This is a genomic window from Pseudomonas sp. CGJS7 (assembly GCF_036961695.1).
In genome coordinates this window covers 57195-111278 of the sequence record NZ_JBAMDI010000013.1, presented here as the reverse complement: position 1 = coordinate 111278, position 54084 = coordinate 57195, and the positions used below count along the sequence as shown (strand labels likewise).

Here is a 54084-nt window from a genome sequence, read left to right as displayed (position 1 = left end):
CGGCCTTTACCAGAGGCCGAGCATGTGCTGGTGGAGCGTACCCACCAGGCCCTGGAGGGCGCGGAAGACCTGCTGACCGACCTGCTGGACATTTCCCGGCTCGACCAGGCGGCGGTAAAGCCGGATGTGGCCGTGTACCGCCTGGACGAGCTGTTCGCGCCGCTGGTCTCGGAGTTCAGCCCGGTGGCCGAGGCGGCGGGCCTGAAGCTGCACGCACGCATAGCCGACTACGCCATCAGCACTGACCTGCGGTTGCTCACCCGCATCCTGCGCAACTTCCTCAGCAACGCGTGCCGGTATACCGAGGAGGGGCGGATCCTGCTCGGGGCAAGGCGCCGCGGTGGTCATTTGCGGCTGGAGGTGTGGGATACCGGACGGGGCATTGCGCAGGACCGGCTGCAGGACATATTCCTCGAGTTCAATCAGCTGGATGTGGGGCGTGCAGCGGATCGCAAGGGCGTTGGCCTCGGGCTGGCCATCGTCGAGCGGATCGCCAAGATACTCGGTTATCGGATCCAGGTGCGGTCGTGGCCAGGGCGTGGCTCGGTGTTCAGCATCGAGGTACCTCTTGGCAAAGAAGTGCCGCTGGCTGTTCACCAGGCTGTGCCGCTGCCCAGCGTCGGTGATCCGCTGCCGGGCCGCCGCCTGCTGGTACTGGACAACGAAGTGAGCATACTCGAGAGCATGGGCGCGCTGTTGGGGCAGTGGGGGTGCGAAGTGGTCACGGCTACTGACCAGGAGGGCGCCTTGCTGGCGTTGCAGGGGCGAGCCCCGGAACTGATCCTGGCCGACTACCACCTGGACCATGGCGTAGTGGGTTGCGAGGTGGTGAGGTACCTGCGTGAGCATTTTGCGGCTGCCATACCGGCAGTGATCATTACCGCAGACCGCAGCGATCAGTGCCGGCGTGGATTGCAGAAGCTAGGGGCGCCGCTACTGAACAAACCTGTGAAACCCGGAAAACTGCGGGCGGTGTTGAGCCAGTTGCTCCTGGTGCATTGATAGGGTACTCGTTCCCACTCGGCGAAATAGAGCACTTAAATGGCCTGTCGCGAAGTTTGGATCCACTGGCCTTTGAAACTTACCATTCGGTCAGCTTGCAAGAAGTTAGTAAACTAACTAATACGGCTTTAAATACCGCTGGTCGGTGCTTTTGCTCAAGAAATGAACGATTTGCCAGTGGGTCGCTCATATTTGCCAGCAAGTGTGTTCTTAAAGCAGCGCACTTCGCACCTCTCCCCAGAACGTAATGGACGTTCAACTTGATCTGAATCGCAGGGATGCACACGGGGCTTTTTTACCTCTGACGATGGAGTAACGCCATGCCCAACCGAGGCTCAACGGTTGAGCCACTGTGTGCAATTGAGTAACCATTCGCTGTTTCAATTAACGATATGAATTTGGTCTTCCCGGTGCGATCAAGTCGTACGCATGCTTGTTGCAAGGCCATCTAGCGCTGATGCATTACGTGGAGAATTCGACGTGGAGTTTAATACAATTATTAGCCTGTTCGGGCAGAAAGAATCCATGGAGCTGGTGCGGTTGTCGGTCATTTATGTTCATTTACTGGCCTGTTGTATCGCCATCGGCCTGGTATTTACCAGTGATGCCGAGATGGTCAGGGACTTGTTGAAGGGGCATCAACAGGCCAGCCATGACGGTAAGCACATGGCGCGATTGCAGGCGTCCGTTGCCAATGCCTTGATATTCCTGTGGCTTACCGGTGCCGCGGTCATTGGTATCGATTACCTTGAAAAAGGCATGAGTTATTTTGCCAATCCCAAACTTCACGCCAAGGTCATTATTGTCTTGCTCCTGACCTTCAATGGCATGTTGTTGCATCGTTATGTATTACCTGCCTTGCTCAAGGCCGGTTCTTTGCTTGACCTGAATATAGGAGTGCGGATGTTTGCGTTGTTTTCTGGTGCACTGTCAGGTGTTTCCTGGTTATATGCAGCGATGCTGGGCGTCGGTCGGCCACTGGCCTGGAAGTATTCGCTGACCGAGTTGCTGTTGGCCTATCCGGTGATGATCCTGCTTGGCTTTGCCCTGATGGCCGCACTGACCCAGTGGGCGCGAAAACGCAATATGGCCAAAGCGACGCCAGCACCTGTGTGGCCGCGGGTGGGCATTCCTTGCTGATGGCCTGAGGCACTGCAACGGCGCCGCGAAGCGGCGCTCGCGGTTACGCGTTTGCCTGCACGCTGCGCCCTTTTGCCAGATAGGCATTGAACTCATCTTCCGGCACCATGCTGCCCCCCGTTCCCCAGACAAGATGGGTGGCCTGCTGCAGCCGGGCTGGGGTGAAGCCTTGGCGAGCCAGGTACTCGCCGGCTTGCAGCAGCCGTAGCATACCGGGTACGCCGGCCAGGGCAGAAGGTTCCAGTTTGACCTTGTCCTGCTCATGGGCGATGACCATCAAACGGTACAGTTCTTCGTCGGTCACGGTGTAGTAACCATCGATCAGCCGCTGCATGGCTTTGCCGACAAACCCTGATGGGCGCCCGACCGCCAGGCCGTCTGCGGCGGTGACGTTGTCGATGCCGAAGTCCTGCACGCAGGTTTCATCATGCAGGCCGGTGTAGACACCCAGCAGCATGCAGGGGGAGTGGGTGGGCTCGGCAAAGATGCAGTGCACCGCATCGCCGAACACCAGCTTCAGCCCGAATGCGACACCGCCCGGGCCGCCCCCTACGCCGCACGGCAGGTACACGAACAACGGGTGATCTGCGTTCACCTGGATGCCAGCCTGGTCGAATTGCCGCGCCAACCGTTCGGCGGCGACGGCATAGCCGAGAAACAGCTGTGGGGAGTTTTCGTCGTCGACAAAATAACAATTGGGGTCTGAGGCTGCCTGCTGGCGACCCTGCTCGACCGCTACGCTGTAGTCGCACGCGTGTTCTACCACGGTCACGCCGTTGGCCCGCAGCTTGTCCTTCTTCCATTGCCGGGCGTCTGACGACATGTGCACGCTCACCTTAAAACCCAGCTTGGCGCTCATGATGCCAATCGACAGCCCCAGATTGCCGGTCGAACCCACGGCGATCGTGTACTGGCTGAAGAATGCGCGGGCCTGGTCGCTCGCCAGTTTGGTGTAGTCATCCGTTGGCGTGATCAATCCGGCCGCCAGGGCCAGGTCTTCGGCGTGCTTGAGCACTTCATGGATACCGCCCCGGGCCTTGATCGAACCGGAGATGGGCAGGTCACTGTCCGCCTTGAGCCACAGGCTGCCTGCGTTCTGCAGTGATCCTTCTTCGACAAGCACCCGGCGCAGCTGTGGCAGCGGGATGACAGGCGACTCGATGACCCCGCCGGCAGCGGCTGTTTCGGGGAACACGGTGGCCAGGTAAGGCGCGAACCGCTGCAGCCGCGCGCTGGCCGCTTGCACGTCGGCAGCCGACAGGCCCACATCGTGCAGGGCTTCTGCAGCCTTGGCGATACCAGGGTTGAACCAGCTGGTCTGCTTCAGGGCAACCAGCTCGGCGATGATCGGGTGGCTTTGTTGCCAGGCTTCCAGGGTTTTTCCGTGAATCATGATTTCACCTGCAGTGCAGTCTGTGGGCCGCCAGCAGCAGTCTCGTGACAGGGGGAAGGGGCAGGATAACCCACGGAGTCTCGAACATTACACATTGGCTTTACTGAGGTGTTGCCTGTACCGGCCCCTTCGCGAGCTCGCCCTTTCCCACAGGACATCACAGCCTTCAAGGCTTGCACAGTACCTGTGGGAGCGGGCAAGCCCGCGAAGGGGCCGCTACAGGCAAAGGATCTGATCCGTTTGCTTGTTCAGCCATAAGGCGGCGCTGGCAGTTCGGCCAGCAGGGTTTTCAAGCCGTCGCTCCACTGCCTGCGAATCTGCTGGTAATAGGCATCGTCGCTGGTAATGCGCTTGCGCGTCATGCTTTCCAGGCTGTTATTGCGGTACACCAGCAAGTCCAGCGGCATGCCCACCGACAGGTTGCTGCGGATGGTGGAGTCGAACGAAATCAGGCCGCAGCGCAGCGCTTCATCGAGCGGCGTGCGGTAATCCAGGTTGCGGTCGAGTATTGGCCTGCCGTACTTGCTTTCACCCAGCTGCAGAAACGGGGTGTCCGGTGTGGCCTGGAAGAAATTGCCTTGTGCATACACGTTGTAGATGGCCATGGGGCCGCCGGCTATCTGGCCGCCGACGATGAATGAACTGCTAAGGTCGATATCGGCCGTGAGCTTGCTGCGGTCTCTTTTGACCACCTCGCGCAGGGTGTCGGCGACCAGCACCGTTGCATCGTAGAGCGTGGCAACGTTCAGCAGGTGGGGGCCGTTGCCCTTGGTGCGTTGCTGCAGCAGGTTTACCACCGACTGCGAGGTCGCCAGATTGCCGGCGGTCTGCAGCACGATCAGCCGCTCGCCCGGGACGCTGAAGACGAACAACTTGGTGAACGTGGAGATCTGGTCGATGCCGGCATTGGTGCGTGAGTCGCTGATGAAGACAAGCCCGTCCTCCAGGTGCATGGCGACACAGTAAGTCATGCGGTTTCCCTTGTGTTGCGTGTGGAGGGGTCTTGCCGCACTCGCGCGGCAAGACCGGTCTGACGCCAGCCTGTCACTGGCGATGCACGTGGACGCTGGCCTGCATCGATTCGGCGCCGCCGCCGCGGCGTACGCCCCTGACCGGACAGGCATCGAGGTAGTCCAGGCCCACCGCCAGCTTCAGGTGACGCTCTGGCCGGGTCAGGCGATTGGTAATGTCGAAGCTGTACCAGGCATCGTCGACCCAGGCTTCGGCCCAGGCGTGGCTGGCCAGGTGTTGTTCGTCCTCGGTGCACAGGTAGCCGGACACATAGCGTGCCGGTACCCCCAGGCTGCGTGCGCAGGCCAGGAAGGCGTGCGTGTGGTCCTGACACACACCTGCGCCACCGTTGAAGGCTTCGATGGCCGTGGTGCCCACTGACGTGGCCCCCGGGCTGTAGGGCATGTGCTCGGCCAGGCCTTGCATCAGCCCGATCAGTGCTGCCCGGTCGCGGTGACTGCCACATTGCCGGACGGCGAAAGCAGTCAGGGTGTCGTCGGCCTGCGTCAGGTGGCTGCCGCGCAGGAACGGCAGGGGCGACTGGCTCTCGGTCTCGTGTTCGCAATCCGGGTCGATCTCGACCTGGCCGTGTGCGGTAAGCGCCAGGTGGCCATGGGGTTTGTCCAGTGTCAGCACATGCAGGATGTTGCCGTAAGGGTCGATCTGGCCCTTTACCTTGCAGGGCAGGTCCAGTTGCCATTGATTGATACGCTGGCGTTCGCTGCTGCGCGGTGTCAGGCGCAGGAACTGGATACTGTTGCACACGTCGCTGGCATAGCTATAGGTCGTGTCGTGGCGAATGGACAGTTTCATACAACCTCCAGGTAGGAGTGATGGACGGCCTGGCCCAGTTGGTTGATGCGGCCGATGAAGTCGCTCAGCCAGGGGTGCAACCCTGCATCAAGGATTTCGTCGATTGCGGTGTAGCGCAGGCGCGCGTTCAGTTCGGCGGCCATGCGCTGGGCGGCACGCCCGGTACTGCCGGGCAGGCCCGCCAGGATCAGGTCCAGTTCCTCGATGCAGGCATGCAGCGAGCGCGGCACGTCCACCCGCAACAGCAGCAGCTCGGACACCGGCCGGGCACTGGGCGCGGCGCGATAGAGCTCGTTGAAGGCCTCGTACGAGGTCAGCGCGCGCAGCAGGGCGCTCCATTGGTAATAGCCGCGGGCAGAGTCGTCGCTGACCTCTTCGGAGGCCTCGCCGAACATTTCATAGCGCGAATCGAGCAGGCGCAGGGTGTTGTCCGCCCGCTCCAGGAAGGTCCCCAGGCGAATGAAGCTGTAGGCGTCGTTGCGCATGATGGTGCCGGAGGTCGCACCGCGGAACAGGTGCGATCGTTCCTTGACCCAGTCGCAGAACTGGCTGATGCCATAGCGACCCAGGCCGTTGCTGGCAATGTTGCGCATTTCGATCCAGGTGGCGTTGATGTTCTCCCACATGTCGGCGGTGATACGGCCGCGCACTGCATGGGCATTGGTCCTGGCGGCCTGCAGGCAGCAGTAGATGCTGCTGGGGTTGGTGGCGTCGAGGGCGAAGAAGTGCAGCATGCGCTCGGTGTCGAGTTCCTTGTGCCGACGCAGGTAGTCGTCCAGCATGCCCGAGGCCATCAGCGACATTGCCAGTTCGGCATGGCCGTCGCTGCGCCCGGCCTGGGGCATCAGCGATAGCGAGTAGCTGACCTCGAGCATGCGTGCGAGGTTTTCTGCACGCTCCAGGTAGCGGGACATCCAGTACAGGTCGGAAGCGGTTCGCGAAAGCATGGCTCAGTCCTCCACCACCCAGGTGTCCTTGGTACCGCCGCCTTGCGACGAGTTGACCACCAGCGAGCCTTCCTTGAGCGCCACGCGCGTCAGGCCACCGGGCACCAGGCGGGTTTCACTGCCTGACAACACGAACGGGCGCAGGTCGATGTGACGCGGTGCGATGCCGCTGTCGACGAAGGTCGGGCAGGTTGACAGGCACAGCGTCGGTTGAGCGATATAGGCGTGCGGGCGGGCTTTGATGCGCGCGCGGAAGTCCTCGATCTGGGCTTTGGTCGAGGCGGGCCCGACCAACATGCCATAGCCGCCGGAGCCCTGGGTTTCCTTGACCACCAGTTCGGGCAGGTGGGCCAGTACATGGGACAGGTCCGCCGGCTTGCGGCACTGCCAGGTCGGCACGTTGTTCAGGATCGGTTCTTCGCTCAGGTAAAAGCGGATCATGTCGTCGACGAAGGGGTAGATGGATTTGTCATCGGCCACGCCAGTGCCGACGGCGTTGGCCAGTACCACATTGCCGGCGCGGTAAACCGAGATCAGCCCCGGTACGCCCAGCATCGAGTCAGGGTTGAAGGACAGCGGGTCGAGGTAGTCGTCGTCCAGGCGACGATAGATCACGTCCACCTGTTGGGGGCCGGCAGTGGTGCGCATGTAGACATGCTCATCACGCACGAACAGGTCGGCGCCTTCGACCAGCTCGATGCCCATTTCCCGCGCCAGGAAGGCATGCTCGAAATAGGCGCTGTTGAAACGGCCGGGCGTGAGCAGCACCGCGGTGGGGTTGTCCATTGGGCTGGCGCTCTTGAGCGTGTCCAGCAGCAGGTTGGGGTAGTGATCGATGGGCGCGATGCGCTGGGCGGCAAACAGTTCGGGGAACAGGCGCATCATCATCTTGCGGTCTTCGAGCATGTAGCTGACGCCGCTGGGGGTGCGCAGGTTGTCTTCCAGCACGAAGTAGCTGCCATCGCCGTCACGTACCAGGTCGACACCGGCAATATGCGCATACAGCCCACGGTGAAGGTCCAGGCCCTGCATGGCGATCTGGTAGCCCTCGTTGGCCAGCACTTGCTCTGGTGGGATGATGCCGGCCTTGAGAATGCGCTGGTCGTGGTAGATGTCCTGCAGGAACAGGTTCAGCGCCTGTACCCGTTGAATGCAGCCACGCTCGACCGTGCGCCATTCGCTGGCGCGGATGCTGCGCGGGATGATATCGAAGGGGATCAGGCGCTCGGTATCCTGCTTGTCGCCATACAAGGTGAAGGTGATGCCTGCGCGGTGAAACAGCAGGTCGGCCTCGCGCCGGCGCTGTTCCAGCAACTCCAGCGGGGTGTTGGCCAGCCAGCGGGCGAACTCCTGGTAATGCGGACGGCAGTTGCCGTTCGCTTCGTACATTTCATTGAAAAAAGCCCGGGACATACCCACTCCTTGCCGCCGTTGCCGGCAGCTTCATTGCGGTTCATCTGCGTCTTTCAGGGTGCTGCCTTGCTGGGGTAAGTGGGAGCTGTGTCTCGCGTTAACCTCGGTCTCGGTAGATTGCCTGTGCGTTGAGCACAATCAGTCTGTGCAATAAAAGTGCCGAATACGCCTGGCGGCTCTGGGGGGCGGGATATGTGAGGGGCACACCCGATGTGAGCTGCCTGGCCGCAAGGGCCGGCGCATCAAAAAAGGGCGCTTTTGATCCGGGCGCGGGTTTTGAACCGAAATGGGGCGCAGGCCGGTACCTGGCGGGCGAAAAAGGGAATATTCCGGGTGCATGACGTGGGGCGGAGGGGGCATGCATCGAGCGCCGCGCGGGCGGCACTCGATTGCGCGAACGCTGAATATCGTGAGACGGGCGCCTTCAGGGCGTCAGAGGCAGGCGTAGACCACCAGTTCCACCAACATTTCTTCCCGGGCGAGGCCAGCCACCACTACGGCCGCGCGGTTGGGGTAGGGTGCCTGGAAATACTCGGCGTACACGGCATTTACAGTTGCCAGATAACGGCGGTCGGTCACGTAGATCAGCACCTGGGTCACGGCATCCAGCGAGCTGCCAGCGGCTTCCAGGGTGTGGCGCAGGTTGTCCAGTGTCTGGCGGGCCTGGGCCTCGATGCCGCCGGCAACCACCTGGCCCTGCGTATCGATTGGGATCTGAGCCGTGTACAACGTACCGTTGCCGACGACCGCCCATTCCAGTGGCGCCCTGGAGGCGAACAGCTCGGTCTTTATCGCATGCTTCATGGGTTGTTTCCTCAGTGGCAAGGGTGTTCAGTCGGCGTCGCTGCCGCCGCCTGCACCGTGGCGGCGTGAGGCATCGGTGCTCTCGACAAGGATGTGTTCGGCCAGCTGCCTGAGCCTTTGCCAGGTATGTTCGTCGACTGTAAAACCTTGCTGCAGTGTGCGCTGCGGGTCGGTTATTGCCTGGGCGGTCTGGCCTGCTCGAGTGAACAGCACCGTTACGTCCTGCGCGGCCGCTTCAATGGCCTGGGGCCGGGTTTCACTGCTCAGTTCCGGGCGCGGCATGCCGGCGGTAAAATCGGCCCAGTGGCATTGGCGGGCGTCCTCCCAGCGGGCTTGCACGTGCAGTCCCTGCACCGCTGCCCGGCTCAGGTAGCCCAGCAACAGCAAACGGTTGTGGCAGTGGCGTATGCGCAGTTCGGCCTGACCACAGCGCATGGCCTTGGCTGCCGCCAGTTCCACCACCGTGGCGGCGCAGCGCAACACGCTCTGGCCCTTGGCGTCGATCACCAGCAGGGCGTTATCCTCATGGCACAAGGCGTATGGCCGTGCAGCTTCGCCTTGCAGATAACGCAACGCCTTTTCCAGTGCACCGACGCCATCGAGCCCCTGCAGTTGCAACCAGCCCACGAGTTCGGCGGCATCCTCGCAGTCGCCCGGGGCGAAGCCCATGCCTTCGAATGCCTTGCGGCACATCACCTGTATTTCGTTAAGCGATACGCGCATGGTCAAAGCTCCCTTTGCGGCATGACTGCGAAATTCCAGTCGTCTGCGAACGGCTGACCGATGTCGCTGACCAGCGGCGCGCCCTGGAACAGCGTGATACGCACCCAGCGGCTTGACTTGGGGTCGAATTTCCCCGCGCCGAAAAATGCCAGTTTGCAGCGCAGCAGGTGAATCGGCAGCATGTCCCGGGCCAGCAGATTGGCACGGATTTCACCGTAGTTCGTTTTTGCCATGCCTTGCAGGCGGCGTACCGCGCCCTTGAACATCGGTTGGGCGATCAGGAAGTGAGCGGTCAGCGCCTGAGGCTGCAGTTGCAGGTGCTCCAGCAGCGCGCTATGGCACTGCTGGATATTGCGGGCGATACCCAGCTGCATTTCTTTTTCGGCCCCTGGCTCCTCTGCGCGAATGCCCAGGCGCGGCTCTTCTTTTTCAGCTGAGCGGTACCAGAAGAAGTGCTCCGCATCGGCAGCACTGAAGTCGTAGCGCAACGCCCAGCCATACTGCTGCTCGATGAGCTGGCGCAGTTGCCCAAGGGGCATCTGGGCGTCCAGCTGCCAGCTTTCGTTGACCCCCATGTGCTCGGCCAGGGGCGTGACCTGCTCGGGGTACAGCTCCAGCAGCAGGCTGACCAGAAGCTCCTGGCAGCCCACCCCCGTGTGTAATTGCGCCCAGGCCAGCAGGCGCGGCCAAAGGCCCGCGCCGTCGGCTTGCGTGCCAAGCCAGGTGGCCAGTAAAGCAAGCTCGGCCAAGGTTTGCAGGTTCTGCTCATGCTGGCGCTGGTCTTCGGTCCGGGACTGGCTCAGGTGCAACTGGGCGCGCGCCAGCAATTGCTGCAGGCGTGCCAATTGGTCGGGCTCCGCCGACTGCGCCAGTACTAGTGCCAGGGCCGTTTCCCGCGTACTGATCCAGTGCTCCACCAGTTGAGGGTGGTTGATCAGAAAAGGGGCCATTCCCAGCCCGGTCGCGTTGCCGACCCCCAGGTAGCGTTGAAGGGCCGGGGCCAGTTGCACTGCCCGCTGCGGGGCGAGTGCCTGGGCCATGTGGTTGATCTGCTCGATGCTGAAGTGACGCAGCAGGTAGACGGTGAACATCTGCGCGCTGAACGGCTGGTTGAAGTCCGGGTTATCTTGCAGGCAACCAAAATCGGCGATGCCGAACTTGCCGTTACCGTAAACAGCTGTAGTGCGATACAGGTAGCCGACTTCAGCCAGTTGCTGTGGATCGGGCTGGCGACCTTCTGCCAGCGCCGCCAGAAACCGGTCGAAATTGCGCAAGCTACGGTTGGCCCGCGACAACACCAGCACGCGTGCATCGAAGCGGCCGGCTTCCTGCAGCGGCACGTTGCGTTGCAGGTCGGCCAGCTGTGCCGAGTCGACATCGCCGGCCACCAGCACGAAGCTGACGTCCCACTGGTCGGCGATGACCCGATCGCTGCGCTTTTCCGGCGGCAGGTAGGCCGAGAAGATCACGCAGTGGTAATGGCCGTTCGGCGTTTCGATGCGGTAGATCGCAGTGCCGAAGCCTTGGCCATCGAGGTCGAAACAGCTGCGCCGGATTTGCCAGCGCTGTTGCATCATCCGCCGCATGCTGCTGCGCACGAAGCTTAGCGGGCTCTGGAAGTGGCTACCCAGCCGGGCCAGGTCCATGACTTGGCTGGCAGGGCGCAACGCGGGTATTGCAGGCACGCTGTTGGGCATTGTTGTTGTACCTGGATGGATCATGTTCAGACGCCTTGTTCACGGGCCATGTGTCGAGCGATGCGCACGGCATCCCACAGGGCTGGCAGGATCACCAGCGACACCGGCACCGCGGTGATGACAATGAAGGATTGCAGGGCCGTCACACCGCCTGCGCCAATGGTGATCAGCACCACCGCCGCCAGGCCCATGCCGATTGCCCAGAAACCGCGCAACCACTTCTTCGGTTTATCGTCGCTGGACATCGCCAGCGCCACGGTGAAGGCCATGGCGTCGCCATTGGTGGCCACCGAGATGAAACTCAGGAACAGGAACAGCGCGCTGACAAGGCCACCCAGTGGCAGGTTCTGCGTCACTCCCAGCAACAGGTCTTCAGGCTTGGCGCCATGGGCGGTGACGCTGCCTGGCGTTTGCAGCTCCAGGCCGATCCCGGTACCGCCTACCACGGTGAACCAGAACATGGTCACCAGCGGTGCGATGATCGACAGCGTCATGATGATCTCGCGGATGGTGCGGCCCCGCGAGATCCGCGCGACGTACAGTGCCACCATGGGCGCGTAGCCGATGAACCAGCCCCAGTAGAACACCGTCCACCAGTCCAGCCATTTGGGGTCGGCGCGGAACATCGTCAGCGGGATGAAGTGCTCCACGTGCAGGGCAAAGGCCGCCGGGAAACCGCCGAGGATGAACAGCGTCGGTCCGAATACCACCATGAACAGTGCCAGGCCGATCATCAACCAGACGTTGATCTCGCTGACAAAGCGGATGCCTTTGAGGCCCACCAGGCACGAGACAGTGTACATCGCGGTGACCAGGACAATGGTCAGCGACTGGGTGACGATAGTGTTGGGCAACCCCCACACGGCGTGCATGGCGCTGCTGATCTGCAGGCCAAGGAAACCGATCGGACCGATGGTGCCGGCCACTACCGCGATGATCGAGGCAGCGTCGGCCAAGGTGCCGATCGGGCCCTTGAGCGCTCGCTTGCCGAACAGGGGGTAGAGCAGGGTACGCGGCGCCAGCGGAAGGCCTTTATCGTAATGCAGGTGCATCAGCACGATCGCCAGCAGGCTACCCAGAACGGCCCAGGCCAGGAAGCCCCAGTGCACGAACGATTGCGCCAGTGCCGCGGTGGCCGCTGCTTCACTGTGCGGTTGCAGGCCGGCGAAGAAGGGCGGTGGGCTGGCAAAGTGCATCAAGGGTTCGGCAGCGGCCCAGAAGGCGCCACCACCTGCCAGCAAGGCGCACATGATCACTGCGATCCAGTTGAAGGTGCTGACGTCCGGGCGCTGGGTGACCCCGCCCAGGCGTACACGCCCGCATCTGGAAAACCCGATGAACAGGCTGACGGCGAAGGTTACCAGCATCAGCACTTGCCAATAGAGGCCAAAGGCCTTTGTCGACCAGGCGAACAGGGTATTGACCAGCGCCGACACGGTGTCGATGTCGATCAGCGCCGCCAGCAGGAAGGCGCCGAGGAATCCGCCGCTGATCAGGAACAACGGCCAGTCGATATCGCGTGCCATAGGCAGGCCCATGGCCTGGCCGTCGGCCTGCAAGGTGGTTGGGTTTTTCATGAAACCTCCGGAACCTGCGATTTTTTTTATTGTTGATGCTGTCCGTGCAAGGGGTTCAGGCCTGTGCCGTGGTGGCGGTCTCCAGCAAGCGCAACCAGTTCAGCCCCATGATGTTGCCCACGTCGTGCTCGGCAAAGCCGCGGGCGCGCAGGCCCTGGGCAATGTTGCGGAAGTCGCGGCTGTCGCGGAACCACTGCAAGGGCGCCGGCCAGTTGGCGTTGTCCCTGGAGCCTTCGCCGTAGTCCTTGTCCTTGCTCCAGCGGCCGTTGCGCATCCATTCCAGCACAGACAAGGGTTGCGCCTGGCACAGGTCGGTGCCGATGCCGATGTGCTCCACACCCATCAGGTCGGCGGTGCGCGCGACCATGTCGCAGAAACTTTCCAGGCTACAGTCCGAGGCACCCTTGAGATGGAACGGGTAGGTGCTGAACCCCAGCAGCCCGCCGGACTCTGCGATCCCGCGTAGCACCGCATCGGACTTGTTGCGCTTGGCGGCGTGGAAGCTGGCAGGGTTGGCGTGGGAGATGATCACCGGTCGGCTCGACAGTTCGATGGCCTCAAGCGTGCTTCGCTCGGCGCTGTGAGACATGTCGATGAGCATGCCGACGCGGTTCATTTCGGCGATCACCTGGCGGCCGAAGCGGCTGATGCCGTTGTCCTCGCGCTCATAGCAGCCGCTGGCCAGCAGGCTTTGGTTGTTGTAGGTCAGCTGCATGACGAACACCCCGAGCTGGCGGAAAACCTCCACCAGGGCAATGTCGTCCTCGATCGGCGAGCAGTTCTGGAAGCCGAAGAAGATGCCCACCCGGCCCTCCTCGTGGGCCAGGCGGATGTCGCTGGCCGTGCGTACCGGGCGGATCAGCTCGGGCCATGTCTCGAAGCGGCGGTTCCACTCGCCCAGGCGCGACAGGGTTTCGCGGGCGTTTTCGTGGTAGGCGATGGTGGCGTGCACCGCGCTCAGGCCACCGGCCTGCATCTGCTGGAATATTTCCTGGCTCCAGTTGGAGTACTGCAGGCCGTCGATCATCAAGAGGTCGTGCATGGCATGTATTCCTTCAGGGCCGCAGGTAGGTGGTCTTGACCACGGTGTAGAAGTCGCGAGCGTATTGCCCCTGTTCCCGAGGGCCGAAACTCGAGGCTTTACGGCCCCCGAATGGCACGTGGTAGTCGGTGCCGGCGGTGGGCAGGTTGACCATCACGCAGCCGGTCTGGGCGCGGCGTTTGAAGTGGCTGGCGTGGCGTAGCGACTGGGTGATGATCCCGGCGGTGAGGCCGTACTCGGTATCATTGAGCGTGGCCAGCGCCTCTTCAAAATCGCGCACGCGGATCACGCAGGCGATAGGGCCGAACACTTCCTCGCGGTTGATGCGCATGTCGTTGCGGCTGTTGATGAACAAGGCAGGGCGCATGTAGTAGCCATCGCAGGCCAGTTGCAGGCGCTCGCCACCTTCGATCAGGGTGGCGCCTTCGGCCTGGGCCAGTTGCAGGTAGGCCAGGTTCTGTTCCAGCTGGCGCGCGTCAGCTACCGGGCCGATCTGTACGCCAGCCTCCAGTGCATGGCCGACCTTGAGCTGGCGCATGCGCAGGCGCAGCGCCTCGACGAAGCGGTCGTGGATGCCGTCGCAGACGATCAGCCGTGACGACGCGGTGCATTTCTGCCCGGTGCCGAAGAAGGCCCCGTTGAGCGCGCATTCCACGGCCAGTTCGAGGTCGGCGTCGTCCATGACCACCAGGGCATTCTTGCTACCCATTTCCAGCTGGCAGCGCACCAGGTTACCGGCGGTGGCCACCGCTACGCGTCGGCCCGTCTGCAGAGAACCGGTGAACGTCAGGGCATCGATCTCGGCGGACTGGATCAGGGCCTCGCCGACGTCGGCACCGCTGCCCATCACCAGGTTGAAAGTGCCGCTGGGCAGGCCCTGACGGCTGATGATCTCGGTGAGCGCCCAGGCACTGGCCGGCACCAGGTTGGCCGGCTTGAACACCACGGCGTTGCCGAAGGCCAGGGCCGGGGCGATTTTCCAGGCGGCGGTGGCCATGGGGAAGTTCCATGGGGTAATGATGCCCACCACACCCACCGGTTCGCGATGCACTTCGATGTCGACCCCAGGGCGCACCGAGGCGGCAGTCTCGCCCATCTGGCGCAGCACTTCGGCGGCGTAGTAATGGAAGAACTGGCCGCTGCGATTGACCTCGCCGACGCCTTCGGCCAAGGGTTTGCCTTCTTCTCGCGACAGCAGTTCGCCGAGCTCTTCCTTGCGGGCGATCAGCTCGTCGCCGATGGCCATCAGCACTTGCTGGCGGCTTTCCAGACCACTGGCGGCCCACAGGGGTTGAGCGGCGCGGGCGGCCTGGATGGCCTGGCGGGCCTGTTCGGCGCTGGCCTGATGGTACTGGCCGATCAGGTCGCCAGTGTCCGAGGGGCTGTAGTTGCCCAAAGTGGCGTGGCCTTCACACCACTGGCCATCGATGTAGTTGTTGTAGGTCTTGTGTGACATGGATGAACGCCTCCGTTTGCATGGCATTCATCATGCGAGCAATATGCAGCAAATAAAAATTAATAAAAAAAATGCTTTGATAAGGAATGCTAACCATGTTGCCCGAGCTGAAAATCGCGCAGTTGCGTTACTTCGTACTGGTCGCCGAACACAAGAGCTTTCACGCGGCCGCCCGCCAGGCCTTTCGCACCCAGCCTGCGATATCCCTGGCCCTGCGTGAACTGGAGCAGAAGCTGGGGCAGGCACTGGTCGAAAAGGGCGGTGGCCGGGTGGAGCTCACGCCATATGGCGAGCATTGCCTCCCGTTGTTTCGTGGCTTGATCGAGCACCATGACCGTATTGCCCGTGAAGCCATGCTGTTTGCCCGGCATGAAATCGGCCAGGTCAGTATCGCCACCGTGCCTTCTGTGGCCAGCCGAATGCTGCCAGGGCCGCTGGCCCGCTTTGTGGCCGCGCACCCCAATGTGCAGGTCAGCATTCAGGACGGCACGGCCGAACGTGTGCAGCAGTTGCTCGCTCAAGGGCAAGTGGATTTCGGCATCAGCAGCCTGTGGGTGGACGATGACCAGCTCGAATTCGCCCCCATCGTGAATGATCAGGTTGGCGTGGTGTGCCGCAGCGACCACCCGCTGGCGCAGGCGGGGGGGCAGCTGCATTGGGCGCAGTTGCTGGGCGTGCCGATGATCCGCAACGGTACCTCGCAATTACTGGCGGGTACCGAGGCCGAGGGTTTGCTGGCCGATAGCCGGCTGTTCATTTCCAACATGATTTCGTTGATCGCCATGCTGGAGGAGGGGGTAGGGATCAGTACCTTGCCGTACCTCGCTTTTCCGCAGGAGAACGAAAAACTGGCGTTCGTGCCCCTTGTGGAGCCCAAGGTAGAACGGCACATCGGCATGCTCACCCGCAAAGGGCGCAGCTTGTCACCTGTGGCGGGGGCACTGATGGCGTTTCTGCAAGTGCAGTTGGCGAAGGCTGGCTGATTCGTTGGTGGTACGGGCATGGCGCGCCATGGCCGGCACTGAGGTTCGCAAACGCACGCCCGGCTTTCAGAGAACCGGGCCTGACGCCACGCTGACCCCTGCCAGCGTGGTGAACGAGATGTCCTTGGCCGTGAGCAGAAAATCACGCACGTACGGCACCTCCAGCATGTCACTGCGCAGCGCAGCATAAAGGTTTGCCTGCAGGCCGTGTTCGCCAAGGCGCTTGGCGGTTACATAGCCGCGCGAACTGTATTCGTGCACGGCCCAGTTGGGCAGGCAGCAGACGCCGCGCCCGGACGCAACCAGTTGCATCATCATCACGGTAAGTTCCGAAGTACGTACCTGTGCGGGCTCGACGTCGGCGGGGTCGAGGAAGCGGGTGAAGATGTCCAGGCGGGTGCGTTCGATCGGGTAGGTGATCAGTGTCTGGCTGGCGATATCGGCGGGCTCCAGGTACGGCTTGTGGCGCATGGCGTGGTGGTTGTCGATGGCCAGCAGTGCCTCGTAGCTGAACAACGGCACGTAGCTGATACCCGGCAGTGTCACCGGGTCTGAGGTCACCACCAGGTCCAGGTCGCCGCGCTCCAGGGCTGGCAGTGGCGCGAAGGAAAAACCCGAGGCGAGGTCCAGTTCCACCTCAGGCCAGGCGCCGCGGAACTCATCCACTGAAGGCATCAGCCACTGGTAGCAGCTGTGGCACTCGATGGCGATGTGCAGCCGTCCGGCGCAGCCCCCGGCCAGTTTGCCCAGGTCCCGTTCGGTATTGCGGATCTGAGGCAGCACCTGATCGGCCAGCTGCAGCAGCTTCAGCCCGGCGCTGGTGAAGCGCACCGGCCTGGATTTGCGCACGAACAGTGGCATGCCGATGCGCTCTTCCATATCGCGGAACTGGTGCGACAGGGCTGATTGGGTCAGGTGCAGGCGCTCGGCGGCCTCGTGCAGGCTGTCGGTTTCACGCAGCGCGTGGAGGGTTCGCAGGTGGCGTAAATCGATCATGAGTAAAATGGCGGATCAACGCAGTAATGGCGGGTTTTCTTCACTGCTGCGTGATCCTGACAATTCCTTTGATGGGTTTTCCGTGAGTGGGGTGAGGCTCAAGCCGCGTGAGGCGCGGCGAGGTTGCAGTACTGCCCCTTGAAATACAGCAGCGGCTGCGTGGCAGCCGTTGCCTGCAGGTTCAACGCTTTGACTTCGCCAATCACGATCAGGTGGTCCCCGGCGGCATGTTCGGCGTGAATTTCGCAATCAAGCCAGTGCAGGCTGCCGGCAATGATCGGGTTGCCCAACGGCGATGCTTGCCATTCGACGCCGTGCCACTTGTTGGCGCCGCGCCGGGCAAACTGGTTGGAAATGCCGACCTGCTCACCTGACAGGATGTTGACCGTGAAGCGCCCAGCCTGGCGAATTTTCGGGTAGCTGGCCGAGCTGGACATCACACTGAATGACACCAGCGGCGGGCTCATCGATACGCTGTAGAACGACTGGCAGGTGAAGCCGATCGGCTCACCTTCATGGTGCGATGTAATCACCGTGATGCCGGATGCGTAGTGCCCGAGTGCCTGGCGAAAAGTCGACGGCTCGATCGCCGTACCGGAAAGCAACATGGTAGGTCCTGTGGCTGCATTCATTTCAGCGTGCGTTAGCGAGTTCCTGACGGACGATGGCTGCGCCTGCACTCAAGGCCTTGAGCTTGCCGCTGGCTACCTGGCGGGGCAGGGGCGCCATGCCGCAGTTGGTGCAAGGGTAGAGCTTGTCGGCATCGACGAATTGCAGTGCCTTGCGCAGGGTGGCGGCGACCTGTTCGGGTGTTTCAATGACATGGGTGGCCACATCGATGGCGCCGACCATGACTTTCTTGCCGCGAATCAGCTCGAGCAGGTCCATCGGAACATGGGAGTTATGGCATTCCAGCGAAATGATATCGATGCTGGACTGCTGCAGTTTGGGGAAGGCCTGTTCATATTGCCGCCATTCTGAACCGAGGGTTTTTTTCCAGTCGGTGTTGGCCTTGATGCCATAGCCATAGCAAATATGGACGGCCGTTTCGCACTTGAGGCCCTCGATGGCCCTTTCCAGGGTAGCCACGCCCCAGTCATTCACGTCGTCAAAGAAAACATTGAATGCCGGTTCGTCGAACTGAATGATGTCCACGCCCGCGGCTTCCAGTTCTCTGGCTTCCTGGTTGAGAATCTTGGCGAATTCCCAGGCCAGTTTCTCGCGGCTTTTGTAGTGGTTGTCATACAGTGTGTCGATCATGGTCATGGGGCCGGGCAGCGCCCACTTTATCGGCTGTGTGGTGTGCTGGCGCAAGAATTTGGCATCTTCGACAAACACCGGTTTTTGTCGAGCGACAGCACCCACAACCGTCGGTACGCTCGCATCGTAGCGATCACGGATTCTGACGGTTTTCCGTTGTTCGAAATCAACGCCGCTGAGTTGCTCGATAAACGTGGTGACAAAGTGCTGGCGGGTTTGTTCGCCGTCACTGACGATGTCGATACCGGCGTGTTGTTGTTCTTGCAAGGCCAGGCGCAAGGCATCCTGTTTGCCTTCGACCAGTTGCTCGTCTTGCAACTTCCACGGTGACCAGAGTGTTTCGGGTTGAGCAAGCCAGGCGGGTTTAGGCAGGCTGCCGGCCGTGGAGGTGGGTAGCAATTTGTTCATGAACAGTGACCTTATGCTTTGAATGTTCAACGTGCGTATTGAGCGGACCATTGCGCCAGCGTGGCCTGGTAGGGTTTGACAAATTGCTCCTCGGCAAATTTGCCCTGCTCGATCGCCAGGCGGCTGCGCTCTTCCCGGTCATAGACAATGCGCGTGAGCGAGTAGTCCTGGTTCTTCAGGCTGGGCTGGTAGGCCTTGCCCGCAGGAGAATTGGCGTTGTAGATCTCGGGTCGGTAGATTTTCTGGAAGGTGTCCATGGTGCTGATGGTGCTGATCAGTTCAAGGTTGGTGTAGTCAGCCAGCAAGTCGCCGGCAAAATAAAATGCCAACGGGGCGACGCTGTTCGGCGGCATGAAATAGCGCACCTTCAAGCCCATCTTCCTGAAGTATTCATCCGTCAGCGAGTACTCATCCTGCAGGTACTCAACACCTAGCACAGGGTGCTGATTTTCGGTGCGCAGGTAAGTCCTGCTGCTCGATACGCTCAGGCAGATAACCGGTGGTTTGCCGAAGTGCTCCTGGTAGGTTGGCGAGTTGACGAAACACTTGAACAGGTTGCCGTGCAGCTCGCCGAAATGATCGGGTGTGCTGAAGGTGGACCGATGCTTGTTATGCTCCAGTAACAGTACGCTGAAGTCGTAATCGCGCACGTACGAGGAGAAGTTGTTGCCTACCATGCCTTCGAGGCGAGTATTGTTCTTGCGGTCGACAATATAGGTTTTCAATATTTCGATCAGCGGCAGGGCATTGCCGTGCTGCGCGTTTTCAAGGTTCATTTCCACCGATATGATGTCCAGCTCTACGCGGTAGCGATCATGTTCGGGGTTGTCCCAGTGCGCCAGCGCATTGAAACGGTTGTTGATCATCGCCAAGGTATTGCGCAGGTTTTGCTGACGGTTTGCACCCCGTGCCAAATTGGCGAAGTTGGTCGTGATGCGGGTGTTTTCGGCAGGGTGATAATGTTCGTCGAACGCAATGCGCTTGACGGTGAATGTTGGCGCTTTATCCATGGTAACGGCTTCCAGGTGCCTGAGTGTGAGCGATCCAGTGCTGGTCAGTTGCGTAGCTGAGTCGTTCACAGCGTAATCTTGATGTGTTTGATTGAGGCGTATCCTAGGTGGGGCGCTGCATGAATGATATTGAAGTTATTTCACAGGTTTTTTAGCTCTGCTCATGATGCGTTGCCTGGTTGACTGCGGCATCATGGCTGCCTGGCCTTCACCTCACCCAGGAGACAGCGATGATCAAAACCGGCGATCAATTGCCCGACGTTACCCTTTATCAATACAACAACGACGCAGGCGCCTGCGCGATCGGCCCCAAGGCCTTTTCCATTCGCGAGCGTTGCAAGCACAAGAAGGTGCTGATCTTCGCATTGCCGGGCGCGTTCACGCCGACGTGCTCTGAACGTCATGTTCCCGGTTATGTCGCGGCGGCCCCTGCGTTGTTCGCAGCTGGCATTGACGAGATCCTGTGCGTCTCGGTGAACGATGCCTTTGTCATGAACGCCTGGGGCAACAGCTTGCAGGTCGGGGATGCGGTCAAGATGATCGGCGATGGCAATGGCGAATTCAGCGAGGCGCTGGGCCTGACCCAGGACCTTTCGGCACGCGGTTTGGGGCGGCGCTCGCAGCGGTATGCGATGTTGGTCGACGACCAGGTAGTCCAGTACATTGCGGTTGAAAGCCCCGGCAAGTTCGAGGTCAGCGATGCGGCCAGCCTGCTGGCTGTGTTGCGCTAGCCATACCTTTCAGGCCTTGCCGACAACGGCTGTCAGGGCTGCCAGAACACCTTTCGAATCGGCCGCTAACAACAAGGTACAGACGGTTGAAACTTCACCAACTCAGGGCGCTGGTCGCCATTCATAACGCAGGCAGCATCCTCGAAGCCTCCAAGCTCATGCACATTACTCAGCCCGCGCTGAGCCGTTCGATCAAGGAGCTGGAGCGGGAGGTGGGGTTTACCCTGTTGCAGCGGTCGCACAAAGGCATGGCCCTTACCGAGGAAGGCAAGCGTGTCATCCGCCACGCCAACCTCGTGGTAGAGAGCATACGCCGCCTGCAGATCGAAGCGGCGAGCATTCAGGATGCGGCGCTGGGCGCCGTGTCGATCGGGGTGACGTCGTTGACGGCGATGCTCGATGGCGTCGATGAAAGTATCCTGGCCTTTCGGCGCAAGTACCCGCGGGTGAAGATCACCATCACCGACTTGCGCCCCAGCCAGATCCTGCAGCGCTTGCGCGATGGCAGCCTGGACTTTGCCATTACTTCGCAGCAACCGCTGAGTCGGCTGAGCCTGGACTGGGAGGCGCTGGGCAGTATCAAGGGCAGGGTGATTTGCCACGCCTCGAATCGGCAGAAGTTCAGCCAGTCACTGCGCACCTTGCAATACGCCCCCTGGATCAGCCTGGACGAGTTGTCCGACCAGGCTTCGCAGTTTCACCAACTGTTCGAGGCCAACGGCCTTCGGGTGCCACAGAACACCGTTGAATGCACTTCAGTGATGATGGCGCTGAAGCTGTTGAAGAACACGGAATCGTTGATGACCATCAGCGAACTGGCGGTGGACCAAGGGTTTACCTACGGTATCGATTGCGAGTTCGTCGCCATGGCGGTGCAGGAGTTGATTCCGGATTACCCCATCAACCTGGTCTGCATTGACCGCCACAGCCTCACGGCGCCTGCCCAGGAGCTGTTCCACAGCTTGCGCGGGCAGGTGCTCAAGCAGACCCGCCCCGTGGGGTCAGAAGTGGTAGTACATGCCTAGCGAGACGTTGCTTGGGTTATCGCCCGCCTGATCCACCGGGGTGCCGGCGTAGGTGACCGACGAGGCGCGCTGGTTGGCGATCATGCCGAGGCGTCCATAAAGGGCCCAGCGGGGGTTGATGAAATGGTCGTAGCCGATCATCACACCCCACGCGTCCTTGTCGCGGGCGCTGACCTGGCGTTGCATCACCGCCAGGCGCAGCACGTCCAGCTCGCCCACCGGCGCCATCATGCCGAAGGTGTAGAGCGTGGTGCTGGGCGTGCCGGCCTGGTCCACGTCCTGACGTTGCCAGGTGAGGCTGGTGGCCAGCGGGCCGAAATCGTAGAACGCCGACAGGCTCTTGAAGTCGTTGGCGGTCTGGCGTGAGACACCACCGTCGTCCCATGGGTCGCTGTAGTACCGGTTGTATGAGGCCAGCAACATCACCCGGCTGTTGCGGTATTGCAGCCGGGCGCCACCGCCACGCACGGTGCGCCCAGCGCTGGCGGCATCGTCGAAGCCGAAGCTCAGCGCGGTACCGAGGCTGAAGCCGCTGAAGGTCGGGCTGGTGTAGGCCAGGGTGTGCTTGGGGCGCAGGTCAAGGTAAAAGGCGCCCTTGCCGGCGGCAGGCAGGGCCAGGTAGGTGTAGGGCGAGCCATAGGTGGCCAGGAACGGGTCGGCGTAGGTGGGCGTGGCCATGCCGTAGGTCTTGCCGAACTCGAGCCTGCCCAGGGTGCGCGAGCGCAGGGCGACTGTCGCCAGGCGCAGGGTGCCGACGGTATCCCAGGTGCCCTCCAGGGCCTCGCCATTGAGGTTGAAACCCTCCTCGACGTCAAGCTCCACCACGGTATCGGGGTCAAGCGCCTTGCGTGCGTACAGCCCGAGCTTGTTGGTCCAGGCGCCGCCACCGGCCAGCCTGAAACCCGAGTGGTGCTGTGAGTCGTGATAGCTGGCGAATGCATCCACGGTGCCGTACACCTTGAGCGTGTCATCGAAGCCGTAATCCAGCCCGTAATAACCAAAACCCGGCGCAATCCGCGCGAGCGTCGGAAAACCCTCTGCCTGTGCCTGCGCAGCAAGGCAAGCCCCTTGGATCATCAACAGCAACGACGTAATGCGAGTGTTCATTCACGACTCCAGGCCAGCACGGTGATGTGGTGGCTTTAGCGTCGGTGAACAGAACGTTGCAGCGTGATTGCTTATTCGGTCAGGTCATGCCGTTTGGTTAATCAGGGGCTGGCGCGGCGTGTGGATTGGCGAGCGCATCCGCGTTAGACAGGCTTCGTACCCGCGCCAACGCTGCGCTACGGATGCTGATCTGTGGGCGTTATTGGGGCCGCGCGCGGAGCGAGGGCGGACTGTGCGCCAGCTCAGGGCAATTTGGCCAACGATCGCGCCGGCAAATTGCTCATTGGTTATCCCTATGCCGAAACTGCAAGTGTATTGGGTGCCCGATTGGCTGATATTCGCTGCACGCCGCGATTTGCCAACGGAGACAACAATGATCAGACCGCTACCCACATCGCCAAGCCTGCAAAAAGGTGCGCATTCAGCCGCGCAGGTATCGTCCTCCCGTAAAACCTTGGTCGCCTGCTCGTTGGGCAATGCGCTGGAAATGTACGACTTCACGATCTACAGCTTCTTCGCTGTACTGATCGGCAAGCACTTCTTCCCCTCTGACTCGGCCATGGCGTCGTTGTTGATGTCGCTGGCCACCTTTGGCGTCGGTTTCCTGATGCGCCCGGTCGGGGCGATGGTCATCGGTCGCTATGCTGACCGGCATGGACGCAAGGCCGCTTTGAGCCTGACCATCGGGCTGATGACCCTGGGCACCGCAATGATTGCCTTCGCGCCCACGTATTCACAGATCGGGATTTTCGCCACCTTGCTACTGGTGACCGGCCGGCTCATCCAGGGCATGTCGGCAGGCGGAGAGGTCGGTACCGCGTCGGTGTTCCTGATGGAATCCAGTGCGGTCGGCAATCGCTGCCAGAGCGTCAGCTGGCAGGCCGCCAGCCAAGGCTATGCCGCCTTGGTGGGGGCCGGCTTTGGCCTGGCCCTCAGCCAGTTGCTCGACCCTGCCGCGCTGGAAAGCTGGGGATGGCGCATACCGTTCATCTTCGGCCTGCTGATCGGGCCAGTCGGTTGGTACATACGCACGCGGTTGCCGGAAACCCATGAGGCCGCACCGGCGCAGAAGGCAGCGCAGGGGCTGGATGCCGAACTGCTCAAACGCATCGCCCAAGGCATCGGCCTGATGGCCAGCTCGACCATTGGCATGTACCTGTTCGTGTTCTACATGCCGACCTACCTGACCACCGCCTTGCATTATCCACCCGGCAGCGCGATGGCGATTGCCTGCATCAGTAGCGGTTGCATGGCCGTCATCTGCCCGTTGGCCGGCAAATTCGCCGACAAGTATCAGCTCAGAAAACGCCTGCTGGTGTGGACGGTCGCCGCGCCGGTGGTGTTGACCCTGCCCGTGTTCTATCTGCTTGAGCAAGTGCAGCACATGGGCCTGGCCATGATGGGCGTGGCGATCCTGATCTTGCCGACCTGTATCGGTGCCGGTGCGTTCTTCGCGCTGATCATGGAGGGCTTCCCGAAGGCCAGGCGCTCGTTCGGCACCTCGGTCAGCTACAGCCTGGGGGTGACCCTGTTCGGTGGTTTTTCGCCGTTGGTGGCCACCTGGCTGATTGCAGCGCTGGGCACGCCGTTGGCGCCAGCCTACTTCCTGCTGGCCGGCGGCGTCGTCAGCCTGGCCTGCCTCAGATACTTCCCTGAAAACAAAGGATGCGAGTGATATGGGTATTTTGCAGAGCAATCAAACACCGGGCTCAGCCGCCGAGCTGGATGAGTTCGTCATGCTGCGCCGGCAGATCCACGCTGCGCCGGAAATTGGCGGCGACACCCCCGATACGGCGGCCCTGGTAGCCGACAAGCTGCAAGCTTTGGGCTATGAAGTGCATCGCAATGTGGGCGGGCATGGTGTGGTCGGCGTGCTGAAAGTGGGGGACAGCCCGCGCAGCATCGGTTTGCGTGCAGACATGGACGCACTGCCCATGGGCGAAAAGAATGCGTTTGCGCATGCCAGCAAGATCCCCGGCCGCATGCATGCCTGTGGCCATGACGGGCATACCGCGATCCTGCTGGCAGCCGCTGCGCAACTGGCGACTACACGCCAGTTCAACGGGACGTTGAATGTGATATTCCAGCCCGACGAGGAGGGCCTGGCAGGGGCCAAGGCGATGATCGACGACGGCCTGTTCGAGCGCTTTCCGTGCGACTCGGTGTATGCGCTGCATAACATGCCCGGCTTGCCGGTGGGCACGTGCGTGGTGCAGGCGGGGCCTACCATGGCGTCTTCCGAACGTGTCAGCATTCGGATTACCGGTAAAGGCGGGCATGGTGCGATGCCGGAACTGTCGGTAGACCCGGTGATGGCGTTGAACAGCCTGATCAGTGGCATCCAGACCATCAAGTCGCGCAACCTGAGCGTCGAGGACTACGCCGTGATCAGCATCGGCATGATCCAGGCCGGCACCGTCTACAACATCATCCCTGACGAGGCCTGCATGTTGCTGAGCGTGCGCACTGACACGGCCCAGACCCAGCAGAAGATCAACAGCCGCATTGACGCCTTGGCCAAGGGGCACGCAGAAAGCTATGGCGTGGAGATCGAGGTGCAATTCACCCAACTGGCGCCCGCCTTGTGCAACAGCGATCACGAAAGCACGTTGCTGCGTGACAGCCTGAGGCCGTTGTTCGCCGACGGCGCGCTGCTGGACAAGATGCCGAAGAAGGTCATGGGCACCGAAGACTTTGCCTACATGTTGCAGGCGCGGCCTGGCTGTTACTTCATGCTGGGCAATGGCACGGGCGAGTTCCATGGGTGCTCGGTGCATAACCCCCACTACGATTTCAATGATGCGTTGGTGAAGATTGGCGCTGATTGTTGGGTGAAGTGGGTTCAGGACTATCTGCGTTGACCCCTTTGTCGGGGCTTGCCGGGGCTTCCACAGCTCCGGCAGGTGCCGCCTTTGCCGCGGAGAATGCCCGGCGGTGCATGGCACCGACTTCGCCGGTGTTCGCGAGCAAGCCCGCGCCCGCAGGCTGGACTGCCTTTTGACCCTGCATCATCTGCGAAGGCCGAGGTAGGGTCAGGTTTGCGTCCTGTCGAGCCAGGCACTGCGTGTCATCTCCCATACCTCTACCCGCATCTGCCCAGCGACAAAATGCCCGTCTCGCGTTGCCACCCTGCGCATGCCCTCATACTCCGAAACCCTGCGTGAAGCATGGTTGGCAACCGCTTTGGGAACCTGCATGACCGGACGCGACAATGTTTCGAACCAGTATGTGTTGATGACCTGACATGCTTCGCGCATATAGCCTTGCCCCCACCACTGCGGTGCAAGCCAGAAGCCTCGGTTGTTTCCAGGCTGTTCATACAGGCTGATGCTGCCAATGGCGTTCTCGGTTGCATCGCGCAGCCGGATCATCCAGTGCCATTCGCGGCCCGCCACCATGGCCGGCAGGGCGATATCGCGCACATAGATCAATGCGCCGTCTTCCGGGTAAGGCCACGGCACACGACGGTCCAGATAACGGACGATCTCCCACTGGGGGAACAGTTTCTGAATGGTTGCTGCATCTCCCAACTGAAGGGGTGTGAGAACAAGACGGTCTGTGAACAGCGTTGGAAGGCAATCCATGGCACTCGCTCCTGAGCTTGCGGATAATGCGTCTGAGACTTGTGAAACCTGGTATCCATGCGTCTGCGCCGAAATAGTCTACGCTCTTAGCCGAAGCGCGTCGTGACAGGCTTCATCCCGTTATCGTCGCTCTGGCGATTCACACCGACGGACCAGGCTCGGTCCAAAGAGGGTGCTGCAATGGCGACTATCGACACCGAGAACCTTGCAAAGGGGCTGCAGCAGGTTGAAGCCTGCTGGCAGGCGTATACCTCGTCACAGCGGCTTGTCGAAGGCCTCAAGGGCAGCGACCTGAGCAGTGCCATTGAAACCGCCAACCGCGATTTCACCAGGTTTCAGAACCAGTGCCAGCTGTTTTATGCCGAAGTGCGCAAGAGGGCAGCGGATGCGAACAAGCTGGAGAGCGACATGGCACGGTATCCCCATTACTTTCAGTGACGTCCTGATTGAACGTCGCGCTGTGCCCGGGTTCTGACAAGCAAAGGGTACAGCGAGGACGCTTTCATGAGCATCGAACGCAACATTCCCGAGCTTGAAGCCTGGTACGCCCAGTACGACGACATCAGTTACCGGCGCGCGTCACCGGATGCCTACCACCATGAACTGCTTCGCACAGCCGAGGCCCTGCGCGACGACGGTGCCATCGACTGGGACGACTGGTTGGCGCTCAAGGCGCTGGCCGATGAGGCGCATATCCGCGCGCTGGAAGATGCCGTGCAGGCCCATGTGAGCGACCCGGACGCATGAAAGCGCTGAAGATTGCCACCTTCAACATCAATGGCATCCGCAGCCGTTTGCCGGCGCTGCTGGCCTGGCTGGAGCGGGAGCAGCCCGACATTGCCTGCCTGCAGGAGCTGAAGGCGGCCGATCAGCAGTTCCCTCGCGCGGAGCTTGAGGCAGCAGGCTATGGCAGCCTTCATCATGGGCAACCGTCATGGAACGGCGTGGCCATTCTGGTGCGGGGCAGGGATCCGCTCGAGGTTCGCCGCGGCTTGCCCGGCCTGGAAGAGGACAGCCAGAGCCGCTATCTGGAAGCTGCGGCACACGGGGTGTTGGTCGCTTGTCTCTACCTGCCGAACGGCAACCCGCAGCCCGGGCCCAAGTTCGATTACAAGCTGCACTGGTTCGAATGCCTGATCCAGCATGCGCGCAGCCTCCAGGAAAGTGGCCACCCCACGCTGCTGGCAGGGGATTTCAATGTCGTGCCCACCGACATGGACATCTATAACCCGCGTTCCTGGCTGAAGGACGCACTGCTGCAGCCTGAGTCGCGAGCGTGTTACCAACGACTGCTTGACCAGGGCTGGCTCGATGCCATACGCCATCTGTACCCGGACGAGCGTGTCTACACCTTCTGGGACTATTTCCGTAACCACTGGGCCCGCAATGCCGGGTTGCGAATCGATCACCTGTTGCTCAATCGCGAGCTTGCGCCTTATCTGAAACGGGCGGGTGTCGATGCATGGGTGCGCAACGAGGCCAAGGCCAGCGACCATGCGCCCGTCTGGATCGAGCTGGGTACGCGTCGTGCTCGGTCATAGTCGGTTCAGCACATGAACGAGCGCCGGGCTGAGGCGCTCCGACAGTAGCCGACTTCAGATTGTATTCAGATTCGGCCCCGATAATTTCCTCCGTCGCACCTAGGCGGGGGAAACTTCATGACTCAGTCTCATCAATGGCACAGTTTGCTTCCGTTACCCATCGGTAGCCATGCCGATCATCAGGCGCACCTTTCTCTTCACCTTAGCGGCGATCATGGGCGAGGCGAGCTGGAGCACTTCATACACGAGCGCTTTGCCAGTGTGCACCAGGCGGATGTGCAGCATTACCTGCCGGAGCTGCTTGCCTTGCAGGGTAGCCACGGTCGCCTGATCGCGGCGGCAGGCATGCGGCCGGCCAGCGAAGGGCCGCTCTTTCTTGAGCGGTATCTGGACGAGCCTCTGGAATCGGCCGTTTCACGGGTAACCGGTGCCTCGCCAGATCGCAACTGCATGGTAGAGGTGGGCAACCTGGCCTCGCTCAGCGCCGGCAGCGCTCGAATAATGATCATCGCCGTGACGTGGTTGCTGGCCATGCGAGGTCTGGAGTGGGTCGCATTCACGGGCGCCGCGACACTGTTCAACAGTTTCCGGCGACTGGGGCTGGTGCCCACCGTTCTGGCCTCAGCGGATCCTGCGCGCTTGCAGGGCCAAGTGGACCAGTGGGGGACCTACTACGACCAGCGACCCCAGGTATTTGCCGGCAACATAGGCGTTGGCTTCGATGCCCTGAAGCAGGCGGGCATGTTCGAGCGGCTTGGGTTTCCCATGTTAGCCCTGGAGACCGGCCATGCGGCATGAACTGACTGCCTTTCAGGCACTGTTGCGCCAGCACGCCGTGGAGCATCCTGACGCCGTGGCCGTTCAGGGCGATGCGCAGCGTTACACCTACCGGCAACTGCTCGACGAAGTCGAATCCCGTGCGGGTTGCCTGCGTAGCCAACCACCGGGAACCTTCGCCGTGGTGCTGGATAACGGGCCCGAAGCGCTATTCTGGGATTTGGCGGCGCTGTTCGCCGAACGCGCCAGTGTGACAGTGCCGCCGTTTTTCAGCGCGACCCAGTTCCAGCACTGCTTGCAGCAAAGCGGAGTCACGGCGGCCGTGTGCGAGGCGCAGTGGGCCGAACAGCTCATTGCGCTTGGTTTTGCCCGGCAGGCGCCAGCTGGCGTCTGGCGGCGTGACAGTGTTGTCGCCCCGGCGCTGCCTGAGGGCACTGCCAAGATCACTTACACCTCCGGTAGCACCGGCACGCCCAAAGGCGTGTGCCTGAGCGCTGAAACCCTGCTGCGTGTGGCGCATGAGCTGGAGGCCGCCAGCCGCCCAACCGCGCCGCAGCGATACCTGGCGGTACTGCCACTGGGTGTTCTGCTGGAAAACCTGGGCGTCTACGCCGCGCTCATGGCTGGCGCTTGTGTGCAGCTCTATCCGCAGCAGCAGTTGGGGATGGGAGGGGCAAGCCAGGTCGATTTCAAGCGCCTGCTGGGCGCAATCGCCCTCAGTGGGGCGCAGAGCCTGATCCTTGTGCCGCAGCTGCTGATGGGGTTGGTGACAGCGATCGAGCGTGGGCTGATGCGGGTCGGCCCACTGCGTTTGGTGGCGGTAGGCGGTGCTCGGGTATCGCCAAGCCTGCTCGCGCGGGCCGAGGCGGTCGGTTTGCCGGTGTTCGAAGGTTACGGCTTGTCCGAGTGCGCCTCGGTAGTGGCGCTCAACCGCACAGGGGCTGTGCGCCCTGGGAGCGTCGGCAAGCCATTGCCGCATGTGCAGGTGCGCATCGCCGAGGATGGCGAAGTCCTGGTGGCCGGCTCGACACTGCTGGGCTACCTGGGAGAGCCGCCTGTAACAGGGCAGTGGTGGGCAACAGGCGATGTAGGCCACCTCGATGAGGAGGGCTACCTCTACCTGAATGGCCGCAAGAAGCATCAGTTCATCACCAGTTTCGGGCGCAACGTCAACCCGGAGTGGGTGGAAGCCGAGCTGAGCCAAAGTGGCGTGATCGCCCAGGCTTTCGTGCATGGCGAGGCCTTGCCACGCAACCTTGCCTTGCTCTGGCCGCTGGATCCCGGCATCAGCGACGAGGCCATCGAACAGGCCGTACAGCAATGCAACGCGCGATTGCCCGATTACGCCAGGGTGCAAGCCTGGCGCCGCTTGCCAATGCCTCTGAGCACGCTTGACGAAACCCTGACTGCCAATGGCCGCCCGCGACGTGAGGCGATCTTGCAGCGTTACCACACCCTGTTGTCCGACATCTCGTTGTGAGGTTCACAATGTCCTTTTTCGACACCCTGCAAGTACAAACCGCCCAAGAGCGTCAGGCGCTGTTCGCCGTACCGGTGATCCGCGAAGCGCTGGCCGGCCAGGTCAGCCTGGACAGCTACGTCGCCTTCCTGACCCAGGCCTATTACCACGTGCGCCATACCGTGCCACTGATGATGGCCTGTGGGGCTCGATTGCCGCTGCGGCTGGAGTGGCTGCGCGGTGCGGTCTGCGAATACATTGAAGAGGAATACGGCCACGAGCAGTGGATCCTCAACGACATCAGAGCGTGCGGTGGTGACTGGGAGGCCGTGCGCGATGGCCAGCCGGTGCAATCCATCGAGCTGATGGTCGCCTACCTGTACGACCTGATCGCCCGTGGCAACCCGGTCGGGTTGTTCGGCATGGTCAACGTGCTCGAAGGCACCAGCATCGCCCTTGCCACCCAGGCGGCGGGCGTTATCCAGAGCACATTGGCCCTGCCTGACCAGGCGTTCAGCTACCTCAGCTCGCACGGTGCGCTCGACCAGGAGCACATGGTGACCTACAAACGGTTGATGGACCGCCTCGACGATGCCGGTGACCAGCAGGCCGTCCTCCACGCGGCCAAGGTCGTCTACCGCTTGTACACCGAGATGTTCCAGGGCTTGCCGCGTGCCGGGCAGCAAGAGGTGCACCATGCGTTTGGCTGAGTCCGTGGTAATCCTCACCGGCGCCAGTGGGGGCATAGGCCTGGCGCTGGCTGAACAGCTCTGCGCTGCCGGTGCCCAGGTGTTGGCCGTCAGTCGGCATATGGGCAAGCTGGCTGGCCTGATGAACCGGTACCCTGATCGTCTGCGCTGGCAGGAAGCCGACCTGCGCAGCCCGTCAGGGCGCGAACAGGTCATCGAGCGGGCACGCGAGATGGGGGCTGTGAATGTGCTGATCAACGCTGCTGGCGTGAATCGCTTCGCTCTGCTCGACCAGCTGGATGAGTATGCGCTGGACGAGCTATTGGACATCAACCTGAAGGCTCCCCTGCAACTGACACGCGCCTGCCTGCCGTTGCTGCGCGCTCAACCCAAGGCGTTGGTGGTCAATGTCGGGTCGACCTATGGCTCGATCGGCTACCCCGGCTACGCCACCTACTGCGCCAGCAAGTTTGCGCTGCGTGGTTTTTCGGAAGCGCTGCGCCGCGAGTTGGCCGATACCACGGTGAACGTGCTGTATGCCGCCCCCCGGGCGACCCGCACAACGATGAACAGCAGCGCTGCGACTGCGCTCAATCAAGCGCTGAAAGTTGGTATGGACGACCCGGCGGACGTCGCCCGTGCTGTGCTCCAGGCGGTGCAATCCGAGCGCACCGAGCTTTACCTGGGGTGGCCGGAAAAGCTCTTCGTGCGTATCAACGGCATGTTGCCGGGCATAGTCGATCGCGCACTGCGCAAGCAACTGCCAGTCATTCGCCGCTATATCGGCAGCCACTCCAAGGAGTCGAACAAATGAAGCGTCTGTTCATTGCCAGCTTGCTGGCATTTGCACCCTTCACCTGGGCATTGGACCAGGCAGGCAGCCAGCGCCTGAGTGATCTGCAGCAGCGCTGGGCGCAGATTCAGTACCAAATGCCCAAGGATAAGCGTGCCGACGCCTTCGAGAAGCTGGCAGGCGATGCAGCAACGTTTGTTCATCAGTATCCGGGCACACCTGAACCGTTGATCTGGGAGGGCATCATCAACAGCAGTTGGGCGGGGGCGACGGGCGGCCTCGGTGCACTGGGCAAGGTCAAGGCGGCGAAAGCCAGCCTGGAGCAGGCCATGACGCTGGACCCAAACGCCCTGCAAGGTTCGGCCTACACCAGCCTGGGCACGCTGTATGACCAGGTGCCCGGCTGGCCTATCGGTTTCGGTGATGCCGAGATGGCCGACAAGATGCTGCGCAAAGCGTTGCAGATCAACCCCAACGGTATCGACAGCAACTATTTCTGGGCCGATCATCTGTATCGGCAGAAGCGCTACCCTGAAGCTACCGCCGCCCTGCAGAAAGCCTTGCAGGCACCGCCCCGGCCGGGGCGTGAGTTGGCTGACCAGGGCCGGCGTGCCGATATCGATGCTTTACTCAAGGCCATCAAGGACAAACAGGACTGAACATGCGGCTGTTGCTGGTTGAGGATGACATCGCACTGGGGGAAGGGATCTGCGACGGCTTGCGCCAGGAGGGTTACACCCTCGACTGGTTGCGCGACGGTGTCAGTGGCTTGCATGCGTTGCAGCACGAGACCTTCGACCTGCTGATCCTGGATCTTGGATTGCCCCGCATGGATGGCCTCGAGCTACTCAGGCGATTGCGCGCCGGCGGCGACAGCTTGCCGGTGCTGATCCTCACCGCGCGGGATGCCCTCGATGATCGCATTGCCGGCCTGGATGCCGGCGCCGATGATTACCTGGTCAAGCCTTTCGACCTCAATGAGCTCAAGGCACGCCTGCGCGCCTTGCTGCGGCGCAGCGTCGGGCGCGCCAAGGTGCTGATCGAGCATGCCGGGGTCAGCCTGGACCCGACCACCCAGCAAGTGCAATACAACGGCGTCGAGGTTGTGCTCACCCCCAAAGAGTATGTGCTGTTGCATGAGTTGCTGGCACAGCCCGGCAAGGTATTCACACGTGAGCGCCTGACTCAACTGCTGTATGGCTGGGATGAAGAGCCGGAGAGCAACACGCTGGAGGTGAACATCTACCATTTGCGCAAGAAGCTGTTCAACGGCCTGATTCGCACGGTGCGCGGCATCGGCTATCTGGTCGAGGTCAAGGCATGACCTCGCTTCGCCAGCGCACGCTGTGGCGCGTGATGCTCTTGCTGCTACTCGGTACCGGCTTGCTCGCGCTCTATAACTACCACGACAGCAGCCACGAAATTAACGAGGTGTATGACGCGCACCTGGCCCAGAACGCGCGTTTGCTGCAAGGCGTCATGAGCATGCCGGTACAAGAGGGCTCGCGTGAGGCGCTGTATCAGGCCTTCAACGATGCCTTGGGCAAAGCGGGGCGGCACCAGGTGGGGCACCCTTACGAAAGCAAGCTGGCATTCCAGGTCTGGGGTGAAGGCATGGCGTTGCTGGTGCATACACCCAGTGCGCCACCCATCGACCCACCACCCACTGCTCCGGGGTTCTATGACTTTTCCAGTGGCGGTGAACAATGGCGCGGTTTCGTTTTGCCGGTCCCGGAAAAACACTGGCTTATCTGGGTGGGTGAGCGTGATGATGTGCGCTACGACCTGATCGACCGCATCGTTCGCCACACGCTGTTCCCGTTCCTGCTTGGCAGCCTGGCGTTGGCACTGCTGGTGTGGGCTGCGATCGGCTGGGGGCTGCGGCCACTGCAGAACATGGCCAATGTCATCCGCAGGCGCCATGCAGATTCGCTGGAGCCGCTGCAACTGGTACCGCTTCCCACTGAACTGGAACCCATGCAGGCGGCCATCAATCGCTTGCTGGCGCAGATCGACGATCTGCTGCGGCGTGAGCATCGCTTCATTGCCGATGCTGCCCACGAAATGCGTACGCCTCTGGCCGTATTGCGCCTGCACGCGCAGAACGCGCTGGCCGCCAGCAATGATGCCGAGCGCCAGAAAGCCCTGGGCTTTCTTGTGGGCGGGGTCGATCGGCTGACACGGGTGGTCAACCAGTTGCTGACCTTGGCCCGCGTCGAGCCAAGACTGGGGCAGCGAGCCAGCACCCGGATCGACCTGGCCGAGGTCGTCACCGAAACCCTGGCTGAACTGACCCCATGGATACTGGACCGTGGCCTGGAACCCTCGCTGGACATCGACGAAGGGGACCACCACCTGCAGATCGACGCCGGCGCGCTGGGCATTGCGCTACAGAACCTGGTGTCCAACGCGGTAGAACACTCACCGCCTGGTGGGCGCATCGCCGTGTTACTGCGGCGCCTGGACAGCAGCGTCGAACTGGTCGTCGAGGATGAAGGGACGGGTATCGATGAGGAGAGCCTGTCCCGTGTATTCGAGCGCTTTTACAGCCGAAATAGCCCAAATGGTGCTGGCCTTGGGCTGTCCATCGTCGCGACCATCATCGACCGTATGGGGGGGCAGGTACGCCTTGAAAACAGAGCGGGTGGCGGGCTGGCCGCTACCCTGTCGTTTCCACTGTCTTGAATCACGTTTGCGTCAGATGGATCGCTGATTGACCCGCTCAGACAGCTGCTCGGCGCTTTCCTTGCGCTCCGAATAGCGATCCACCAGGAATGCCTGGCGGTCGCGCAGCAGCACGGTGAACTTCACCAGCTCCTCCATGACATCAACCACGCGATCGTAGTACGGCGATGGCTTCATCCGCCCGGTGTCGTCGAACTCCAGATAAGCCTTGGGTACCGAAGACTGGTTCGGGATGGTGAACATCCGCATCCAGCGGCCCAGCACACGCAACTGGTTGACCACGTTGAACGACTGCGATCCGCCGCACACCTGCATCACGGCCAGGGTCTTGCCTTGGGTGGGGCGCAATGCCCCCAGCGCCAACGGAATCCAGTCGATCTGTGCCTTGAACACCGCAGACATCGCCCCATGGCGCTCCGGCGAGCACCACACCTGGCCTTCTGACCATTGCACCAGTTCTCGCAGCTCCTGCACCTTGGGATGCTCCACGGGGACATCGTCAGGCAGCGGCAGGCCCGACGGGTCGAAGGTGCGGGTTTCGGCACCGAAGTGCTCCAGCAGACGCGCGGCTTCTTCTACCAGCAAGCGACTGAAGGAGCGTTCTCGGGTAGACCCGTACAGCAGCAGGATGCGTGGTTTGTGTTCGCTGGTCGGGGTTGCCGAAGGCGGCAGGTCGAACAGCGTGAGGTCGAGGTTAGGCAGTTGCTCGGACATGTATTTTTCCTATTCAAAGCGAGCCGATGCGATCCAGCGCGTGCTTGAGCTGCTCGCGGTCGAGTTGATCGAACGGCAGTGCGAAGAAGGCCTGGCAGCGAGATCCGATGCGGGCCAGTGTGGCGCGGAACGCCGCATCGACCGATGCTTCGTCACCCACGACATCGGAGGGGTCTTCCAGCCCCCAATGCGACTTCAGCGCAGGGCCGAAATACACCGGGCAGGCCTCGCCCGCGGCCTTGTCGCAGACGGTGATGACGATGTCAGGCGGGTTGCCCTCGAACGCATCGTTACCTTTGCTGCTCAGGCCCTTGGTCGAGATATTGGCTTGCTGCAACGTGCTCAGGCTGCGTGGCAACACCTGGCCCTTGGGGAAGCTGCCAGAGCTGACTGCCTCGAAACCGGGCGGTGCCAGGTGGTTGAACATTGCTTCGGAAAGGATGCTGCGGCAACTGTTGGCCGTGCACATGAACAGGACTCGCATGGAGGGCTCCTCCGCTGGGGGGCGAACGTCAGAGGCTCAGGCGCAGTGCCAGAGCAGAAAGGGTGATCAGCAAAACCGGTACCGTGAGCAGCAGGCCGACCTTGAAGTAGTAACCCCAGGTGATGCGCACGCCTTTACGCGCCAGCACATGCAGCCAAAGCAGCGTGGCGAGGCTGCCGATCGGGGTGATCTTCGGGCCGAGGTCGCAACCGATGACGTTGGCGTAGATCATCGCCTCACGTACCAGGCCCTCTGCACCGCTGGCCTGGATCGACAATGCGCCGATCAGCACGCTGGGCATGTTGTTCATGACTGAGGACAGCAGGGCGGAAATCAACCCGGTGCCAATGGCCGCGCTCCACAGGCCCTGCTCGGCAAGCGTGTCCAGCAGGTGGGTGAGCATGTCGGTAAGGCCGGCGTTCTTCAGGCCGTACACCACCAGATACATGCCCAGCGAAAATATCACCACCTGCCACGGCGCTTCCCGCAGCACGCGACGGGTTGAGATGCGGTGACCGCGAGCGGCCACGGCAAAGAGGATTGTGGCACAGACGGCGGCCACCGCACTGATCGGTATGCCCAGAGGCTCCAGTGCGAACAGGCCTGCAAGCAGCACCAGCAGCACCCACCCACCGACTTTGAAGGTGGCGTGGTCATGAATTGCCTCGCTCGGCGCCTTCAGCGCATCGAGCGCGTACTGCTTGGGGATATCACGACGGAAGTACAGGAATAGCACCAGCAGGGTGGCCGCCACGCTGGCGATGTTCACCGGCACCATCACCGATGCGTATTCGGCGAAGCCCAGGCCGAAGTAGTCGGTCGAGACGATGTTGACCAGGTTGGAGACCACCAGCGGCAGGCTTGCCGTGTCGGCAATGAAGCCCGCGGCCATGACAAAGGCCAGTGTCGCGGCGGGCGAAAAGCGCAGCGCGAGCAGCATCGACATGACGATGGGGGTGAGGATCAGCGCCGCACCGTCGTTGGCGAACAGCGCCGATACAGCGGCGCCGAGCAGTACGCAGAAGGCGAACAGGCGGTAGCCGCCGCCGTTAGCCCAGCGCGCCACATGCAAAGCGGCCCATTCGAAGAAACCCGCCTCATCCAACAGCAAGCTGATGATGATGACCGCGATGAACGTGGCGGTGGCGTTCCAGACAATGGCCCATACGGCAGGGATGTCATGCAGGGAAACTACGCCTGTAGCCAGGGCGATGATGGCGCCTAGCGCGGCGCTCCAGCCAACACCGAGCCCCTTGGGCTGCCAGATGACCAGTATGAGGGTGAACACGAAGACAGCAATGGCGGGCAGCATGAAAATCTCGCTTGGTGATGATCAGCAGCAGACGGAATCACGCACGGGGCGACCGTCCATGTTCTTCAGCCGAAGGGCATTGTCAGCCAGCCATTGCGAATTGGCTTGCAAGGTGACCTGAAGCATTTCGTGAACCCAGGAAGGCAGCTCCGGATTCAGGCGGTAATACACCCACTGGCCCTGACGGCGGTCCAGCAGCATGCCATTGCTGCGCAGTTGTGCCAGATGGCGACTGATCTTGGGCTGGCTGTCGTTGAGCGCGCACATCAGCTCGCAGACGCACAGTTCGCCCAGGCTGGCGATAAGCAGAGTGGCGCGAGCGCGGGTTTCGTCAGAGAGGCTCTTGAAGACATCGGGCGGTGTGATCATGGGGGGTGCCTGTACATGCGGAAAGTCGAATATACGTATTTCCATATGTACTGGCAAGCCTTCCTGGGCTTGTGCGCTTGCAGCTCACCATCGCCATGCCCTTCGGTCGACAAAAGCAGGGTTTTGGTAGGCTTCAGACGCTGATGGCAATGCAGGGTGTATAGTGCTTGCTCGGGTGACTGTCGTTCAGTGGCTCATAACCGAGATGCCAACATGTCCCAGACGTACCCCAGCGCGGCCCAAAAAGCCCATGTTCGCATCTGCGAGCAGGTCGAGGCCTTCCTTCAGCATGGCGGCCGCATTCAGCAGGTAGCGATCGGTGTCACCGGCTACGCTGAAGGTGTCTCCAGGGCGCAGTGGAAAAAAGGGCGCACTGCAAAACCTTGAGGAGGCCAGCCGCCGCCGGGAAACGTTCCTTTCAGGTGGTGATTCATGGCTTGTGCATTCGCGAAGCGGAGGCCGGGGTGGTCTTGAAAGCTGAGCCCTGGATCAGAACCGGAACGCGATCAGAAACCTTCCAGAACAATCTTGCCGCGTGCTTTCCCGCTCTCGATCAGGGCGTGAGCGCGTTTGAGGTGCTCGGCGTTGATGGTGCCGTAGTGCTCGCCGAGGGTGGTCTTGAGCACCCCATCATCGACCAGCTGTGAAATGCGATCGAGTAGTTGATGCTGCTTGATCATGTCCTCGGTCTGGTACAGCGAACGCGTGAACATGAGCTCCCAGTGCAGGGAGAGGGATTTGCGCTTGAGCGGCATGACATCCAGTTGCGCCGGGTCGTCGATCAGCGCGAGCTTGCCTTGTGGACGAAGCACTTCGACCAGTTGGGGGAGGTAGGTGTCGGTATGGGTCAGGCTGATCACATGGTCGACCTGGCTCAGATTGAGCGCTTCCAGTTGATGCGGGATGGGTTTGGTGTGATCGATGACATGATGCGCCCCCAGTTCCTTGACCCAGGCTTTGGTTTCAGGTCTCGACGCTGTGCCGATGACCACCAGCTGTGTGAGCTTGCTGGCGAGCTGGACCAGGATCGAGCCCACTCCGCCGGCGGCTCCGATCACCAGTAGGCTTTGGCCCTGGCCCCCGTTTTCTTCGACACCCAGGCGGTCGAACAGCAGCTCCCATGCGGTGATGGAAGTTAGGGGCAGGGCTGCGGCACTGGCGTTGTCCAGGCTGCGGGGCTTGTGTCCGACGATACGCTCGTCCACCACATGGCGCTCGCTGTAGCTGCCAGCACGGTCGATGGCACCGGCGTAGTAAACCTCATCGCCAGGTTGGAACAACGTGACCTCTGGCCCAACCTCGCGAACAACGCCAACCGCATCCCAGCCAAGAACCTGTGGTTGCTCACCGCCGCGGCTCGCGCGGATTTTCGTGTCGACCGGGTTGACAGCAATGGCCTTTACCTCGACCAGCAGATCCCGGGCACCCGGTTTGGGTTCGGGCAACTGCGCGTCATACAGCGACTGTGGGTCCTGGATCGGCAAACCGGGTTGGGTGTAAACGACAGCCTTCATGGGCGCAACCTCTTGGGTATTGGAAAAGTGAGCTCAGGCTAGTGGTTTGGATTAAGTCGATAAACTGGCCAAATAGCGCAAGACTTTCTCTCCCTCAGTGAAAATGGTGTGAGGCACTCGTTACCAAGCGTAAGCGCCTCACGCGCATCCGTCAGCTGGCGTTGTAACGCGGTGCAAGCTGGTTGCTGGACAGCTGGCTGAACAAGGCCTGCCGGGCAGCTTCGTATTGGTCGAAGGCTTGCAGATCTTGCATCGACGGCAAGGAGATCAGCACTCCGTTGTCGAAGTCCTGCAGCGCACCGTCCACCAGGTCCTGGGCCGACATCACGATGCCGGGGTCGAGGTTTTCGACCGGTAAGCCACCGATTTGCCAGAAGTCAGTGGCGGTAGCCCCGGGCAGTACCGCCTGCACCTGAACCCCCTTGCCCGCCAGCTCCTTGTTCAGGGACTGGGTGAACGCAGTGACGTACGCCTTGCTGCCGCCGTATACGCCGTTGAGCAGTTCTGGCGCCAGGCTGACGATGGACGAGATATTGATGATCGCCCCCTGCTTGCGCGCTACAAAACCGGGTACAGCCGCATAGGTCAGGCGGGTGAGGGCGGTGACGTTCAGGCTGATCATTTCGGCCATGCGTTCGACATCGCTTTCCAGCAGGCTGGTGTGGGTGCCGATGCCCGCGTTGTTCACCAGCATGCTGATGCTGGCGTCTTCGCGCAGCTTGCGTTCTACCTTGGCAAGGTCATCTGTATTGGCCAGGTCGGCCGGGAACACTTCCACGTTCTGCCGCGTTTCGGTGGTGAGCCGGGCCGCCAATGCGTTGAGGCGTTCCCGGTTGCGGGCCACCAGTACCAGGTCATAGCCGCGGCGTGCCAACTGTTCTGCGTAGAGCGAACCGATGCCGGTGGACGCGCCGGTGACAAGCGCGGTGCCTTTGAATGCCTGTGTCATGGTGATACTCCGTTGCTTTGTGTGGGTGGAGCCATCATGCAGAAGACAGTTTTTGTCTTAAAGGACGTATATGGTAGTTTTTCAGGACATTGCTCAGAGGGGCTCAAGCATGCACCGGGTCGGCTATTTGTTAACCGAAGGCTTTCAGATCATGTGCCTGGCGACGCAAACCGTGTTCGAGTTTGCCAATATCGTCGCCGGCAAAGCGGTTTACAGGCTCGAGAACTTTTCTGTCGGGGGCGGCACGCTACGCTCCTCGCTGGGGATGTCTGTCGAGACGCTGCCGTTGGCTGCCCCTGGCCTGGCCGACACCTGGATGGTGACGGGTACGCTGACGCCGTTGACGCCACCCGGTGACGAGGTGCTGGCCAGCGTACGGGGCTTTGTCGACGCTGCGCGGCGCACTGCGGGCCTATGCACCGGGAGTTTCGTTCTGGCGCAGGCCGGGGTGCTGGATGGGCGGCGTGCTACAACCCACTGGGCCTACGCGAACAAGTTGCGTGAGTTGCACCCGAAGATCGACGTCGAGGAAGACCGGATCTTCATCGTCGATGGGCCGATTTGGACGTCCGCCGGCATGACCGCCGCCCTGGACATGGCCCTGGGCATGGTGGAAAAGGATCTGGGTAACGAGATGGCCAGGTCGGTAGCGCACAAGATGGTCATGCACCAACGCCGTTCTGGCGGGCAGTGCCAGCACTCCGAACTGTTGTCGCTGTCGCCCAGGACGGACCGTATCCAGAGCGCCCTGGATTACGCGCGCAGGCACCTCAGCCGCCCATTGTGCGTGGAAGAGCTGGCCCAGGTGGCGCACCTGAGCCCGCGGCAGTTCACCCGTGTATTCACCGCCGAAACCGGGCAGTCATCCGCCAAGGCCATCGAGGGCCTGCGGCTGGAGGCTGCCCGGCTGATGATCGAGCAGAGCCGGCACAGCCTGGAGGTGGTGGCCAAGGAAACCGGGTTCAGGGACCGCCGGCACCTGCGCGAGGTATTCGTCCGTGTGTTGGGCGTACCTCCTCAGGCGGTGCGAAGGGATGCCCGGCAAGTGTGACCTGCGATTTACTTGAAGCGCTTTTGTTCTTGCGCCACCCCCTCAGGTTCATGAGGCACAACACAAGCTGCAGCACAATCAAAGCCCAGGCCTGGGTATGCCACCCCCAGACTGACCACAGTATGTTGCTGGCGATGAAACAGCAGAAGCCGACCATGCGCCGTCCTGGGCGGTGCGACCCGATGCACCAGGCTGCCACCACTGTGACCACCATGGCCGGCCACTCCAGCAATTCGATCCAGCTCTCCATCGAAGCGAGTCCCAAACATTAATCCCTGGCGTCAGGCCGGGCCGGTCGTGCCCGACCCGGCCTGGCGCCTTTGATTCAAGCGGCCCGTTGCTCACCCTTGAGCAGTTTTTTCTGGGCTTGCATGGCGAGCCCCAGCTCGTCCAGTTGGTCTTTGCCGAGGAGCTTTTTCGCGGTGGGGAAGAGTTCTTCCTCCTCTTCCTCGATGTGATGCTCAAGCAGCTCCTTCATCACCTTGACCCGACCGGCGAACTCAAGCGTGCCTGGCTGCGTATGAAGCAGATCAGGCAGCACCAGGGCGTCGACCGTCCGGTGTTCTTCCTTGGCTTCGTAATACATCTTGGCTTCCTCTTTACCACCGGCTTGCTTGATCGCCGGGTAGAGAATGTCCTCCTCCAGAGCGGTGTGGATTTGCAGTTCCTGCTCAATGCGTTGCAGCAGTTCGGCGCGTTTCTTCACGGCACGCTCTGTGGTCGCACAGAGCTCTTCCAGCAGCTTCTTGACTAATTTATGGTCTTGAACCAGCAGGTCGATAGCATTCATGGTGTCACCTCGTCGCGGGCGAATGAAAAATGGCTTGCATGAGGTTGAGTAGCAGTGGGCGGCAGGGTTCAACGCTGATGACGTCTGGTAGGGCACGCGTCAAGCTCAGGCTCGATACCGCTCTGCCAGAGGCGCCGAGGCCCACGTCAGCAGGCGCCGGCAGCACGATCACAGAATAGGTTTGCCCCCCGTCACGGCGTAACGCGAACCCGAGATGTAGCTGGCCTCATCGGACCCCAGCAAGACATAGATTGGCGCCACCTCCACAGGTTGACCCGGCCGTCCCATCGGGTAACCGGAACCGAAGTTTCTCACCGCCTCATCAGGCATGGTGGCCGGGATCAGTGGGGTCCAGATCGGGCCGGGTGCGACGCTGTTGACGCGAATGCCCTGCTTGCCCAGCAGTTGCGCGAGGCCTGCAGTGAAATTGGCAATGGCCCCTTTGGTCGCGGCATAGGCCAACAGGCTGGGTGACGGGTCGTCAGAGTTGACCGAACTGGTGTTGATGATCGAACCGCCCTTTGGCATCGAGGGCAAGGCGCGCTGGCAAATGCGGAAAATGGCGGTGATGTTGGTATCGAAGGTCTTCACCCATTCATCGTCGTCAATGTCGTCCAGGCTTTCATGGGCCATCTGGAACGCGGCGTTGTTGACCAGGATATCGATGCGACCAAACTGCGCCACTGTCTTGTCGACGATGTCGTGGCAGTGCTGTTTCTGTGCCAGGTCGCCGGGCAGCAGCAGGCACTGGCGGCCAGCCGCTTTGACCCAGCGCGCGGTTTCCTGCGCATCGTCGTGTTCATTCAGATAGGCAATGGCAACGTCAGCGCCTTCTCGGGCATAGGCAATCGCCACCGCACGCCCGATGCCACTGTCAGCACCGGTTATCAAGGCGATCTTGCCTGCGAGGCGATTGTTGCCGGTGTAGCTCTGCTCACCGCAGTCCGGATACGGATCCATCTTGCGCTGGGAACCGGGAACGCTTTGCGGTTGGGATGGGAATGGAGGGGTAGGGTAGTCGCTCATGCTGGAAGCTCCTGCAGGGTTGGAACGCTCATTCCCGTTCGAAAGGCGCGCCAGGCCAGTGTTGAAGTGGATCTTCGTGCTGAGCGACGAGCGGTTGATGCACCCATTCCCAGTGAATTTTTACCCTCCGCCTAGCTCTACCGCTGACGGGGCCTGCTGGCATGGGTGAGGCCCACGTTATCAAGGAGTCTGCAGTGCCTCGAATCATCACGCCTTCCACGCCGGAACATGAGATCGATCAGACGAACGAGAGGATGTTCGGTACGCCCAAGGAGCGGCTGGATTTCTATCGACGCGAAATTCAGTATGAGACCACCATCCTGGCCAACCGTACCGACGCTTATCTTGCGGCCCAGTCGTTCCTGGTGATCGCCTACGTGTCATCGATGGGTAACCTGAACCAAAGCTGGGGCGAAATGTTCACCCTGATGGTCCCGGCTTTTCTCGCACTGCTCGGCGTGCTCAGTACACTGAATGCCTGGCCTGGCATCCGCGCGGCCTTCCGGATTATCGAGCACTGGCAGATGAAGCAGAGCCACTTGCTGCGCAGCGAGCCGCTGATGGGGCTGGCCTATGACGAGTCGCCGCTGTTCTGCGAGGCCGAAACCTCTCAGGCGGGGCACCGCAAATCGCTGCTGTTTTCCTTGCGCACGCCCTGGATTTTCCTGTGCTTCTGGGTGTTGCTGGGCAGCTATTCGGTTTTCATCCAGCTGGCGTGATCAGCGCGCGCTGGTCGCCACCATGGGCAACCAGCACGCACTGAACAGAACCAGGGTCAGTCTGCCAGTGCCTTGATCAACTGCTCATTGAAGGCGGGGATATCGTCCGGCTGGCGGCTGGTGATGAGGTTGCCATCGACTACCACTTGTTCATCCACCCACGTACCGCCTGCATTGCGAATGTCATCTTGCAAGGTCTTGTAGCTGGTCATTCGTTTGCCTTTGGCCAACCCGCTCGATATCAGCAGCCACGCGCCGTGGCAGATAACCGCCACCGGCCTGCCGGCCGCATCATGGCTTTTTAGCAGTTTCTGCGCGCCGGGGATCAAGCGAATGGTGTCGGAGTTCTGCACACCGCCAGGCAGCACCAAAGCGTCGTAGAGGTCAAGCTGCGCACTGTCGAAAGTCGCATCCACGCTGAACGCGTCGGCGGGTTCGTCATGGTTCCAGCCACGTACCGTGCCTTCTTTCTCGCTCAGGATATCGACCACCGCGCCGCTGTTTTCCAAGGCTTCACGCGGGCCGGTCAGTTCCACCTGTTCAAAGCCATCGGTGACCAGAAAGGCCACGCGCTTACCGTTCAATTGGGCACTCATCATTTTCTCCTCATGCTGATAGGCCTTTCATAAGGGCCTGCAAACAGCAAGCAAAGTTCCTGCTCGATGCCTGGCGATATGGGGAGAACCTGCTAACGGTTGCGCACGGTATCCAATGCAGGCGACCAGACCGTATGACCGCAACGTGAACACGCCAGGGTGTCATGAGGCTCATGGTAGGCCGGGAAACCACAGCTCACGCAGCAATGCAACCCGGCGCCGGGCGGCGATGTGTACTCCGGGCGATGCTCGACCGGCAGCACTGACAGGCCTGGGCGTGTGTCTTGCTGATCGTAGAAGTACAAACTGAGATCGCCATCGGTTTCCAGAAGGCCCAGTCGAACCTGACCCAGGTGCTCGACACCTTGCTGGCGTAGCTCCATGAACAGCTCATTCGGTGAAATGTTCATGTGCCGCAGCGAATGGATTTCGTACATGCCATCTTTCACTACCGTGACCGGCAGCCCGTCGATCCAGGCCTCGCAGGTTCTGTTTCGCCTCATGAGGTAGACCGTTCCTCGGTAAAGCATGAACAGCGTGAGGAAAACCAAGGCCACCGGAAGCAGCGGTACGTCCTCGTAAAAGGTCACATCGCCGGCAGCTGAGCCCAGGGTGAGAATGACCACGAGTTCGAACCGGGACAGCTGTCTGATCCCGCGCCGGCCACTGAATTTCAGAAAGAAGAACACGGCCAGGAAGGCCGCTGAAACACGCACAGCAACTTCCAGCAGAAAGGTAAAAGGGAAGTCGCCTATCAGCATCCGTTGCAGATCAAACGAAACCATTCGTTCCACCCTTCCTTCTGCCGTTGTCAGATAAAGGGTTGACCGTTCTCGCTCAGGGCTGGTTCATCGACTTGGCCTGCAACTCTCCGCGCGCGTCACCAGGGAATCGGCGTGCCATCCCACGCCCAGAACGTTCCGCTCTGCGCCGGGCCGTGACGGCTCACAAGTGCCAGGATGCAGGTGGCGGCAAACGCGGGCGAGAACAGTTTGCCCGGCGGCACATTGCCCTGAAAGGGTCGGGAAAGCTGGGTGTCGGTGGTGCCGGGATGCAATGCAAGTACCGTTGACGCGGGGTTCAGTCGCTTCAGCTCGATGCTTGCAGTGCGCAGAAGCTGGTTGAGCGCGGCTTTGCTGGCACGGTAGCTGTACCAGCCCCCCAGGTGATTGTCGCCGATCGACCCGACCCGCGCCGACAAGGCGACGAAGGCCATTGGGTGCCGACGCAGCAGCGGCAGCAAATGCTTGAGCAGCAGGACAGGGGCGAAACAGTTGGTTGTGAAACTGCTCAGCAACCCCGCCATATCAAGCTGGTTGAGCGCTTTTTCAGCCCGTGCCGGGCCTTCTTGCAGCACGCCAAGCGTGCTGAAGACCAGGTTCAGCTGGTCGCAGCAGGCGCCCACCTGTGCTGCCAGAGTGTGCAGTGCCTGCTCGGACCGGGCGTCGCAGTCGAGGCGAACCAACCGTCGCCCGTGCTCTGTGAACAAGGTATCCAGCGCAGGGCTGGTGGTGGCTCGTCGCGAAACGGCGAACACCAGCCCGATGTCATCGCGCGCCAGCAACTGCGTGCACAATGCCAGGCCAATCCCTTGGCTGGCCCCGCAGACCAGCACGTTGGCGGGTGTCTGAAGGTCGTTGATCAGGCTCATCGGAGTGTCCTCTTGGCTGGGCGCTGGCGCCTCGTCCTGTGATGCCTGCCAACGTTCTTGCACCTGGCAGGGGTGAGCTCACAGCAGGATATAGTCGCTGTACTGCCGTAAGCCGTCATGTGGCCCTTCGATCAAGTGCACGTAACGGTCGTTCACCCAGTCGATCGGCAGGCAATCGTCGACGTCCAGTACCGCGTCGGTATGCGGCTTGAGCCAGTCTGCCTGCAGGCGCTGTTTGCCCAGTTGCCTGGCCTCGGCCTTGTCCTTCGCCACCACCAGCAGGTAGCGGTGTGCCTCGCCAAACACTCCGGGCTCGTAACCGCCAAGGTTGATGAAGAACAACCTGGGTTCGTGTGGGCCAGGCGCTACCTGACTGAACGCGACGCGGTAGCGGCCAATACCGTCGACTTCCATCCATGAGTCGATGTGCAGGCCCGTTCGGCTCCCGAACCAGGCTTGGCGCAGATGGGGGTAGGCCTGTTCAAGTGAGTCCGCCTGCGCGAACAACACGTCGTGGACCTCGATATTGGCCCGTGGGTGGCGTCCACCGAGCATGACGACGTACAGCATGAGCAATTCCTTCTATCTCGACTTTCATGGGTGTTCGATAACGGGGGCGCGAGGCTTGCAGAAATGTGCATGCTTGGCATTGAAATCTGTACATGCTCCAGCGAATATGTGTACAAGAGTTTACTATTGTATAATATTTCCCAAAGTGCTCGAGGTCAGAATGGCGCACCCTGCACGTTGGACCTGTCTGTGCCTGCTGCTAGCCGCCATGTCGTCGGCGGCAGACTGGCGAGCGGAGCTGCCTGCGGCGCAACGGCTGGGCGCCGGTGATTTCACCTGGTTTGGCCTGCGGCTGTATACCGCCCGGTTATGGGCAGTTGGCCCGGTTCAGGACTGGAACCAGCCGTTCGCCCTTGAGCTGCTGTATCACCGTTCATTGTCCCGGGACACGCTGGTCAAGGCCAGCCTCGAGGAAATGCAACGCCTGGGTGGCGGCAGCATGACGGCACAGCAACGCGCGGCATGGACCAGGGCGATTGAGCAGGCATTCGTGGACGTGAGCCCTGGCATGCGCATCACGGGCTTGTACCTGCCGGGGCAGGGTTGCCGCTTTTACGTCGACGGCAAATTGAGCCACGCGATCGACGATCCGGTGTTCGCCCGGGCCTTCTTCGCCATCTGGCTTGACCCGCGGGCCAGAGACCCCCAATTGCGTCAGCGGCTGCTTGGGCTGGCTGGCGATGACCGAGGAGCCTGAACATGTACAAAGCGCTGTTGCTGGCTGCCTGCCTGCTTCTGGGCAGTTGTGGCAATGTCGGTATCGAGCACTATGCCCAGGAGCAGCCGAAGCTGGACCTGGCGGCGTTCTTCTCGCGCCCGGTTCAGGCGTGGGGGATGTTCCAGAAGCGTTCCGGGGAGGTGGTCAAGCGCTTCCACGTGCGCATCGACAGCCGCCGCGAGGGTGAGCGGCTGATCCTCGACGAGCATTTTCTCTATAGCGATGGCACACGCCAGCAGCGTACCTGGACGCTGGTGCCGGACGGCCCCGGGCGCTGGCGGGGAACAGCGGGGGACGTGATTGGCGAGGCGCGTGGCGAAGTGGCGGGCAACGCGCTGCGATGGCGTTACCAACTGGATCTGCCGGTCGACGGGCGGCACTGGCAGGTCGACCTGGACGACTGGATGTACCTCATGGATGACGACACCCTGATCAACCGCTCGAGCATGAGCAAACTGGGCGTGGAGATTGGCCAGATCACCTTGTTCTTCCGCCGCCTGCCAGAGGGCACACCATGAACCTGATCGCGCTGACCCAGCTGGTTTCGACCGGCGAAGCCAAGGAACTTGAACTGCTGTCGCTGGAGGGGGGCTTCTACCTCCTGCGCGCCCTGACCGACGCCGGCCCTGTGACATTGAGCGATGCCCAGGGGCAGCCCGTGCGCGTGCGCTCCACGACCGAACTGCGGCAGTTGCTGGCCGACCTGCCGCCGGTGCCGTGCATGCTGGTGCAGCAGGTGGTGCACGATGAGATGTGCGGGCAACGTGACGGCCCCATCGCGCCGCTGCGTGTACCGGTAACGCTCACCAGCCAGTGGTAGCCCGGACGATGCGCCTGGGCCTGGTGCTGGGTGACCAACTGTCGTTCGACCTGGCAAGCCTGGCGTCCCTTGACCCTGCTCGCGATACGGTCCTGATGGCGGAAGTGGAGGGGGAGGCCCGATACGTACCGCATCATCCGCTGAAGATCGTTCTCATCTTCAGCGCCATGCGGCATTTTGCCCAGGCCCTGCGTGAACGGGGTTGGCAGGTGCACTATGTCGAGCTGGACGCCGAGGGTAACAGCGGCAGCATCGTGGGTGAGTTGCGTCGATGGCAACAAGCCTTGGGCGCCACCCACATTCACTTGACCGAGTGCGGTGAGTGGCGCCTGGAGCAGGCCTTGCGTGATGCCGCACTGCCGCTTGTGTGGTTTCGCGACACGCGTTTTCTGTGCTCCCGTGAAGCCTTCGGGCGCTGGGCCACAGAACGTCGCCAGCTGCGTATGGAGCACTTCTACCGTGGCATGCGCAAGCGAACCGGCCTGCTCATGGAGCCTGACGGCAGCCCGGCAGGGGGAGCCTGGAATTTCGATGGCGACAATCGCAAGCCATTGCCACGGCAGCTGCGTGGCCCATTCGCTGCGCATTTTGCGCAAGACGACATCACGGCAGCGGTGGTGGCCTTGGTGCGTCAGCGCTTCAGCGACCACTACGGGGGCGTCGACGGTTTCGATTACCCCGTGACCCATGCCGAGGCACAACAGCTGTGGCAGCATTTTCTGGATTTCGGCCTGGCGGCTTTCGGTGACTACCAGGATGCGATGGCCGAAGGCGAGCCGTACCTGTTTCATGCGCGCATCAGTGCGGCGCTCAACATCGGCCTTCTGGATGTACGTCGTCTGTGCGACGACGTCGACAAAGCCTGGCGTGAGGGGCGGGTGCCGCTCAATGCAGCCGAAGGCTTCATTCGCCAGCTGATCGGCTGGCGTGAGTATGTGCGTGGCATCTATTGGCAGCGCATGCCGGCGTATGCCGGGCTCAATCACCTGAACAACCACCGGGCGCTGCCAGAATTCTACTGGACCGGGCGCACCCGCATGCGCTGCATGGCGCAGGCCATCGGGCAGACCCTGCGGTTGGGCTACGCTCACCATATTCAGCGGTTGATGGTTACCGGCAACTTCGCCTTGCTGGCCGGTATCGTGCCAACCGAGATTTGTGAGTGGTACCTGGCGGTCTACATGGATGCCTTCGAGTGGGTCGAACTGCCCAACACGCTTGGCATGGTGATGCACGCCGACGGCGGCTACCTGGGGTCCAAGCCGTACTGCGCCAGTGGTCGTTATATCCAGCGCATGTCCGACCATTGCAAGGCTTGCAGTTACAGGGTCGACCAGGTGACCGAAGACGATGCCTGCCCGTTCAATGCCTTGTATTGGCATTTTCTTATTCGCCATCGCCCCCAGCTCTCGGCTAACCCGCGCCTGGCCCTGGTCTATCGCAGCCTTGATGGCATGCCCGCTGGCCGTCGCGATGCGGTGTGGCAACGTGGCCAGTCATTGCTGGCGCGGCTCGATGCGGGGCAGGCGTTGTGAAAAAGAGCCTTCTGCCCAGCAAGGTTTGCGTGGTGTGTGGCCGGCCGTTCACCTGGCGCAAGCGCTGGGCACGCTGTTGGGAGCAGGTGCGCTACTGTTCCGAGCGATGTCGGCGGTCAGCGCCGCGCCGCGATGCGCGCCAGCAGGGGCAGGGCCAAAGCCCATATCGGCATCAGTAGCAGGCCGGTTTCCAGCGCGCCCAATGGCAAGGCGACACCTGCCAGCCTGGCGCCGCCTACGTAGGCCAGAGGGCCGCCAATCGCCCCCAGCAGTGCGCCGATTCGCCAGTGCCTGCCGGCCCATGCCAGGCTGTGACGCATCCCGCTGGCCAGCACCAACCACAGCAGCGCTAGCCACAGCGGCAGGGGCCCGGCGTCGAAACCGAACACCCCCAGTGCTCCCAGCACGCTGTCGAGCACGCAGCCGACAAAGGTGACACGCAACAGCGCCTTGAGCTCGGCATTGATGTCCGGGCACAGGCGCAGGTGCGCTGCCACGCCCGGAATCACCAGCAGCAACAGCAAAGGCCGCTCGGCGCCCAGCACGCAGACCCACCAGCCGGCTTGCAGCCAGAGGGCATTGCCGATCAGCCAGCGGCTGTGCATCAGGCACCGCCAGGCAAGGGCGCGCGGCGTGCCTGGGGTGCTGCCCAGAGCAGGTGCGCAACACCGATCGCGCGTTCCTCGAAACCGCCCTGGCAATAGCAGAGGTAAAACTCCCACAGGCGCTGGAACATGTCGTCGTAGCCAAGGTCCGTCAGCGCAGTGCGTGCCTGACGCAGGTTTTCGCGCCAGTGTCGCAGGGTGTGGGCGTAGTCCAGGCCAAAATCTTCCATGTGCACAAGGTTCAGGCCAGTGTGCCGGCTGGCGGTGTCGAGCAACACGCTCAGCGAAGGCAGGGCGCCACCGGGGAAGATGTAGCGCTGGATAAAGTCGACCGAGCGCTGCGCCTGGGCATAGCGCTGGTCGCGGATGGTGATCGCCTGCAATAGCATCAGGCCTTCAGGCTTGAGCAGCGAAGCACATTGGCGGAAATACACCGGCAGGTAGCGATGGCCGACCGCTTCGATCATCTCGATCGAAACCAGTTTATCGAACGTGCCTTGAAGGTCGCGGTAGTCTTCGCGGAGCACTTGCACGCGCTGCCCCAGCCCCAAGGCCTTGACGCGCTGCAGGGTATGGCTGTACTGGGCCTCGGAGAGCGTTGTGGTGGTGACCCTGCAGCCATAGCGGGTGGCTGCGTGGATAGCGAGGCTGCCCCAGCCGCTGCCAATTTCCAGCAGGTGATCGTCAGGGCTCAGCTCGAGCTTCTGGCAGATGCGCTCCAGCTTGTGCAGCTGGGCCTGCTCCAATGTTTGCCCAGGGTATTCGAATTGCGCAGCCGAATACATCATGGTGGGGTCCAGCAGCCGCTCGAACAGGGCATTGCCCAGGTCGTAGTGGGCCAGAATGTTGCGCCGGGCACCGCGCTTGTCGTTGCGGTTGAGCCGGTGCAGCAGGCGCAGGGCAGGGCGGCCCAAGCGGGCCAGGCCACCCTCGAGCGCGTCGAGCACTTCAAGGTTGGCGACGAACAGGCGGGTCACCAGCGCCAGGTCGGGGCTGCGCCAATAGCCGTGAATGTAGGCTTCGCCAGCACCGATCGAGCCATTGCCGGCGATCAGGCTCCAGGTGGCGTCATCGAGGATCTCCACCTCGGCCTGCAACGGGCTGTCGGCATCACCGAAACTCCACTGCTGCCCGTGGCTGAGCAGGCGCAGGTGGCCGTGACGCAGCTTGCCCAACTGGGCGAGCACGGTGCTTCGTGCCAGCCCGCCGAGCAGGGGCGCAAGGCCTGCGAACTTGCTAACGCTCAGGGTGGGATTTGACATCATCAAGGTCCTCGCAAGGTTGGCCGAGTGCCAGGTCACCCTGGCAGGTGGTGTGGTCATGCACGGGGGTGCGTTTGAGTAACAGGCGCAGCGCTTGCCAGTAGATGGCCGAGACAGTGCGCAGGCTCATCCATGGGAAGTTCAGGACATACCGACGTAACGCTGCTCCATCCAGTGGCTTGCGGCGCAGGGCGAGGTCGGCCTCGAACACCTTTGTGCCGCCTTGCCAGTTCTGCATCTGAATGCGTACATGGTCCGTGTCCAGGAAAAAGCGCAGGCGATAGTCCATGTCCAACGGCATGAACGGCGACACATGGAAGGCCTTGCCGACGCTGAAGGGCCTGGCAAGGTTGCCTTGCACCGGGAGCACGTAATGAAAGCGTTCACGCCAGGGCGTGTTGCGCACTTCCATCAGGATCGCGGTCAGGCACCCGTCGCGGTCATGGCAGAAATAGAAACTCACCGGGTTGAACGACAGCCCCCAGCACCGCAGTTGCGTGAGCAGCTGTACCCGGCCTTCGGGCAGGTGCCCCGTCGCCTGCCCGACCAGCAAGCGTGCAGCCTGGGCCAGCGATTCGCCTTGGCGGGTCAGGGCGGGCAGGTAGTCGGTCTCGCGCCAGCACAACGGCGCCAGGCGCCAGCGTCCCAGCCAGCGTGACAGGCCCATCAGCCAGGATTGTTCGTCCAGGTCCAGGTAGAACATGCCGATCCGGTAGCGGAACGCGTGGACCCGCGGCGTCAGCCGACGGTGGCTGATCCAGCCCACGCAGAGGCTGCTGTTCACAGTTGCTCTCCGAAGTGCGCGGCCACCTTAAGTGCGCTGACCACCCCGTCTTCATGAAAGCCATTGCCCCAGTAGGCGCCGCAGAAGTAACTGTGCTGTTGCCCTTGCAGTTGCTCCTGGCACGCTTGCGCGGCGGACGCTGCAACGCTGTACTGGGGATGGGCGTACTGGAAGCGGGCGATCACCTGCGCCGGGTCTATCAGTGCGGTCTGGTTGAGGCTGACGCAGAAGGTTGTCGGTGCCTGGATACCTTGCAGAATGTTCATGTTGTAGGTCAGCGCGGCGGGAGCCTGCTCGGTGCCGCCCAGGCGGTAGTTCCAGCTGGCCCAGGCGCGCTGGCGGCGTGGCAGCAGACGGGTATCGGTGTGCAGCACCACGTCGTTGCTGGCGTAATCGATGGCGCCGAGTACGGCGCGCTCCTGGTTGCTGGGGCTTTCCAGCAGCGCCAGGGCCTGATCGCTGTGGCAAGCGAACACCACATTGTCGAAGCGTTCGGTGCCGGCCGCGTTCACGAGGGTCACGCCACCTTCGTCGCGGCTGACCCGGTAAACCTTGCAGTTGAGGCGGATGCGCTCAGCGAACGGTCGGCACAGCGGTGCGACATAGCTGCGCGAGCCGCCTTTGATCACCCGCCACTGTGGACGTTGGTTGACCGACAGCAAGCCGTGGTTGCGGCAGAAGCGCACAAAGAACTCAAGCGGGAAGTGGAGCATGTCTGCGCGAGACATCGACCAGATCGCCGACCCCATCGGCACGATGTAATGATCGATGAAGCGTTGCCCATAGCGGTTCGCTTGAAGGTAGTCGCCCAGCGTGGTGCTGGCATCGATACGCCGGTTGTCCAGGTCGGCCAGTGCCTGACGGTTGAAACGCAGAATGTCCCGGATCATCCCCCAGAACCCTGGGGACACCAGGTTGCTGCGTTGGGCGAACAGGGTGTTCAGGTCGTGGCCGTTATATTCCAGGCCCGTGATCGGGTCATGCACGGAAAAGCTCATCTCGGTCGGCTGTGATGGCACCTGAAGCTGGTCGAGCAAGCGGATGAAGTTCGGGTATGTCCAGTCGTTGAAGACGATGAAACCGGTATCTATTGCATGGCGCTGGCCTTTCCAGACCACATCAAGGGTGTGCGTGTGGCCCCCGACCCATTGCTCGGCCTCGAAAACCGTGACTTCGTGTTTGCGTGACAGCAAATGGGCGCAGGTCAGCCCCGCGATGCCACTGCCGATGATTGCTATACGCATGGATCATCATTCCTGTTCATGACGGGCGAGGCGTTGGCCCAGCGCCAGGCGCAGACGCGCGGGCAGCGCCCCGAGCAGGCGCAACACCAAGGTGAAAAGACCGGGGAAGTTGATTTCCAGGGGGCGGCCGGGCAGACGCCTGGCGATATGCCGGGCGGCACGCTGCGCGGACCACAACTGTGGCATGGGGAAATCGTTGCGCCGGGTCAGTGGCGTGTCCACGAAGCCTGGGCTTACCAAGGTGACCGCGATGCCTTCGCGGGCCAGGTCGATTCGCTGTGACTCCACCAGATAGCGCACTGCGGCCTTGGACGCGCCATAGGCGCCGGCGCGGGGCAAGGCCAGCCAGGTTACCGAACTGCCCATCACCACCAGGTGGGGGCGCTGGCCGGCGCGCAGCAAGGGTAATGCTGCCGCCAGGCAGTAGCTGACGCCCAGCAGGTTGGTGCGCATTACGCGCTCGACCAACGCCGGATCGAAATGCCCAGGCTCCAGGTATTCGCAGGTGCCGGCGTTGAGAATGGCCATGTCCAGGCCTCCCCAGGCCTGCTCGATTTGCGCAGCGATGCCGGCGACCTGCTCCGGGTTGTCAAGATCGCCAATGGCCAGCAATGCCTGCCCGGGAAACCGTTCGGCCAGCGGGGCAAGGCGGTCGGCGTTGCGCCCGCCCAAGGCAACCTGGTGGCCTTGCTCCAGGAGGACTTGCGCGAGCGCGGCACCGATACCGCTGCTGGCGCCGGTCAGCCAACAGCGGCTCATGCCAGCCTGCCTTTGAGCCAGCGGATCGCTGTGCCCATGACGGGAAGGTGCTCATAAAGCAGGGCGCCGGCGTCGAAATAGTCCTGGTGAAAATGCACACGGTCGCGCCAATGCAGGCAGCTGCAGCCTTGCAACGTGATCGGCTGGCCGCCGGCCAGGCGCGGGTGGCAAAACTGCAGTGTCCAACGCAGGTAGCCCTGCCCGGGCTTTACCTCGTCGGCGCTGGTGAAGGCGTAGCGGATATCGGTGGCGTTGGCGTACAACTGCTCGAAGTAGGCATGCAGGGCCTGCAGCCCCTGTATCTGGTGCAGGGGATCACGGAAGGTAACATCGTCGCTGTACAGTTTATCCAGCGTGTCGAGGCTCGCCCCATCAAGGCGGGCGAAGCGCTCGGCGAACTGCTGTAGGTACGCTGACATACTGGGCTCCAGGCAATCCTGTACAACATTGAATTGTTGTACAGGTATAACTGAAGCCTAAGCTTTTATCTATACAAGTCAACGTCCTTGTATAGGTTTTTTGTCAGCGCTTGGCCTGGCCCTGCTG

At 61.8% G+C, this 54084-nt stretch carries 61 protein-coding genes and 1 pseudogene (2 of these 62 running past the window's edge); 25 read left to right on the top strand and 37 right to left on the bottom strand.

The window, feature by feature from the left end:
- On the top strand, positions 1-1002 hold the 3' portion of the coding sequence (locus V7787_RS10950; protein ID WP_336087992.1) for a PAS domain-containing hybrid sensor histidine kinase/response regulator. It extends 669 nt beyond the left edge of the window; only the last 1002 of its 1671 coding nucleotides appear in the window; its start codon lies beyond the left edge, outside the window; the stop codon is at positions 1000-1002.
- A gap of 525 nt (positions 1003-1527) precedes the next feature.
- Positions 1528-2142, top strand: coding sequence for a hypothetical protein (locus tag V7787_RS10945; RefSeq protein ID WP_064490945.1), 615 nt, complete (start codon positions 1528-1530; stop codon positions 2140-2142).
- 43 nt (positions 2143-2185) lie between these two features.
- On the opposite strand, the gene V7787_RS10940 is transcribed toward V7787_RS10945, so the two are convergent.
- The 11 genes from V7787_RS10940 to V7787_RS10890 form a co-directional block, all read right to left on the bottom strand.
- Positions 2186-3535: a D-serine ammonia-lyase gene (locus V7787_RS10940; protein WP_336087989.1), complete on the bottom strand. Its 1350-nt coding sequence runs from the start codon at positions 3533-3535 to the stop codon at positions 2186-2188.
- Positions 3536-3783: 248 nt separating this feature from the next.
- Entirely contained in the window at positions 3784-4506 is a 723-nt protein-coding gene (locus V7787_RS10935; protein WP_336087987.1) for a proteasome-type protease, read from the bottom strand.
- A 73-nt stretch (positions 4507-4579) separates the two neighbouring features.
- A complete protein-coding gene (locus V7787_RS10930; RefSeq protein ID WP_336087985.1) occupies positions 4580-5359 on the bottom strand; it encodes a transglutaminase family protein in 780 nt (259 codons plus the stop codon).
- Positions 5356-6306: an alpha-E domain-containing protein gene (locus tag V7787_RS10925; RefSeq protein ID WP_003254074.1), complete on the bottom strand. Its 951-nt coding sequence runs from the start codon at positions 6304-6306 to the stop codon at positions 5356-5358. The genes V7787_RS10930 and V7787_RS10925 overlap by 4 nt, the downstream gene beginning before the upstream one ends.
- 3 nt (positions 6307-6309) lie before the next feature.
- Entirely contained in the window at positions 6310-7719 is a 1410-nt protein-coding gene (locus V7787_RS10920) for a circularly permuted type 2 ATP-grasp protein (RefSeq protein ID WP_064490946.1), read from the bottom strand.
- Between the two features lie 432 nt (positions 7720-8151).
- Complete coding sequence (locus V7787_RS10915; RefSeq protein WP_003254071.1) at positions 8152-8523, bottom strand: RidA family protein; 372 nt, start codon at positions 8521-8523, stop codon at positions 8152-8154.
- A gap of 27 nt (positions 8524-8550) precedes the next feature.
- Positions 8551-9246, bottom strand: a complete 696-nt coding sequence (locus tag V7787_RS10910) for a DUF3726 domain-containing protein (RefSeq protein WP_019751161.1) — start codon at positions 9244-9246, stop codon at positions 8551-8553.
- Between the two features lie 2 nt (positions 9247-9248).
- Positions 9249-10943 (bottom strand): hypothetical protein, encoded by a 1695-nt coding sequence (locus V7787_RS10905; protein ID WP_064490948.1) that lies wholly within the window; start codon positions 10941-10943, stop codon positions 9249-9251.
- A 26-nt stretch (positions 10944-10969) separates the two neighbouring features.
- Entirely contained in the window at positions 10970-12520 is a 1551-nt protein-coding gene (locus tag V7787_RS10900) for a BCCT family transporter (RefSeq protein WP_279840593.1), read from the bottom strand.
- A 55-nt stretch (positions 12521-12575) separates the two neighbouring features.
- Positions 12576-13562, bottom strand: coding sequence for a dipeptidase (locus V7787_RS10895; RefSeq protein WP_003254063.1), 987 nt, complete (start codon positions 13560-13562; stop codon positions 12576-12578).
- 13 nt (positions 13563-13575) lie between these two features.
- A complete protein-coding gene (locus V7787_RS10890) occupies positions 13576-15018 on the bottom strand; it encodes an aldehyde dehydrogenase family protein (RefSeq protein ID WP_279840595.1) in 1443 nt (480 codons plus the stop codon).
- Positions 15019-15113: 95 nt separating this feature from the next.
- Here V7787_RS10890 and V7787_RS10885 point away from each other — a divergent pair, with 95 nt between their 5' ends.
- On the top strand, positions 15114-16001 hold the full coding sequence (locus tag V7787_RS10885) for a LysR substrate-binding domain-containing protein (RefSeq protein WP_014860458.1): 888 nt from the start codon (positions 15114-15116) through the stop codon (positions 15999-16001).
- A gap of 66 nt (positions 16002-16067) precedes the next feature.
- Here the strand turns inward: V7787_RS10885 and V7787_RS10880 are convergent, their stop codons facing one another.
- From V7787_RS10880 to V7787_RS10865, 4 genes are all read right to left on the bottom strand, one after another.
- Positions 16068-16997, bottom strand: a complete 930-nt coding sequence (locus V7787_RS10880) for a LysR family transcriptional regulator (RefSeq protein ID WP_020191787.1) — start codon at positions 16995-16997, stop codon at positions 16068-16070.
- 98 nt (positions 16998-17095) lie between these two features.
- Positions 17096-17605: a flavin reductase family protein gene (locus tag V7787_RS10875; protein WP_021782251.1), complete on the bottom strand. Its 510-nt coding sequence runs from the start codon at positions 17603-17605 to the stop codon at positions 17096-17098.
- Between the two features lie 25 nt (positions 17606-17630).
- A complete protein-coding gene (locus V7787_RS10870; RefSeq protein ID WP_336087971.1) occupies positions 17631-18665 on the bottom strand; it encodes a methionine synthase in 1035 nt (344 codons plus the stop codon).
- A gap of 26 nt (positions 18666-18691) precedes the next feature.
- The gene (locus tag V7787_RS10865) at positions 18692-19675 is read right to left on the bottom strand and encodes a DUF1852 domain-containing protein (RefSeq protein WP_198747262.1); all 984 of its coding nucleotides are present in this window, start codon (positions 19673-19675) and stop codon (positions 18692-18694) included.
- Positions 19676-19905: 230 nt separating this feature from the next.
- On the opposite strand from V7787_RS10865, the gene V7787_RS10860 reads away from it, so the two are divergent.
- Complete coding sequence (locus V7787_RS10860; protein WP_010953616.1) at positions 19906-20406, top strand: peroxiredoxin; 501 nt, start codon at positions 19906-19908, stop codon at positions 20404-20406.
- Positions 20407-20492: 86 nt separating this feature from the next.
- Complete coding sequence (locus tag V7787_RS10855) at positions 20493-21431, top strand: LysR family transcriptional regulator (protein WP_010953617.1); 939 nt, start codon at positions 20493-20495, stop codon at positions 21429-21431.
- On the opposite strand, the gene V7787_RS10850 is transcribed toward V7787_RS10855, so the two are convergent.
- Positions 21408-22538 carry a porin gene (locus V7787_RS10850; RefSeq protein ID WP_064490953.1) on the bottom strand — a complete coding sequence of 377 codons (1131 nt, stop codon included), beginning with the start codon at positions 22536-22538 and terminating at the stop codon, positions 21408-21410. The two genes, V7787_RS10855 and V7787_RS10850, sit on opposite strands and share 24 nt — an antisense overlap.
- A gap of 373 nt (positions 22539-22911) precedes the next feature.
- Between V7787_RS10850 and V7787_RS10845 the strand changes: the two genes are divergently transcribed.
- Positions 22912-24213, top strand: a complete 1302-nt coding sequence (locus tag V7787_RS10845; RefSeq protein WP_279840596.1) for an MFS transporter — start codon at positions 22912-22914, stop codon at positions 24211-24213.
- A gap of 1 nt (position 24214) precedes the next feature.
- On the top strand, positions 24215-25399 hold the full coding sequence (locus V7787_RS10840; RefSeq protein ID WP_104887456.1) for a M20 aminoacylase family protein: 1185 nt from the start codon (positions 24215-24217) through the stop codon (positions 25397-25399).
- Positions 25400-25570: 171 nt separating this feature from the next.
- Here V7787_RS10840 and V7787_RS10835 read toward each other — a convergent pair whose 3' ends face one another.
- Complete coding sequence (locus V7787_RS10835) at positions 25571-26122, bottom strand: GNAT family N-acetyltransferase (protein ID WP_064490956.1); 552 nt, start codon at positions 26120-26122, stop codon at positions 25571-25573.
- Positions 26123-26302: 180 nt separating this feature from the next.
- Here V7787_RS10835 and V7787_RS10830 point away from each other — a divergent pair, with 180 nt between their 5' ends.
- From V7787_RS10830 to V7787_RS10785, 10 genes are all read left to right on the top strand, one after another.
- A complete protein-coding gene (locus V7787_RS10830) occupies positions 26303-26560 on the top strand; it encodes a hypothetical protein (protein WP_104887458.1) in 258 nt (85 codons plus the stop codon).
- A 66-nt stretch (positions 26561-26626) separates the two neighbouring features.
- Positions 26627-26869 (top strand): hypothetical protein, encoded by a 243-nt coding sequence (locus tag V7787_RS10825; protein WP_003254042.1) that lies wholly within the window; start codon positions 26627-26629, stop codon positions 26867-26869.
- Entirely contained in the window at positions 26866-27663 is a 798-nt protein-coding gene (xth, locus tag V7787_RS10820; protein ID WP_104887459.1) for an exodeoxyribonuclease III, read from the top strand. The genes V7787_RS10825 and xth overlap by 4 nt, the downstream gene beginning before the upstream one ends.
- A gap of 117 nt (positions 27664-27780) precedes the next feature.
- Positions 27781-28461, top strand: coding sequence for a thermostable hemolysin (locus V7787_RS10815; RefSeq protein ID WP_010953624.1), 681 nt, complete (start codon positions 27781-27783; stop codon positions 28459-28461).
- Positions 28451-29920 (top strand): AMP-binding protein, encoded by a 1470-nt coding sequence (locus V7787_RS10810; RefSeq protein WP_064493336.1) that lies wholly within the window; start codon positions 28451-28453, stop codon positions 29918-29920. The genes V7787_RS10815 and V7787_RS10810 overlap by 11 nt, the downstream gene beginning before the upstream one ends.
- An 8-nt stretch (positions 29921-29928) precedes the next feature.
- Entirely contained in the window at positions 29929-30609 is a 681-nt protein-coding gene (locus tag V7787_RS10805) for a TenA family transcriptional regulator (protein WP_064493335.1), read from the top strand.
- A complete protein-coding gene (locus tag V7787_RS10800) occupies positions 30596-31402 on the top strand; it encodes an SDR family oxidoreductase (protein WP_336087958.1) in 807 nt (268 codons plus the stop codon). Before V7787_RS10805 ends, V7787_RS10800 begins: the two co-directional genes overlap by 14 nt.
- Positions 31399-32040: a hypothetical protein gene (locus V7787_RS10795; RefSeq protein WP_104961945.1), complete on the top strand. Its 642-nt coding sequence runs from the start codon at positions 31399-31401 to the stop codon at positions 32038-32040. Before V7787_RS10800 ends, V7787_RS10795 begins: the two co-directional genes overlap by 4 nt.
- Positions 32041-32042: 2 nt before the next feature.
- Positions 32043-32705, top strand: coding sequence for a response regulator (locus V7787_RS10790; RefSeq protein WP_266024735.1), 663 nt, complete (start codon positions 32043-32045; stop codon positions 32703-32705).
- Positions 32702-34066 carry a sensor histidine kinase gene (locus V7787_RS10785; protein WP_336087954.1) on the top strand — a complete coding sequence of 455 codons (1365 nt, stop codon included), beginning with the start codon at positions 32702-32704 and terminating at the stop codon, positions 34064-34066. The genes V7787_RS10790 and V7787_RS10785 overlap by 4 nt, the downstream gene beginning before the upstream one ends.
- A gap of 12 nt (positions 34067-34078) precedes the next feature.
- On the opposite strand, the gene arsH is transcribed toward V7787_RS10785, so the two are convergent.
- The 4 genes from arsH to V7787_RS10765 are packed head-to-tail and all read right to left on the bottom strand — an operon-like array spanning position 34079 to position 36945.
- Complete coding sequence (gene arsH, locus V7787_RS10780; protein ID WP_003254027.1) at positions 34079-34780, bottom strand: arsenical resistance protein ArsH; 702 nt, start codon at positions 34778-34780, stop codon at positions 34079-34081.
- A gap of 13 nt (positions 34781-34793) precedes the next feature.
- Positions 34794-35264: an arsenate reductase ArsC gene (locus V7787_RS10775; protein WP_336087950.1), complete on the bottom strand. Its 471-nt coding sequence runs from the start codon at positions 35262-35264 to the stop codon at positions 34794-34796.
- A 28-nt stretch (positions 35265-35292) separates the two neighbouring features.
- Complete coding sequence (locus V7787_RS10770; RefSeq protein WP_064493331.1) at positions 35293-36576, bottom strand: arsenic transporter; 1284 nt, start codon at positions 36574-36576, stop codon at positions 35293-35295.
- Between the two features lie 21 nt (positions 36577-36597).
- Positions 36598-36945, bottom strand: coding sequence for a metalloregulator ArsR/SmtB family transcription factor (locus V7787_RS10765; protein WP_010953634.1), 348 nt, complete (start codon positions 36943-36945; stop codon positions 36598-36600).
- A 213-nt stretch (positions 36946-37158) separates the two neighbouring features.
- Between V7787_RS10765 and V7787_RS10760 the strand changes: the two genes are divergently transcribed.
- The gene (locus V7787_RS10760; RefSeq protein WP_017147688.1) at positions 37159-37332 is read left to right on the top strand and encodes a hypothetical protein; all 174 of its coding nucleotides are present in this window, start codon (positions 37159-37161) and stop codon (positions 37330-37332) included.
- A gap of 119 nt (positions 37333-37451) precedes the next feature.
- Here the strand turns inward: V7787_RS10760 and V7787_RS10755 are convergent, their stop codons facing one another.
- Entirely contained in the window at positions 37452-38459 is a 1008-nt protein-coding gene (locus tag V7787_RS10755) for a zinc-binding alcohol dehydrogenase family protein (protein ID WP_104887463.1), read from the bottom strand.
- Positions 38460-38610: 151 nt separating this feature from the next.
- Positions 38611-39408 (bottom strand): SDR family NAD(P)-dependent oxidoreductase, encoded by a 798-nt coding sequence (locus tag V7787_RS10750; RefSeq protein ID WP_336087947.1) that lies wholly within the window; start codon positions 39406-39408, stop codon positions 38611-38613.
- 109 nt (positions 39409-39517) lie between these two features.
- Between V7787_RS10750 and V7787_RS10745 the strand changes: the two genes are divergently transcribed.
- Positions 39518-40459 carry a GlxA family transcriptional regulator gene (locus V7787_RS10745; protein WP_336087946.1) on the top strand — a complete coding sequence of 314 codons (942 nt, stop codon included), beginning with the start codon at positions 39518-39520 and terminating at the stop codon, positions 40457-40459.
- A gap of 10 nt (positions 40460-40469) precedes the next feature.
- Here the strand turns inward: V7787_RS10745 and V7787_RS10740 are convergent.
- The 3 genes and pseudogenes from V7787_RS10740 to V7787_RS10730 form a co-directional block, all read right to left on the bottom strand.
- Positions 40470-40709: pseudogene (locus tag V7787_RS10740) on the bottom strand (hypothetical protein); the annotation flags it as partial.
- Between the two features lie 75 nt (positions 40710-40784).
- The gene (locus V7787_RS10735; protein WP_010953638.1) at positions 40785-41249 is read right to left on the bottom strand and encodes a hemerythrin domain-containing protein; all 465 of its coding nucleotides are present in this window, start codon (positions 41247-41249) and stop codon (positions 40785-40787) included.
- A 168-nt stretch (positions 41250-41417) separates the two neighbouring features.
- A complete protein-coding gene (locus V7787_RS10730) occupies positions 41418-42275 on the bottom strand; it encodes a glucose 1-dehydrogenase (protein ID WP_010953639.1) in 858 nt (285 codons plus the stop codon).
- 194 nt (positions 42276-42469) lie between these two features.
- Here V7787_RS10730 and V7787_RS10725 point away from each other — a divergent pair, with 194 nt between their 5' ends.
- Positions 42470-42994 (top strand): hypothetical protein, encoded by a 525-nt coding sequence (locus V7787_RS10725; protein WP_010953640.1) that lies wholly within the window; start codon positions 42470-42472, stop codon positions 42992-42994.
- Between the two features lie 56 nt (positions 42995-43050).
- Here V7787_RS10725 and V7787_RS10720 read toward each other — a convergent pair whose 3' ends face one another.
- From V7787_RS10720 to V7787_RS10705, 4 genes are all read right to left on the bottom strand, one after another.
- Entirely contained in the window at positions 43051-43590 is a 540-nt protein-coding gene (locus V7787_RS10720) for a type 1 glutamine amidotransferase domain-containing protein (RefSeq protein ID WP_104887464.1), read from the bottom strand.
- Between the two features lie 92 nt (positions 43591-43682).
- Positions 43683-44375: a DUF421 domain-containing protein gene (locus V7787_RS10715; protein ID WP_003254014.1), complete on the bottom strand. Its 693-nt coding sequence runs from the start codon at positions 44373-44375 to the stop codon at positions 43683-43685.
- Between the two features lie 95 nt (positions 44376-44470).
- Positions 44471-45241 carry an SDR family NAD(P)-dependent oxidoreductase gene (locus V7787_RS10710; RefSeq protein WP_064493327.1) on the bottom strand — a complete coding sequence of 257 codons (771 nt, stop codon included), beginning with the start codon at positions 45239-45241 and terminating at the stop codon, positions 44471-44473.
- A 78-nt stretch (positions 45242-45319) separates the two neighbouring features.
- Positions 45320-45811, bottom strand: a complete 492-nt coding sequence (locus tag V7787_RS10705; RefSeq protein ID WP_198747246.1) for a DUF1543 domain-containing protein — start codon at positions 45809-45811, stop codon at positions 45320-45322.
- Between the two features lie 160 nt (positions 45812-45971).
- Between V7787_RS10705 and V7787_RS10700 the strand changes: the two genes are divergently transcribed.
- The 5 genes from V7787_RS10700 to V7787_RS10680 are packed head-to-tail and all read left to right on the top strand — an operon-like array spanning position 45972 to position 49063.
- Positions 45972-46508 carry a chalcone isomerase family protein gene (locus tag V7787_RS10700; protein WP_003254011.1) on the top strand — a complete coding sequence of 179 codons (537 nt, stop codon included), beginning with the start codon at positions 45972-45974 and terminating at the stop codon, positions 46506-46508.
- 2 nt (positions 46509-46510) lie between these two features.
- Entirely contained in the window at positions 46511-47047 is a 537-nt protein-coding gene (locus V7787_RS10695; protein ID WP_003254010.1) for a DUF3833 domain-containing protein, read from the top strand.
- Positions 47044-47349: a DUF6482 family protein gene (locus V7787_RS10690; protein ID WP_003254009.1), complete on the top strand. Its 306-nt coding sequence runs from the start codon at positions 47044-47046 to the stop codon at positions 47347-47349. Before V7787_RS10695 ends, V7787_RS10690 begins: the two co-directional genes overlap by 4 nt.
- Positions 47350-47357: 8 nt before the next feature.
- Complete coding sequence (locus tag V7787_RS10685) at positions 47358-48884, top strand: cryptochrome/photolyase family protein (RefSeq protein WP_336087937.1); 1527 nt, start codon at positions 47358-47360, stop codon at positions 48882-48884.
- Complete coding sequence (locus V7787_RS10680) at positions 48881-49063, top strand: DUF2256 domain-containing protein (RefSeq protein WP_080574912.1); 183 nt, start codon at positions 48881-48883, stop codon at positions 49061-49063. Before V7787_RS10685 ends, V7787_RS10680 begins: the two co-directional genes overlap by 4 nt.
- On the opposite strand, the gene V7787_RS10675 is transcribed toward V7787_RS10680, so the two are convergent.
- The 7 genes from V7787_RS10675 to V7787_RS10645 form a co-directional block, all read right to left on the bottom strand.
- A complete protein-coding gene (locus tag V7787_RS10675; RefSeq protein WP_336087932.1) occupies positions 49001-49489 on the bottom strand; it encodes a DUF2878 domain-containing protein in 489 nt (162 codons plus the stop codon). The genes V7787_RS10680 and V7787_RS10675 overlap by 63 nt on opposite strands.
- The gene (locus V7787_RS10670) at positions 49489-50751 is read right to left on the bottom strand and encodes an SAM-dependent methyltransferase (protein WP_104887469.1); all 1263 of its coding nucleotides are present in this window, start codon (positions 50749-50751) and stop codon (positions 49489-49491) included. The genes V7787_RS10675 and V7787_RS10670 overlap by 1 nt, the downstream gene beginning before the upstream one ends.
- The gene (locus tag V7787_RS10665; RefSeq protein WP_010953649.1) at positions 50726-51535 is read right to left on the bottom strand and encodes a DUF1365 domain-containing protein; all 810 of its coding nucleotides are present in this window, start codon (positions 51533-51535) and stop codon (positions 50726-50728) included. Before V7787_RS10665 ends, V7787_RS10670 begins: the two co-directional genes overlap by 26 nt.
- Entirely contained in the window at positions 51532-52779 is a 1248-nt protein-coding gene (locus tag V7787_RS10660; protein ID WP_064493321.1) for an NAD(P)/FAD-dependent oxidoreductase, read from the bottom strand. The genes V7787_RS10665 and V7787_RS10660 overlap by 4 nt, the downstream gene beginning before the upstream one ends.
- A gap of 6 nt (positions 52780-52785) precedes the next feature.
- Positions 52786-53538 (bottom strand): SDR family NAD(P)-dependent oxidoreductase, encoded by a 753-nt coding sequence (locus V7787_RS10655; protein ID WP_064493320.1) that lies wholly within the window; start codon positions 53536-53538, stop codon positions 52786-52788.
- Positions 53535-53957, bottom strand: coding sequence for a nuclear transport factor 2 family protein (locus V7787_RS10650; RefSeq protein WP_064493319.1), 423 nt, complete (start codon positions 53955-53957; stop codon positions 53535-53537). Before V7787_RS10650 ends, V7787_RS10655 begins: the two co-directional genes overlap by 4 nt.
- Positions 53958-54060: 103 nt before the next feature.
- Positions 54061-54084, bottom strand: the final stretch of a protein-coding gene (locus V7787_RS10645; protein WP_064493318.1) for a PAS domain-containing protein. It continues 423 nt past the right edge of the window; the window shows 24 of its 447 coding nt (coding positions 424-447); its start codon lies off the right edge, out of view; its stop codon occupies positions 54061-54063.

Excerpts from the sequence above, each read along its gene's own strand:
- V7787_RS10945 (WP_064490945.1), top strand. The coding sequence starts at position 1,528 with ATGGAGCTGGTGCGGTTGTCGGTCATTTATGTTCATTTACTGGCCTGT.
- V7787_RS10940 (WP_336087989.1), bottom strand. The coding sequence starts at position 3,535 with ATGATTCACGGAAAAACCCTGGAAGCCTGGCAACAAAGCCACCCGATC.
- V7787_RS10935 (WP_336087987.1), bottom strand. The coding sequence starts at position 4,506 with ATGACTTACTGTGTCGCCATGCACCTGGAGGACGGGCTTGTCTTCATC.
- V7787_RS10930 (WP_336087985.1), bottom strand. The coding sequence starts at position 5,359 with ATGAAACTGTCCATTCGCCACGACACGACCTATAGCTATGCCAGCGAC.
- V7787_RS10925 (WP_003254074.1), bottom strand. The coding sequence starts at position 6,306 with ATGCTTTCGCGAACCGCTTCCGACCTGTACTGGATGTCCCGCTACCTG.
- V7787_RS10920 (WP_064490946.1), bottom strand. The coding sequence starts at position 7,719 with ATGTCCCGGGCTTTTTTCAATGAAATGTACGAAGCGAACGGCAACTGC.
- V7787_RS10915 (WP_003254071.1), bottom strand. The coding sequence starts at position 8,523 with ATGAAGCATGCGATAAAGACCGAGCTGTTCGCCTCCAGGGCGCCACTG.
- V7787_RS10910 (WP_019751161.1), bottom strand. The coding sequence starts at position 9,246 with ATGCGCGTATCGCTTAACGAAATACAGGTGATGTGCCGCAAGGCATTC.
- V7787_RS10905 (WP_064490948.1), bottom strand. The coding sequence starts at position 10,943 with ATGCCCAACAGCGTGCCTGCAATACCCGCGTTGCGCCCTGCCAGCCAA.
- V7787_RS10900 (WP_279840593.1), bottom strand. The coding sequence starts at position 12,520 with ATGAAAAACCCAACCACCTTGCAGGCCGACGGCCAGGCCATGGGCCTG.
- V7787_RS10895 (WP_003254063.1), bottom strand. The coding sequence starts at position 13,562 with ATGCACGACCTCTTGATGATCGACGGCCTGCAGTACTCCAACTGGAGC.
- V7787_RS10890 (WP_279840595.1), bottom strand. The coding sequence starts at position 15,018 with ATGTCACACAAGACCTACAACAACTACATCGATGGCCAGTGGTGTGAA.
- V7787_RS10885 (WP_014860458.1), top strand. The coding sequence starts at position 15,114 with ATGTTGCCCGAGCTGAAAATCGCGCAGTTGCGTTACTTCGTACTGGTC.
- V7787_RS10880 (WP_020191787.1), bottom strand. The coding sequence starts at position 16,997 with ATGATCGATTTACGCCACCTGCGAACCCTCCACGCGCTGCGTGAAACC.
- V7787_RS10875 (WP_021782251.1), bottom strand. The coding sequence starts at position 17,605 with ATGTTGCTTTCCGGTACGGCGATCGAGCCGTCGACTTTTCGCCAGGCA.
- V7787_RS10870 (WP_336087971.1), bottom strand. The coding sequence starts at position 18,665 with ATGAACAAATTGCTACCCACCTCCACGGCCGGCAGCCTGCCTAAACCC.
- V7787_RS10865 (WP_198747262.1), bottom strand. The coding sequence starts at position 19,675 with ATGGATAAAGCGCCAACATTCACCGTCAAGCGCATTGCGTTCGACGAA.
- V7787_RS10860 (WP_010953616.1), top strand. The coding sequence starts at position 19,906 with ATGATCAAAACCGGCGATCAATTGCCCGACGTTACCCTTTATCAATAC.
- V7787_RS10850 (WP_064490953.1), bottom strand. The coding sequence starts at position 22,538 with ATGAACACTCGCATTACGTCGTTGCTGTTGATGATCCAAGGGGCTTGC.
- V7787_RS10845 (WP_279840596.1), top strand. The coding sequence starts at position 22,912 with ATGATCAGACCGCTACCCACATCGCCAAGCCTGCAAAAAGGTGCGCAT.
- V7787_RS10840 (WP_104887456.1), top strand. The coding sequence starts at position 24,215 with ATGGGTATTTTGCAGAGCAATCAAACACCGGGCTCAGCCGCCGAGCTG.
- V7787_RS10835 (WP_064490956.1), bottom strand. The coding sequence starts at position 26,122 with ATGGATTGCCTTCCAACGCTGTTCACAGACCGTCTTGTTCTCACACCC.
- V7787_RS10830 (WP_104887458.1), top strand. The coding sequence starts at position 26,303 with ATGGCGACTATCGACACCGAGAACCTTGCAAAGGGGCTGCAGCAGGTT.
- V7787_RS10825 (WP_003254042.1), top strand. The coding sequence starts at position 26,627 with ATGAGCATCGAACGCAACATTCCCGAGCTTGAAGCCTGGTACGCCCAG.
- xth (WP_104887459.1), top strand. The coding sequence starts at position 26,866 with ATGAAAGCGCTGAAGATTGCCACCTTCAACATCAATGGCATCCGCAGC.
- V7787_RS10815 (WP_010953624.1), top strand. The coding sequence starts at position 27,781 with ATGACTCAGTCTCATCAATGGCACAGTTTGCTTCCGTTACCCATCGGT.
- V7787_RS10810 (WP_064493336.1), top strand. The coding sequence starts at position 28,451 with ATGCGGCATGAACTGACTGCCTTTCAGGCACTGTTGCGCCAGCACGCC.
- V7787_RS10805 (WP_064493335.1), top strand. The coding sequence starts at position 29,929 with ATGTCCTTTTTCGACACCCTGCAAGTACAAACCGCCCAAGAGCGTCAG.
- V7787_RS10800 (WP_336087958.1), top strand. The coding sequence starts at position 30,596 with ATGCGTTTGGCTGAGTCCGTGGTAATCCTCACCGGCGCCAGTGGGGGC.
- V7787_RS10795 (WP_104961945.1), top strand. The coding sequence starts at position 31,399 with ATGAAGCGTCTGTTCATTGCCAGCTTGCTGGCATTTGCACCCTTCACC.
- V7787_RS10790 (WP_266024735.1), top strand. The coding sequence starts at position 32,043 with ATGCGGCTGTTGCTGGTTGAGGATGACATCGCACTGGGGGAAGGGATC.
- V7787_RS10785 (WP_336087954.1), top strand. The coding sequence starts at position 32,702 with ATGACCTCGCTTCGCCAGCGCACGCTGTGGCGCGTGATGCTCTTGCTG.
- arsH (WP_003254027.1), bottom strand. The coding sequence starts at position 34,780 with ATGTCCGAGCAACTGCCTAACCTCGACCTCACGCTGTTCGACCTGCCG.
- V7787_RS10775 (WP_336087950.1), bottom strand. The coding sequence starts at position 35,264 with ATGCGAGTCCTGTTCATGTGCACGGCCAACAGTTGCCGCAGCATCCTT.
- V7787_RS10770 (WP_064493331.1), bottom strand. The coding sequence starts at position 36,576 with ATGCTGCCCGCCATTGCTGTCTTCGTGTTCACCCTCATACTGGTCATC.
- V7787_RS10765 (WP_010953634.1), bottom strand. The coding sequence starts at position 36,945 with ATGATCACACCGCCCGATGTCTTCAAGAGCCTCTCTGACGAAACCCGC.
- V7787_RS10760 (WP_017147688.1), top strand. The coding sequence starts at position 37,159 with ATGTCCCAGACGTACCCCAGCGCGGCCCAAAAAGCCCATGTTCGCATC.
- V7787_RS10755 (WP_104887463.1), bottom strand. The coding sequence starts at position 38,459 with ATGAAGGCTGTCGTTTACACCCAACCCGGTTTGCCGATCCAGGACCCA.
- V7787_RS10750 (WP_336087947.1), bottom strand. The coding sequence starts at position 39,408 with ATGACACAGGCATTCAAAGGCACCGCGCTTGTCACCGGCGCGTCCACC.
- V7787_RS10745 (WP_336087946.1), top strand. The coding sequence starts at position 39,518 with ATGCACCGGGTCGGCTATTTGTTAACCGAAGGCTTTCAGATCATGTGC.
- V7787_RS10735 (WP_010953638.1), bottom strand. The coding sequence starts at position 41,249 with ATGAATGCTATCGACCTGCTGGTTCAAGACCATAAATTAGTCAAGAAG.
- V7787_RS10730 (WP_010953639.1), bottom strand. The coding sequence starts at position 42,275 with ATGAGCGACTACCCTACCCCTCCATTCCCATCCCAACCGCAAAGCGTT.
- V7787_RS10720 (WP_104887464.1), bottom strand. The coding sequence starts at position 43,590 with ATGAGTGCCCAATTGAACGGTAAGCGCGTGGCCTTTCTGGTCACCGAT.
- V7787_RS10715 (WP_003254014.1), bottom strand. The coding sequence starts at position 44,375 with ATGGTTTCGTTTGATCTGCAACGGATGCTGATAGGCGACTTCCCTTTT.
- V7787_RS10710 (WP_064493327.1), bottom strand. The coding sequence starts at position 45,241 with ATGAGCCTGATCAACGACCTTCAGACACCCGCCAACGTGCTGGTCTGC.
- V7787_RS10705 (WP_198747246.1), bottom strand. The coding sequence starts at position 45,811 with ATGCTGTACGTCGTCATGCTCGGTGGACGCCACCCACGGGCCAATATC.
- V7787_RS10700 (WP_003254011.1), top strand. The coding sequence starts at position 45,972 with ATGGCGCACCCTGCACGTTGGACCTGTCTGTGCCTGCTGCTAGCCGCC.
- V7787_RS10695 (WP_003254010.1), top strand. The coding sequence starts at position 46,511 with ATGTACAAAGCGCTGTTGCTGGCTGCCTGCCTGCTTCTGGGCAGTTGT.
- V7787_RS10690 (WP_003254009.1), top strand. The coding sequence starts at position 47,044 with ATGAACCTGATCGCGCTGACCCAGCTGGTTTCGACCGGCGAAGCCAAG.
- V7787_RS10685 (WP_336087937.1), top strand. The coding sequence starts at position 47,358 with ATGCGCCTGGGCCTGGTGCTGGGTGACCAACTGTCGTTCGACCTGGCA.
- V7787_RS10675 (WP_336087932.1), bottom strand. The coding sequence starts at position 49,489 with ATGCACAGCCGCTGGCTGATCGGCAATGCCCTCTGGCTGCAAGCCGGC.
- V7787_RS10670 (WP_104887469.1), bottom strand. The coding sequence starts at position 50,751 with ATGTCAAATCCCACCCTGAGCGTTAGCAAGTTCGCAGGCCTTGCGCCC.
- V7787_RS10660 (WP_064493321.1), bottom strand. The coding sequence starts at position 52,779 with ATGCGTATAGCAATCATCGGCAGTGGCATCGCGGGGCTGACCTGCGCC.
- V7787_RS10655 (WP_064493320.1), bottom strand. The coding sequence starts at position 53,538 with ATGAGCCGCTGTTGGCTGACCGGCGCCAGCAGCGGTATCGGTGCCGCG.
- V7787_RS10650 (WP_064493319.1), bottom strand. The coding sequence starts at position 53,957 with ATGTCAGCGTACCTACAGCAGTTCGCCGAGCGCTTCGCCCGCCTTGAT.